General features: G+C 71.7%; 49 protein-coding genes and 4 pseudogenes (1 of these 53 only partly in view). 26 read left to right on the forward strand and 27 right to left on the reverse strand.

Going from position 1 to position 56,603, the window contains the following annotated elements:
* Nucleotides 1-1,749 carry the 5' portion of a hypothetical protein gene (locus CK485_RS12085; protein ID WP_241968303.1) on the reverse strand. The gene continues 42 nt to the left of window position 1, outside the view, so the window shows 1,749 of its 1,791 coding nt (coding positions 1-1,749); the start codon lies at nucleotides 1,747-1,749; its stop codon lies off the left edge, out of view.
* A 142-nt stretch (nucleotides 1,750-1,891) separates the two neighbouring features.
* Here CK485_RS12085 and CK485_RS12090 point away from each other — a divergent pair, with 142 nt between their 5' ends.
* A complete protein-coding gene (locus CK485_RS12090) occupies nucleotides 1,892-2,380 on the forward strand; it encodes an OsmC family protein (protein ID WP_109449827.1) in 489 nt (162 codons plus the stop codon).
* A gap of 85 nt (nucleotides 2,381-2,465) precedes the next feature.
* On the opposite strand, the gene CK485_RS12095 is transcribed toward CK485_RS12090, so the two are convergent.
* From CK485_RS12095 to CK485_RS12105, 3 genes are read right to left on the reverse strand one after another with little or no spacing between them, the layout of a single operon-like run.
* Nucleotides 2,466-3,323, reverse strand: a complete 858-nt coding sequence (locus CK485_RS12095; RefSeq protein ID WP_109449829.1) for a class I SAM-dependent methyltransferase — start codon at nucleotides 3,321-3,323, stop codon at nucleotides 2,466-2,468.
* Nucleotides 3,324-3,343: 20 nt separating this feature from the next.
* Complete coding sequence (locus CK485_RS12100; protein WP_109449831.1) at nucleotides 3,344-3,688, reverse strand: glyoxalase; 345 nt, start codon at nucleotides 3,686-3,688, stop codon at nucleotides 3,344-3,346.
* Between the two features lies 1 nt (nucleotide 3,689).
* On the reverse strand, nucleotides 3,690-3,869 hold the full coding sequence (locus tag CK485_RS12105; RefSeq protein ID WP_109449833.1) for a CopG family transcriptional regulator: 180 nt from the start codon (nucleotides 3,867-3,869) through the stop codon (nucleotides 3,690-3,692).
* 66 nt (nucleotides 3,870-3,935) lie between these two features.
* On the opposite strand from CK485_RS12105, the gene CK485_RS12110 reads away from it, so the two are divergent.
* The gene (locus CK485_RS12110) at nucleotides 3,936-4,181 is read left to right on the forward strand and encodes a winged helix-turn-helix transcriptional regulator (protein ID WP_158288207.1); all 246 of its coding nucleotides are present in this window, start codon (nucleotides 3,936-3,938) and stop codon (nucleotides 4,179-4,181) included.
* A 675-nt stretch (nucleotides 4,182-4,856) separates the two neighbouring features.
* Here CK485_RS12110 and CK485_RS12120 read toward each other — a convergent pair.
* The 4 genes and pseudogenes from CK485_RS12120 to CK485_RS12135 form a co-directional block, all read right to left on the reverse strand.
* A complete protein-coding gene (locus CK485_RS12120) occupies nucleotides 4,857-5,123 on the reverse strand; it encodes a chaplin (protein WP_109449846.1) in 267 nt (88 codons plus the stop codon).
* Nucleotides 5,124-5,394: 271 nt separating this feature from the next.
* Nucleotides 5,395-5,922: pseudogene (locus CK485_RS12125) on the reverse strand (glycosyltransferase family 2 protein); the annotation flags it as partial.
* Between the two features lie 82 nt (nucleotides 5,923-6,004).
* A pseudogene (locus tag CK485_RS12130) lies at nucleotides 6,005-6,526 on the reverse strand (glycosyltransferase family 2 protein); the annotation flags it as partial.
* A pseudogene (locus tag CK485_RS12135) lies at nucleotides 6,523-6,858 on the reverse strand (glycosyltransferase family 9 protein); the annotation flags it as partial. The pseudogenes CK485_RS12130 and CK485_RS12135, both read right to left, overlap by 4 nt.
* Nucleotides 6,859-6,979: 121 nt before the next feature.
* Here CK485_RS12135 and CK485_RS12140 point away from each other — a divergent pair.
* The 5 genes from CK485_RS12140 to CK485_RS12155 all read left to right on the forward strand — a co-directional run bounded on the left by CK485_RS12140 (nucleotide 6,980) and on the right by CK485_RS12155 (nucleotide 9,225).
* Nucleotides 6,980-7,495, forward strand: coding sequence for a DUF1360 domain-containing protein (locus CK485_RS12140; protein ID WP_109449848.1), 516 nt, complete (start codon nucleotides 6,980-6,982; stop codon nucleotides 7,493-7,495).
* 114 nt (nucleotides 7,496-7,609) lie between these two features.
* On the forward strand, nucleotides 7,610-8,194 hold the full coding sequence (locus tag CK485_RS12145; protein ID WP_109449850.1) for a hemerythrin domain-containing protein: 585 nt from the start codon (nucleotides 7,610-7,612) through the stop codon (nucleotides 8,192-8,194).
* 76 nt (nucleotides 8,195-8,270) lie between these two features.
* Complete coding sequence (locus tag CK485_RS28760) at nucleotides 8,271-8,432, forward strand: hypothetical protein (protein ID WP_158288208.1); 162 nt, start codon at nucleotides 8,271-8,273, stop codon at nucleotides 8,430-8,432.
* A gap of 50 nt (nucleotides 8,433-8,482) precedes the next feature.
* A complete protein-coding gene (locus CK485_RS12150) occupies nucleotides 8,483-8,896 on the forward strand; it encodes a DUF2795 domain-containing protein (RefSeq protein ID WP_109449852.1) in 414 nt (137 codons plus the stop codon).
* Nucleotides 8,897-8,985: 89 nt separating this feature from the next.
* On the forward strand, nucleotides 8,986-9,225 hold the full coding sequence (locus CK485_RS12155) for a DUF6480 family protein (RefSeq protein ID WP_109449854.1): 240 nt from the start codon (nucleotides 8,986-8,988) through the stop codon (nucleotides 9,223-9,225).
* Between the two features lie 181 nt (nucleotides 9,226-9,406).
* Here the strand turns inward: CK485_RS12155 and CK485_RS12160 are convergent, their stop codons facing one another.
* From CK485_RS12160 to CK485_RS28485, 3 genes are all read right to left on the reverse strand, one after another.
* Entirely contained in the window at nucleotides 9,407-11,680 is a 2,274-nt protein-coding gene (locus tag CK485_RS12160) for a catalase (RefSeq protein WP_109449856.1), read from the reverse strand.
* 176 nt (nucleotides 11,681-11,856) lie between these two features.
* Nucleotides 11,857-12,726 carry a class II glutamine amidotransferase gene (locus CK485_RS12165; RefSeq protein ID WP_109449858.1) on the reverse strand — a complete coding sequence of 290 codons (870 nt, stop codon included), beginning with the start codon at nucleotides 12,724-12,726 and terminating at the stop codon, nucleotides 11,857-11,859.
* 230 nt (nucleotides 12,727-12,956) lie between these two features.
* Nucleotides 12,957-13,352: a VOC family protein gene (locus CK485_RS28485; protein WP_146214528.1), complete on the reverse strand. Its 396-nt coding sequence runs from the start codon at nucleotides 13,350-13,352 to the stop codon at nucleotides 12,957-12,959.
* A 228-nt stretch (nucleotides 13,353-13,580) separates the two neighbouring features.
* On the opposite strand from CK485_RS28485, the gene CK485_RS12175 reads away from it, so the two are divergent.
* Entirely contained in the window at nucleotides 13,581-14,618 is a 1,038-nt protein-coding gene (locus CK485_RS12175) for a tetratricopeptide repeat protein (protein WP_109449861.1), read from the forward strand.
* A 72-nt stretch (nucleotides 14,619-14,690) separates the two neighbouring features.
* Here CK485_RS12175 and CK485_RS12180 read toward each other — a convergent pair whose 3' ends face one another.
* Nucleotides 14,691-15,137 (reverse strand): MarR family transcriptional regulator, encoded by a 447-nt coding sequence (locus CK485_RS12180; protein WP_241968304.1) that lies wholly within the window; start codon nucleotides 15,135-15,137, stop codon nucleotides 14,691-14,693.
* A gap of 104 nt (nucleotides 15,138-15,241) precedes the next feature.
* Here CK485_RS12180 and CK485_RS12185 point away from each other — a divergent pair, with 104 nt between their 5' ends.
* Nucleotides 15,242-15,610, forward strand: coding sequence for a VOC family protein (locus CK485_RS12185; RefSeq protein ID WP_109449865.1), 369 nt, complete (start codon nucleotides 15,242-15,244; stop codon nucleotides 15,608-15,610).
* A gap of 2 nt (nucleotides 15,611-15,612) precedes the next feature.
* Entirely contained in the window at nucleotides 15,613-16,560 is a 948-nt protein-coding gene (locus CK485_RS12190; RefSeq protein WP_109449867.1) for a DNA-3-methyladenine glycosylase, read from the forward strand.
* A 67-nt stretch (nucleotides 16,561-16,627) separates the two neighbouring features.
* Here the strand turns inward: CK485_RS12190 and CK485_RS12195 are convergent, their stop codons facing one another.
* Nucleotides 16,628-17,308: a Tat pathway signal sequence domain protein gene (locus CK485_RS12195; RefSeq protein WP_109449869.1), complete on the reverse strand. Its 681-nt coding sequence runs from the start codon at nucleotides 17,306-17,308 to the stop codon at nucleotides 16,628-16,630.
* Nucleotides 17,309-17,889: 581 nt separating this feature from the next.
* Here CK485_RS12195 and CK485_RS12200 point away from each other — a divergent pair.
* From CK485_RS12200 to CK485_RS12230, 7 genes are all read left to right on the forward strand, one after another.
* Nucleotides 17,890-18,681, forward strand: a complete 792-nt coding sequence (locus tag CK485_RS12200; protein ID WP_109449871.1) for a TetR/AcrR family transcriptional regulator — start codon at nucleotides 17,890-17,892, stop codon at nucleotides 18,679-18,681.
* A gap of 173 nt (nucleotides 18,682-18,854) precedes the next feature.
* Nucleotides 18,855-19,478, forward strand: a complete 624-nt coding sequence (locus CK485_RS12205; protein WP_109449873.1) for a DUF6230 family protein — start codon at nucleotides 18,855-18,857, stop codon at nucleotides 19,476-19,478.
* Between the two features lie 3 nt (nucleotides 19,479-19,481).
* Nucleotides 19,482-19,943: a DUF6114 domain-containing protein gene (locus CK485_RS12210; RefSeq protein WP_241968305.1), complete on the forward strand. Its 462-nt coding sequence runs from the start codon at nucleotides 19,482-19,484 to the stop codon at nucleotides 19,941-19,943.
* Nucleotides 19,944-20,421: 478 nt separating this feature from the next.
* Complete coding sequence (locus CK485_RS12215) at nucleotides 20,422-25,005, forward strand: HAMP domain-containing protein (RefSeq protein ID WP_109449875.1); 4,584 nt, start codon at nucleotides 20,422-20,424, stop codon at nucleotides 25,003-25,005.
* Between the two features lie 81 nt (nucleotides 25,006-25,086).
* Nucleotides 25,087-27,552: a SpoIIE family protein phosphatase gene (locus CK485_RS12220; RefSeq protein WP_109449877.1), complete on the forward strand. Its 2,466-nt coding sequence runs from the start codon at nucleotides 25,087-25,089 to the stop codon at nucleotides 27,550-27,552.
* Between the two features lie 141 nt (nucleotides 27,553-27,693).
* Nucleotides 27,694-28,356, forward strand: a complete 663-nt coding sequence (locus tag CK485_RS12225; protein WP_241968306.1) for an alpha/beta hydrolase — start codon at nucleotides 27,694-27,696, stop codon at nucleotides 28,354-28,356.
* Between the two features lie 235 nt (nucleotides 28,357-28,591).
* Entirely contained in the window at nucleotides 28,592-29,236 is a 645-nt protein-coding gene (locus tag CK485_RS12230; protein WP_109449881.1) for a dihydrofolate reductase family protein, read from the forward strand.
* Between the two features lie 108 nt (nucleotides 29,237-29,344).
* Here CK485_RS12230 and CK485_RS12235 read toward each other — a convergent pair whose 3' ends face one another.
* The 9 genes from CK485_RS12235 to CK485_RS12275 all read right to left on the reverse strand — a co-directional run bounded on the left by CK485_RS12235 (nucleotide 29,345) and on the right by CK485_RS12275 (nucleotide 39,082).
* Nucleotides 29,345-29,842 (reverse strand): GNAT family N-acetyltransferase, encoded by a 498-nt coding sequence (locus CK485_RS12235; RefSeq protein ID WP_109452877.1) that lies wholly within the window; start codon nucleotides 29,840-29,842, stop codon nucleotides 29,345-29,347.
* Between the two features lie 280 nt (nucleotides 29,843-30,122).
* Nucleotides 30,123-31,547 (reverse strand): aminobutyraldehyde dehydrogenase, encoded by a 1,425-nt coding sequence (locus CK485_RS12240; protein WP_109449883.1) that lies wholly within the window; start codon nucleotides 31,545-31,547, stop codon nucleotides 30,123-30,125.
* Nucleotides 31,540-32,853: an FAD-dependent oxidoreductase gene (locus CK485_RS12245; RefSeq protein ID WP_109449885.1), complete on the reverse strand. Its 1,314-nt coding sequence runs from the start codon at nucleotides 32,851-32,853 to the stop codon at nucleotides 31,540-31,542. The genes CK485_RS12240 and CK485_RS12245 overlap by 8 nt, the downstream gene beginning before the upstream one ends.
* 82 nt (nucleotides 32,854-32,935) lie before the next feature.
* Nucleotides 32,936-34,006, reverse strand: coding sequence for an ABC transporter ATP-binding protein (locus tag CK485_RS12250; RefSeq protein ID WP_109449887.1), 1,071 nt, complete (start codon nucleotides 34,004-34,006; stop codon nucleotides 32,936-32,938).
* 5 nt (nucleotides 34,007-34,011) lie between these two features.
* Nucleotides 34,012-34,800, reverse strand: coding sequence for an ABC transporter permease (locus tag CK485_RS12255; protein WP_241968307.1), 789 nt, complete (start codon nucleotides 34,798-34,800; stop codon nucleotides 34,012-34,014).
* 71 nt (nucleotides 34,801-34,871) lie between these two features.
* Nucleotides 34,872-35,759: an ABC transporter permease gene (locus CK485_RS12260; protein ID WP_109449890.1), complete on the reverse strand. Its 888-nt coding sequence runs from the start codon at nucleotides 35,757-35,759 to the stop codon at nucleotides 34,872-34,874.
* The gene (locus CK485_RS12265; RefSeq protein ID WP_109449892.1) at nucleotides 35,759-36,886 is read right to left on the reverse strand and encodes a spermidine/putrescine ABC transporter substrate-binding protein; all 1,128 of its coding nucleotides are present in this window, start codon (nucleotides 36,884-36,886) and stop codon (nucleotides 35,759-35,761) included. The genes CK485_RS12260 and CK485_RS12265 overlap by 1 nt, the downstream gene beginning before the upstream one ends.
* Before the next feature lie 331 nt (nucleotides 36,887-37,217).
* Nucleotides 37,218-37,874: a TetR/AcrR family transcriptional regulator gene (locus tag CK485_RS12270; RefSeq protein WP_109449894.1), complete on the reverse strand. Its 657-nt coding sequence runs from the start codon at nucleotides 37,872-37,874 to the stop codon at nucleotides 37,218-37,220.
* The gene (locus CK485_RS12275) at nucleotides 37,871-39,082 is read right to left on the reverse strand and encodes an aromatic ring-hydroxylating dioxygenase subunit alpha (RefSeq protein WP_109449896.1); all 1,212 of its coding nucleotides are present in this window, start codon (nucleotides 39,080-39,082) and stop codon (nucleotides 37,871-37,873) included. The genes CK485_RS12270 and CK485_RS12275 overlap by 4 nt, the downstream gene beginning before the upstream one ends.
* Nucleotides 39,083-39,472: 390 nt before the next feature.
* Here CK485_RS12275 and CK485_RS12280 point away from each other — a divergent pair, with 390 nt between their 5' ends.
* From CK485_RS12280 to CK485_RS12305, 6 genes are all read left to right on the forward strand, one after another.
* Nucleotides 39,473-39,883, forward strand: coding sequence for a hypothetical protein (locus CK485_RS12280; RefSeq protein WP_109449898.1), 411 nt, complete (start codon nucleotides 39,473-39,475; stop codon nucleotides 39,881-39,883).
* Complete coding sequence (locus CK485_RS12285) at nucleotides 39,880-41,130, forward strand: NADH-ubiquinone oxidoreductase-F iron-sulfur binding region domain-containing protein (RefSeq protein ID WP_109449900.1); 1,251 nt, start codon at nucleotides 39,880-39,882, stop codon at nucleotides 41,128-41,130. The genes CK485_RS12280 and CK485_RS12285 overlap by 4 nt, the downstream gene beginning before the upstream one ends.
* Nucleotides 41,131-41,243: 113 nt before the next feature.
* Complete coding sequence (locus CK485_RS12290; protein WP_109449902.1) at nucleotides 41,244-41,435, forward strand: ferredoxin; 192 nt, start codon at nucleotides 41,244-41,246, stop codon at nucleotides 41,433-41,435.
* Entirely contained in the window at nucleotides 41,432-43,531 is a 2,100-nt protein-coding gene (locus CK485_RS12295; RefSeq protein ID WP_109449904.1) for an acetate--CoA ligase, read from the forward strand. The genes CK485_RS12290 and CK485_RS12295 overlap by 4 nt, the downstream gene beginning before the upstream one ends.
* Nucleotides 43,532-43,599: 68 nt before the next feature.
* Nucleotides 43,600-44,772: an acyl-CoA dehydrogenase family protein gene (locus CK485_RS12300; RefSeq protein WP_109449906.1), complete on the forward strand. Its 1,173-nt coding sequence runs from the start codon at nucleotides 43,600-43,602 to the stop codon at nucleotides 44,770-44,772.
* Nucleotides 44,773-44,886: 114 nt separating this feature from the next.
* Nucleotides 44,887-46,062, forward strand: a complete 1,176-nt coding sequence (locus tag CK485_RS12305; protein WP_109449908.1) for an acyl-CoA dehydrogenase family protein — start codon at nucleotides 44,887-44,889, stop codon at nucleotides 46,060-46,062.
* Nucleotides 46,063-46,206: 144 nt separating this feature from the next.
* Here the strand turns inward: CK485_RS12305 and CK485_RS12310 are convergent, their stop codons facing one another.
* Complete coding sequence (locus tag CK485_RS12310) at nucleotides 46,207-47,946, reverse strand: SpoIIE family protein phosphatase (RefSeq protein WP_241968445.1); 1,740 nt, start codon at nucleotides 47,944-47,946, stop codon at nucleotides 46,207-46,209.
* 566 nt (nucleotides 47,947-48,512) lie between these two features.
* On the opposite strand from CK485_RS12310, the gene CK485_RS12315 reads away from it, so the two are divergent.
* Nucleotides 48,513-49,529: an AI-2E family transporter gene (locus tag CK485_RS12315; RefSeq protein WP_241968308.1), complete on the forward strand. Its 1,017-nt coding sequence runs from the start codon at nucleotides 48,513-48,515 to the stop codon at nucleotides 49,527-49,529.
* An 83-nt stretch (nucleotides 49,530-49,612) separates the two neighbouring features.
* Here the strand turns inward: CK485_RS12315 and CK485_RS12320 are convergent, their stop codons facing one another.
* The 3 genes and pseudogenes from CK485_RS12320 to CK485_RS12330 all read right to left on the reverse strand — a co-directional run bounded on the left by CK485_RS12320 (nucleotide 49,613) and on the right by CK485_RS12330 (nucleotide 52,229).
* Nucleotides 49,613-50,629: an NAD(P)/FAD-dependent oxidoreductase gene (locus tag CK485_RS12320; RefSeq protein WP_109449912.1), complete on the reverse strand. Its 1,017-nt coding sequence runs from the start codon at nucleotides 50,627-50,629 to the stop codon at nucleotides 49,613-49,615.
* Nucleotides 50,626-51,157 (reverse strand): annotated as a pseudogene (locus CK485_RS12325) (isoprenylcysteine carboxylmethyltransferase family protein). Before CK485_RS12325 ends, CK485_RS12320 begins: the two are co-directional and overlap by 4 nt.
* Before the next feature lie 7 nt (nucleotides 51,158-51,164).
* Nucleotides 51,165-52,229 carry a 3-oxoacyl-[acyl-carrier-protein] synthase III C-terminal domain-containing protein gene (locus tag CK485_RS12330; protein WP_109449914.1) on the reverse strand — a complete coding sequence of 355 codons (1,065 nt, stop codon included), beginning with the start codon at nucleotides 52,227-52,229 and terminating at the stop codon, nucleotides 51,165-51,167.
* Nucleotides 52,230-52,830: 601 nt separating this feature from the next.
* Between CK485_RS12330 and CK485_RS12335 the strand changes: the two genes are divergently transcribed.
* Together CK485_RS12335 and CK485_RS12340 are read left to right on the forward strand one after the other, a co-directional pair.
* On the forward strand, nucleotides 52,831-53,676 hold the full coding sequence (locus tag CK485_RS12335) for a UbiA family prenyltransferase (protein WP_241968309.1): 846 nt from the start codon (nucleotides 52,831-52,833) through the stop codon (nucleotides 53,674-53,676).
* Between the two features lie 112 nt (nucleotides 53,677-53,788).
* Nucleotides 53,789-54,160: a hypothetical protein gene (locus CK485_RS12340; RefSeq protein ID WP_109449916.1), complete on the forward strand. Its 372-nt coding sequence runs from the start codon at nucleotides 53,789-53,791 to the stop codon at nucleotides 54,158-54,160.
* Between the two features lie 295 nt (nucleotides 54,161-54,455).
* Here CK485_RS12340 and glgX read toward each other — a convergent pair whose 3' ends face one another.
* Nucleotides 54,456-56,597 (reverse strand): glycogen debranching protein GlgX, encoded by a 2,142-nt coding sequence (gene glgX / locus CK485_RS12345; RefSeq protein ID WP_109449918.1) that lies wholly within the window; start codon nucleotides 56,595-56,597, stop codon nucleotides 54,456-54,458.
* Nucleotides 56,598-56,603: the final 6 nt, after the last annotated feature.

A 56,603-nucleotide genomic window follows, 5' to 3' on the forward strand; every position in this document is an offset into this window, starting at 1 on the left:
CGTCACGACGACGAGCCCGTCCGCCGCCAGGTCCCGCACCGTACGGCCCTCGGACAGGCTGCCGTGCAGCGCGCAGACCCACGCGGCGGGATCGGCGGCGCCCGGCGCCCCGGTGAGCCAGAGTGTCGCACCGTCCCGGGTCCGCACCACGCACTCGGCGGGACCGGTCAGGTACGCCGCGACCGAGCAGTGCGGAAACCGCGTGAGCGTCCGCGCCGCCCACGCCTCCGGCCTTCCCAACCGGGGGTCGTCGCGGTCGCCGTGACGCCAGATCACGTCCGCGTGGGAAAGCACCCCGGGATCGAGTGCGTCCTCGTGGACCGCCGTGTGAACGTACCCGCCGGCGCCGTCGGGCTCGTGGCGCGGATCGGCGTACCGGGTCACCACGACCTCGTTCGTCGCCGCCACCCGCGTGACCACCCGCACCGGCGCCGTGCACACCCGCGGCTCGTACGGTGGCAACGGCAGCGGGTCCAGCACCGCCGGGCCGGCGGGTTCGTCGATGCCGATCAGCGCGTAGAAGGCGCGGCGCAGCAGCGCCGCCGACCCACCCGGCGCCGACGTGGTGAACTCGGCCGGCCAACGCGGTGGCGTGTGGGAGGCGAGCAGCGCGGACACCTGCTTCTCCAGGGGCCCGTACGGGTCGAGTCGCGGCGCCTGGCGCACGAACGCGGCCACGGGGGAGCCCTCGTCGAGCGCGTCGTGTGAGGTGGTCCCGACCAGCACGGGCGTGCCGAGTGCGGCCGCGTAGTACGAGACGCTGCCGAAGTCGCCGATCACCACGTCGGCCGCGATCAGGGCCTGCCGCCAGCCTTCGATCGGGTCCACCAGCGCCAGTCCGGCGCGCCGCGCCCGGTCCGTCCAGGCGCGGACCTGGCCCGGGCCGTGTCCCTGCCAGATGTTGGGGTGCAGGACGGCGGCCAACCGGTATTCGTCCAACGGGAGTTCGGAGACCAGGCGGGGAAGGAGTACCGGCAGCAGGTCCTCGGCGCCACCGTCGCCGAAGAGCGATTCGGGATTCCAGGTCGAGTTCAGCACCACCAGGCGCTGGCCGTCGTGGACCCCGAGTGCCCGGCGGAAGCGGTCGCGGTGGCAACGCGCGGCCAGCATGCGGTCGTAGCACGGGTCCCCGGCGAGCAGGGCCGCCGGAGCCGCCTCGGGGCAGGCCGCGCGCAGGCGGTCCAGTTGCTCCGGATGGGAGAGGACGAACGCGTCCGCCACGGGGACGCCTTCGGGGGTGAGCACCCAGTCAGGCGAAAGCCCGAAGACCGGCGTTCCGGCGTTCCGGCGTTCCGGCGTTCCGGCGTTCCGGCGTTCCGGCGTTCCGGCGTTCCGGCGTTCCGGCGTTCCGGCGTTCCGGCGTTCCGGCGGCGCCAGCCTTTTATTGTATCCGATCCCATGCGAAAGCACCGCCAACTTGCCCCGCAAAGCGTGGAGTTGACCCCCGAGGCTCGCCGAGATCGCCAGATCGACCGGTGTGTCGAGCGCCTGCTCCCACGGAAGGACCGGTACCCCCACGGCGGCCAGCAACTCGCCGACACCGCCCTGGAAGGGCGAGGACCCCGTGCACGTGGCGAGCAGCTGAATGCGGAAGTCGTCCCGGAACAACGGCAGTACGTCCAGCAGGCGCGTCGCCGACGTGACGTTGTGCACCACGAGGAGAACGCGTCGGCACAGGCCCCGCGTGGCCCACCGCGCCGCCTCGTCCCCGACCGGCACCCGGAGCCACCCGAACCCCGCTCGGGTCACGGACCCCTCCTCGTGCCGGCCGACTCATCGCGCGTTCGGCCGATCACCCTAGCGCACCACGAGGTGACGGCCGGGGCAGCGGCTACCAGGCCACCGGCAGCCCGCCGGGAGGGTGCCGCGCCCAGCCACCTAGGGTGGGGACATGGCCGACACGCACACGTACGACGTCGCGATCGAGTGGACCGGCAACCTCGGCCCGGGCACGGCCGGCTACCGCGCCTACGGTCGTGACCACGAGATCCTCGCCGCCGGGAAGTCCCCGATCGCCGCCTCCGCCGACCCTGCCTTCCGCGGCGACCCCGCGCGCTGGAACCCCGAGGAACTGCTTGTCGCCTCGGTCGCCCAGTGCCACATGCTCTGGTACCTCCACCTGTGCGCCACCGGGGGCGTGGTCGTCGTCGACTACGAGGACCACGCCCGCGGTGTGATGACGATGGACGACTCCGGGGGCGGCGGCCGCATCACGGAGGTCGTCCTGCGCCCCGAGGTCACGGTGGCGGACCCGGTCATGACGGACAAGGCGCAGGCTCTGCACGGGGAGGTGCACGCGGTGTGCTTCATCGCCCGCTCGGTCGCCTTCCCCATCCGCCACGAGCCGTCCGTCCACGCCCTGAACGCCGAGGACGCCTGAGCGACACGCCTGGGGTCCTGACGTGCGGGCAGGCCGCGCGGCGCACGGTGGCGGCGTGGTGTGCGACGTCGGGCGAGCAACTGGCTCAGGTGGTGGCGAGCAGGAAGTCCTCACCGCTGGACGGGCGGAGGCCGTCGGTCCGGTCGGCGAAGTAGCGCTCGGCGAGCGAGGCGCCCGGTACGTGCCGGGCGTCCTCGAAGCCGGCCTCACGCGCCAGGGCCAGCATCTCCCGCGGTGTGTAGAAGCTGATGAACGGTGTTCCGGACGCTCGTGCGCCTTCCTCGCTCGTCCGCAGTCCGCGTCGGTCGGCGCTGTCCACCAGCTCGGTCGGCAGAAGGAAGGTCATGGCGAGCGTCGAGCCGGGGGCCAGCCCCGCGCTCCGGCGCAGCGTGGCGGAGGTGGCCTCCTTGGTGAGGTACATGGTGACGCCGGTGGACGCGATGACCGCCGGGCGGCCGGGATCGAATCCGGCGGCGACCAGCTTCTCCAGCCAGTCCTGGCCGGCTTCGAAGTCGACCGGCACCAGACGCAGCCGGTCGGGGACGCCGTAGCCGAGCTCGACCAGGCGGCGCCGCTTCCACGCCTGGGTGCCGGGCTGGTCGACCTCGAAGACCCGTAGAAGTGAGGCGAGTTCGGGCTCGCGCTGGGCGAAGGTGTCCAGCCCCGCCCCCACGATGACGTACTGGTCCACGCCCTGCCCGGCCTGCTCGGCGACCAGGTCCTCGACGAAGCGGGCGCGCGCGACGATGGCGGCCCTGAACCCTCTGGTGGCTCCCGGGGCCATGTCCGGGCGGTCGCGCCACCCCTCGCCCGGGTCCGCCAGCCGCAGGCCGACCTCGTCCACGATCACGTACGGGGGCGGGTCGACCTGGAGGTGCATCGCCCGCCAGAGGGCGGTGCGCACCGCGGTGTTGTCCGGTGGTTCCAACTGCTCGTGTGTCATGGTGTCCCCGTTCGCCGAGGTCAGCTCTCGGCGGGAGCCTGGAGGGTCCACAGGCGCCCGTCGGGGTCGCGGACGGTCATCTCCCTGGTCCCGTAATGGGTGTCCTCGAACGGCGTGACCACCTCGACGACAGGGTCGGGACGGAACGCGTCCGTCTCCGGCGCCTTGAGCACGATCCGCGTCTGCGGCTCCTGGTCTTTCGGGACCTCGGCGATGAACACGTACGGACCGTCGCCGTTGCGCAGCTGACCGGAGTCGTGGTCCGTCGCGAACTCCAGCTCGTAGCCCAGTTCCTGGAAGAACTTCGCTGCCTTGCCCCAGTTGTGCGTGGTCAGGAAGACGGCCTCGATGCCTTCGGTGGTCATGTCAGTTCTCCTTATTGGCCGATTGCTGTCCGCCCCCGTGGGCGTCGTCGAGGTAGGCGCGCAACGCGTCAGCGACGAGCGCCGACAACGACATGCCCGACTCGATGGCGCGGAACTTGACCTGCTTGATCAACCCGACCGGCAGGTACACGTTGAACTGCTTGACTCCCTCATCGCTCACATGAGAATGCTAGCATTCTAGCAAGCTAGATGCCGTGGAGGGGTCGACGTGACCTTGGGGGGCGTCGTGCCAGAGATTTCCGAGGGCGCCGGCGCGCTCGCCCACTCGGTTCGCGCGTACGTCGCCACCAAGTGGCCGCTCCTCGTCGCCGACGCCCTGGTCGCAGCAACGCTGCGGTTCGGCCAGGTCAAATCGCGGGTGGCCGGGGGCAGTCAGAAGATGCTCGCGCAGACTCTGTGCAATCGGGAGCGGGACGGAATCGTCGACCGCACCGCGTACGCCACCGTGCCCCCGCGGGGGAATACTGCCTGACCGGGGCCGGGCGCGAGCTTCAGCGGACACCGCCTCCGGGGCAACCGCGCCCTTCTTGCGGTGTCGCGAAGAACCGACCCCAATCAGGGGAGTCCGGAACGGGCACTCTCAAGATCCACGCGCGCCTGAGGAGCGAGGGCCTGGACAAGGTGTTGCCTCCGCGGTCGCGCTGGCCGGAGCCCCGCCTGCGGCTCCCGTTCGGCGAGGTGTAACTGGCGCTATCGGCGCCTTCCTGGTGATCGCGGGCGCCCCGCAAGCCGCCGCACGGCTTCGCGAGGCGTCCGCGACCGTCGTCGTGAGCTACCTGGGAGAGTTTCAGGTGATGCTCACCTCGCACGGCGCCGAGGTCACCGTCGGGCCCGCTTGAGGGGCCGACGGGCTCCTTCCTGTACGCCCGGCACGCCGACGGTGCCCAAGTCGAATACGTTCAGTGGAGGCCCGAGTTGGTGGCCCGGATCCTAGCCTGAGGCCGACGCGTCCGTCGGCCCGGTCGCCGACGTCGCCGAATGATGGCGGCCGCCCCCGATGTCGAGGCGGCCGCCACCGCTGTTCACGCTGCGGACGGCGATCGTGGGCCGGGAGGCTCCGCCGCGATGCCGGTGCGAACCACCGGCCGGAACAATGCCCCGCCGTAGCACGGGAGTTCGCCGCCTCCCCGCGAACGGCCTTGCTACGTCAGTTGCAGACGCCGCTGTTGCCGAACGCCGGGTTGAGGATGCCGATGACGTTGACGGTGTTGCCGACCAGGTTGATCGGGACGTTGAGCGGGACCTGGATGGCGTTGCCCGAGATGACGCCCGGCGACATGGCGGCCTTGGCCGCCGCGACGCTGCTGCAGCCGTGGGCGTGGTGGTGGTCGTTCGCCGACGCCGTCGTGGCGGACGCGCCCGCGGCGACGCCGGCCGCCAGGATGACGAGGGCGGCCTTCTTGGCAGTGCGCATGGAAAGTTCTCCTCTTGTCGTTCCGCGGCCGCCGCTGCGGCCACATCGAGGCAAACGTCTCAACGGCCCCGATGACACGCGTTCCATCGCCGATACCACCGGACGGCGTAAGGCGGTGACATATGCGGGCCCGTTGAGCGTCCGTCTCGGGCGGCAGGACGGCATAACCGCAGGCCAGAGGCGGGGCTGCTGCATTGGGATCAGCCGATTGTCGGCCTGTTGGTCAAGGGTGGCGGTGGTGGGCCGCCCCCCCCCGCAGCGCATCTGCCGCTCAGCCGTCGACGTACCGCCGTGCCCGGGAAGCCCGCTGCGGTCCCTCCAGCAAACGCAGCCCTTCCTCGACGTGCCCCGGGATCCGCCGCCTCTCCCGCGGCACCCAGGGGAGCCCGCCGAGCGCCTCGCCGAAGGCCCGCGCGGAAGTGATGTCCTTCGGCACGCCCGCCATCATGGCCGCCGTACGGCGCAGGGCACCGGTGAGCGAGCGGCGCGACCAGGTGAACCACAGGGTGTTGCGGATGCCCTGCGCTCGGCGCCGCCTCGGTTCCCGCTGCCGGGACGGGCGGTGGTGCACCGTCAGCGTCTCGTCGTACACCAGCCACCACCCTCCGGCGCGCAGGTCGGTGGCCAGCAGCTCCTCCTCCCCGCCCAGCCAGAGCCGCGGGGAGAACCCGCCCGCCGCGCGGAAGGCGGCGGTGCGCATCACGGTCGCTCCCGCGAGGAAGGACCCCAGCGCCGGGCCCGGCAACCACGCGGGCCGGGGCAACGGCGACTCGCGCAGTTCGGCGACGACCGGGTCCTCGTACGGCACCGGGCCGCAGGCCGCCGGTGGTTCCGTGCCCGCCACGGACCGGGAGCCGGGGCGGCCGCGGACTCGGACGACGGAACGCGCCGCGGCGCACCACACTCGCGCACGCCAGGAACCCCAGCACCGAAGGGCCCGGCAGGTCCGGGCGGGTGCCCAGAGCCGAGCCGGCCAGCAGCAGGTTGAGCGGGTCGGGTTCGCCGTCCGGGCCGACCCGCGTCTCGGCGGCCAGCAGCCCCAGGCGCGGGTGGGCGTCGAAGGCCCGGGCCGCCGCGGTGAGCGCGCCCGGCTGCCACCACGAGTCGTCGTCACTGAACGCCACATAGGGCGTGTCCAGCGCCTCCGCCCCCGCGTTGCGGGCCACCGCGCCCTCGTTGCGCGGTAGACGCAGGACGCGGACCTCGGGGTGGGCGGTGCGCAACGCCGCGGTCGTGCCGTCGCCGGAGGCGTTGTCGCAGACCACGATCCGGGGGCGTTCCGGCAGTGCGCGCAGGCGGCCCACGGTGGCGACGACGCAATCGCGGCGGTTATGCGTGATGACGACGATGCCGACGCGGCCGCCCGCGCCGCCTTTCGACTCCGCGTGCTCTCCGGCCGTCACCTGGGCACCTCCGTTGGCTCGTCGTCGCGACGGTTCGCGTACGCGCGCGCCTCCCGAACGGCCCGCAGCACCTCCTCCACCGTGACGCGCGAGAGCCGTTCGTCCAGGCTCTCGCCGTGCGCGTCGCCGGGGCGCGCCGCGCCGTGCGGGTCGCCGTGCCACACCGCGCGGTGGCGTGGGTGGCCGGGCGGACCCCACAACAGGGGTGACACCGGGCCGAAGAGCACGACCGACGGAGCGCCGAGCGCCGTGGCGAGATGGGGCAGGCCGGTGTCCCCGGCCACCACGCACCGGGCCGATGCCACGAGTGCGGCCAGGTCGGCGAACGGCACGTCCGCGTGGCGCAGGCATGAGCCGGTCGGCGCGGGGAACCCGGAGGCGTCCGGACCTCCCGCGCGGGGACGCCCGGCAGGCGCCCGTCGGGTGCTCGACGCCGACCACGGAGGATGAGCGATGCCCACCAGCGACAGCGGCAACCCCGTCAGCGACACCCTGGACGAGTACGCGGGCGAGTCGGGGCACCCGGTGGCCCACTACGCGGCGCTCATGGCCGTGTACGCCACCGCCGTGGGTGGTGTGACCGCCGTGGTCCGTGCCAAGCGGCTGCCGGTGCCCCAGCCGGGCCCGTGGGACGTCCTGCTGTGCGCGGGCGCCACGCACCGGCTCTCCCGGCTGCTGTCCAAGGACCCGGTCACCAGCCCGCTGCGCGCGCCGTTCACCCGTTTCGAGGGCACCAGCGGCCCCTCGGAGCTCGCCGAGGACGTCCGGGGATCCGGGCTGCGCAAGGCGCTCGGCGAGCTGGTGACCTGCCCGTTCTGCGTCGGGCTGTGGGTCGCCACGGCGCTGTCCGCAGGGCTCGTCCTCGCACCCCGGGTGACCCGGCTCGCGGCGGCCACCCTCACCGCCGACGCCGCCTCCGACCTGCTGCACTTCGTCCGCGTACGGCTCCAGCACGCGGCGGGGGAGTGACCGACGCGCTGCCGATGCCATCGAACCCCCGGCCGGGGGAGTCGGCTCGCGCTTCGGGGGTACCCGCCTGGTGTCGTCGGGAGAAGCCGGTGGCACGGGAAGTGGTGACAGAGGATGACAGAGGGTCACACGGTCGGCACCATGCCGGAGAGCAACGACGTCGTCCTCCTGCTGCGAAAACAGCACGGCCAGATCCGCGACCTGCTCGACCAGGTGGCCGACGGACCGGCCGACCGCCGCCGTGAGTCCTTCGAACGGCTCACCCACCTGCTGGTCGTCCACGAGACCGCCGAGCAGGAGATCGACCACACGTACCTGCGGCGCTCCGGCGGCGACGGGGAGCGGGTGGCGGCGCGCCGGACGGCCGAGGAGGACGACGCCACACGTGCGCTCGACGCACTGGTGGCCATGGATCCGGACGACGCCGGATTCGCGGAACGGTTCCGGGCTCTGCGCCGTGACCTGCTGGACCACGCGGCGGCCGAGGAGGACGAGGAGTTCCCCCTGCTCCACGACATGGCGGGCCCGGCCGCGTTGCAAGCCATGGCCAAGGCCACCCGGGCGGCCGAGATGCTCGCCCCGACCCGGCCGCACCCGGGACTGGACTCCGTCCCGAAGAAGGCGGCTGCCGGCCCTCTGGCCGGTCTGGCCGACCGTACCCGGGACGCTGTCCGCGCGGTGAGGGAACACCTGCCGTGACGCGCCGGGCGCCGCCGAGGCGCTCCGGCCGATGTGACCGTCCCGCCGACGCGGGGCGGCGAAGGAGAGAGAGGACATGGGAGACCTGGCAGGACGTGGCAAGACCGTCGAGACCCCGCGTGAGTCCGACCCGCGGCAGACCCTCGTCGCACGTGTCGGAGCGGCCCGCGTGCCGTCGATCGACTGGTCGGCCGCCACCGAGAAGGGCGAGCCGAACATCGTCCGCGGCGAGAACTGACGGCGAGCGCACCCTGGCCGCTCACGACACCAGGAGATCGGGAGGACGCCATGACGACGCACGGCCGTGACAAGACGGGTCCGGTGCGGGACGACGAGGTCAAGAAGGAGATGGCGAACCAGCTGCGCGCGTCCAGGCAGACCCGCGTGGAGGAGCCGTACGAGCTCCAGCCCTCCGGAGAGGACCAGCCGTCCGCAGACACCTCTCCCGAAGCACAGCGCACCGGCGGGACACCGCGTGGCATCACCCCCGAAGGCGTCGAGACGCGCTCCAGTCTGGCCCGCTCCCTCGGCAGGGCCGCCTTCCCCGCGGACCGTGCCGGGATCGTGGCGAGGCTGCGCGACGGTCACGCCGACGACCGGTTGATCCGGCTGGCGGAGACCCTGCCGGGCGACAAGGAGTACGACAACGTGCAGAGCGTCTCCCGCGACCTGGGCCTGGGCGCGGAGAAGCCCGGCACCTGAGGCCGGACCGCGGCGCGTCACACGGACCGCGAGCCTGGCAGGGCCCGCGGAAGCCGCTCTGACGCGGGGCACCGGCCCGAAGGAGAGCCATGACCGAACGAGACCGCTCCCACGTGGGACCGGAAGAAGGCATCGCCGTCCCCGAGGACACCTCCATGCGCCCCGGTGCGACTCCGCCCGCCGAGTCGGGGGTCTCGGGCCTGGGCGCCCCGGAACGCGAGGCGCTCCGCAGAGGCTGGGCGGGTGTGCCGCTGACACTGATCTGGATCGTCGTGGTGTTCGTCGTCGCGGTGCTCGTGGCGATGGCGGTGGTGCTTGCCGTCACGTGAACACGTCTGCCATGGGCGGCAGTTGAACGGCCCGCCGCCCAGAACCGGCGAGCCGAGTTCGGGACGGGCTGCCGAGCCCGTCCCGCACTCAACCTCCCCGCCGCGGGCTCGTCGAGCCCGCGGCGGGGAGTCTCTTGGAACTGTCGCGACAACCGTCACGCCGCGGAGCGAGGCCGCGGCGTCACACCGTGGCGGGAAAGCGGTCCCACACGCGGTGCAGAGCCAGCAACTCCTTCACCTGGCGCAGCACGGCGTCGGCGCCCTCGGCCGTGACCACCCCCGGCGCCTCGACCGGGATGCCGGCCGCCCGCAGCGCCTCCACACCGTCGCCCCACGCGCCGAGCGCCTTGCCGTGGCGGAACGCCTCCGACAGCATCAGGCTGATCCGCGGGTCGATCCGGCCCGCCCCCAGCGCGTGCCCGGCCTTCGCGTCGCGCGCCCCGTGGGCGTCACTTCCCGGCGCGACGGAACCGCTCAGCAGCACCGTGTCGAACTCCACCGACCGTGCGGCGGCGAACGTGCGCTGCACGGTGACCGCGTCGTCGCCGTCGCCGAGTTCGCCGCCGACCGGCGCGATCACCAGCGGCACCATGTCCGCCTCCAGCACGGCGTCGCGCAGCGAACGGATCGCGGCCAGGTCGCTGTCGGGACCGGCCACGATGCCCACGATCCGCCCGTCCAGCGGCCAGCTCCGACCGATCTGGGAGAGCGCGGGGCTCGGCTCGACGGACGCGAGCGCCTCGCTCGCCTCGGGCGCCGGGAGACCCAGTCCCGCGGCGACCTCCTCGCACAGCTGGGTGTCGATGTTGGCCAGCACCCGCAGGGCGCGCTCCTTGATCGCCTGCTCGTAGCACTTGCTCAGCTCGAAGGTGTACGCGGCGATGATGTGTTCCCGCTCCGGCGGGGTCATGCTGAGCCAGAAGCGGCGCGCCTGGCTGAAGTGGTCCGCGAACGAGGCCGGCGCCTTGCGGGTCTTCGTCGCGGCGGGGATCTCCACCGGCGCCTCGACGTACGCCCCGGTGGCGGCGCCGGCCTGGAACGGGCAGCCGCCGTCGAGGGAGTTGGGCCGGTACGGTGCCACACCGCGGTGCACGGCGGTCTGGTGCATCCCGTCGCGCAGCATGTCGTTGACCGGCGCGTGCGTACGGTTGATCGGGATCTGGGCGAAGTTCGGCCCGCCCAGGCGGCTGATCTGCGTGTCGAGGTAGGAGAACAGGCGTCCGGTCAGCAGCGGGTCGTCGGTGATGTCGATGCCGGGGACGAGATGGCCGGGGTGGAAGGCGACCTGCTCCGTCTCGGCGAAGTAGTTCGACGGGTTGGCGTTCAGCGTCAGCAGGCCGATGGGCTGCACCGGCGCCAGCTCCTCGGGCACGATGTTCGTCGGGTCGAGCAGGTCGATGCCCTCGAACGTCTGGTCCGGGGTGTCGGGGAAGGTCTGGATCCCGAGCTCCCACTGCGGGTACGCGCCCGCCTCGATCGCGTCGGCCAGGTCACGGCGGTGGAAGTCGGGATCCATGCCGTTGATGATCTGCGCCTCCTCCCACACCAGGGAGTGCACGCCCAGCTTCGGCTTCCAGTGGAACTTCACCAGCGTCGTGGCGCCCTCGGCGTCGACGAGCCGGAAGGTGTGGATGCCGAAGCCCTCCATCATGCGGTACGAGCGCGGGATGCCACGGTCCGACATGTTCCACAAGGTGTGGTGGGTGGCCTCGGTGTGCAGGGTCACGAAGTCCCAGAACGTGTCGTGCGCGCTCTGCGCCTGGGGGATCTCGCGGTCCGGGTGCGGCTTGCCTGCGTGGATGATGTCGGGGAACTTGATGGCGTCCTGGATGAAGAAGACCGGGATGTTGTTGCCGACCAGGTCGAAGACGCCCTCGCTGGTGTAGAACTTCGTGGCGAACCCGCGGGTGTCCCGCACGGTGTCCGACGAACCACGGGACCCCAGCACGGTGGAGAACCGCACGAACACCGGCGTGCGCACGTCCTTGCCCAGGAACGCCGCCTTGGTGACGTTGGAGGCCGTGCCGTATCCGACGAAGACGCCGTGCGCGGCCGCACCGCGGGCGTGGACGACCCGCTCGGGGATGCGCTCGTGGTCGAAATGGGTGATCTTCTCCCGCAGATGGTGATCCTGCAACAGCACCGGACCGCGTTCACCGGCCTTGAGGGAGTGGTCGGTGTCGTACAGCCGCGCGCCCTGCGCGGTGGTGAGGTATTCGCCGCTCTGGGCCACGTCGGCCTGGTCCGCGCCGGTCTCCTGCCCGGTCGGGCTGAGCGTGTCCGGGCCGCTCTGGTCCGGCTTCGGCGGCAGGGGGCCCGTCGGCTCGGTCGGCTCCTCCACCGTCGCAGTGCCCGGCGAGGGCCTGCCCGGGACTCCCTCCGGGGGCCCGGCGTCACCGCGCAGCTTGCCGGCGACGGCTTCCGCCGCGGCCTTGACCGGGTTGGAGTCGTTCATGAGTGATCTCCTCCTGTGTAGGACAGCAACGCCAACATGGGTCTCCGCGCTCGGCGGGTCCAAACGGGAAAGGGCCAACGTCACTCAGGCGGGCCACCACCGGGCAGGTGGCTGCCCGAACCCCACCGGGTCGCCGAGTCCGCGGCACCCCTCACCGGCCGCCCGTCACGGCGCGGTTACGCGGACTTCTGCGAGGCGGCGGCATCAGGCCGCAGGTCGTCGAGGCCGAGCGGGTGTGCGGGGGGATCGGGGAGGATCACCTGGCGCTCCGTGCGCAGGTCGGCGTCCACGTGGAGGAGTTCGCCGGCCCGCATGGGGGACCAGTGGGGGTTGTCGTCCATGGGCTCGCTGGCCACGACGACGGAGGGGTGGCCGGTCAGGTGGGCCGAGTGCACGCGCAGGTGGCCGTCGCTGCCGCTGTGGTCCAGGTGGCGACCGCCGTGCGGGCCGCCGGCGCGGCGCTCCAGCACGTACAGGCCGTGAGTGTCCGGGTAGCGCAGGGCCCACAGCTGGTCGGCACTGACGAGGACCAGGTTCAGGGCGTAGACGGGCAGGTTCTCGGCGATCCAGCCGGCGGCCTGCCGGATGCCCGCGCCGACGTCGCCGCCGTTCCTGCGGATCTCCCGGGTGATCAGCGCGAAGAACCGCTCCGAGTCGGTGTCACCCCGCACCAGCGACCGGTCCTGGTCCAGGTGCCGGTCGAGTGCGTCGATCCCCTCGATGACCCCGTTGTGCGCGAAGAGCCGTCCGTCCTGCGCGAAGGGGTGGGTGTTGCGCAGGTCCAGGCTGCCGGTGGAGGCGAAGCGCACGTGGGCGATGAAGGTCGTCGACTCCTCCTGCCTGGCCTCCTCGGCGAAGGCCCGGTCCTCGTAGGCCGCGATGGGGGCCTTCTCGACGCGCGGGACGCCGTCGGCGCCGAAGTAGCCAAGGCCGGTGCCGTCCGGGTCGCGGTGGCTCTGCCGGCTGAGGCTGTCCGGCGCGTCCAGCAGCCAGAACGTGGCGCGGGCGCGCCGCGGGGCGCAGCTGAGACCGAACAGACGGCACATGGGTTTCCTCCTCGGGACGCGGGCCGCGCCGGACGGGCGGCCGTGTGCGGGGCCGCTCAGGGTGCGGATCGGGCCGTGCGGTCGCCCGGGGTCCCGAGCGGCCTCTTCTCCGTGGCGCACGGCGCCGTGCCTTCCCGTCTGCCCGTACGTTCCGCTTCGACGCCTTCGCCGATCCGGCCCTGTCGCGACGCCCGGCAGCGGCCGCGACGGCGACGCAGGCCCGCTCGCCCTCACTCGCCCGTCACGGCGCGCTCCGCCGCGCTTCGCTCCACGCAGAACTCGTTGCCTTCGGGGTCGGCCAGGACCGCCCAGCCGGTGCCGTCCGGGGCACGGTGGTCGGCGAGCAGAACGGCGCCCAGGCCGAGGAGGCGGTCGACCTCGGCCTCGCGAGGCAGGTCCGTGGGCTGGAGGTCGAGGTGGAGGCGGTTCTTCACGGTCTTGCCCTCGGCGACGGGAAGGAAGAGCAGGTTGGCCTGCGAGGGGTCGGCCGGGTCGGCCAGCAGGTATTCGGGGGACTCCGGCGTGCCGTCGTTGACGACCGCGCGGCCCGTGACGCCTGCCCAGAACGCGGCGAGGGCGGCGGGGTCGCCGCAGTCGAACGTGATGCTGCGGACGCGTGCGGTCATCGTGGTTCCTCCCCAAGGCCATCGCTTCTGACGCGACGTCAACGTTCCGGCCAGTCAAGCGCATGACCCCCCGGAACCCTGAGACGGCCCGTACGCCGGAATGACCACGCCGCTCTCCCGATGGCTACCAGAGTCTGATCCGACAACGGGCACACAGAGTGATCCCGGGGTCCCCGGCTTGCGGATACGTTCGTGACCGTTCCCCCCGACGATCACGAGGACGGACGGATGTACGGCAAGGCATCGGCTCCGGAGTACCAGGGCGCCCTGCGGGCGCGGCTGTCGGTGAACTCCTCCTACGAGGAGGTGCTCGCCCAGGCGGCCGAGGAACAGCGGCGCTCGGTCCTCGAGTACGCGCGCGCCGGCCTCGCCGTGGCCGAGGCACACCGCCGGCTCGGCCACGCGGAGGCAGCCGAACTCGCCTGGCGTGACAGTTACCGGGCCGCCGCCCGCGCCGGGGACAGCGGGGCGATGGCCTGGGCCCTGTGGAGCGGCGGCACGCTGGCCCGTCAGCGCGGCCGGCTGGCGTTGGCACGGCGCTGGCTGTCGGCCGCCGCGGCGTGCGCGGAGACCGGCGGGGACCGGGTGGCCCGCGGCTACGCGTTGGCCGGTCTCGCGGAGACGGGCCGTATCCAGGGCGACTACGCCGCCGTCGCCGAACTGCACGAGCGCCTGCTGGCCGAGGCGCGCGAACACGGTGAGCCGCGGCACGCCGTGTGGGCGCTGGAGGGCATCGCGCAGATGCGGCGCAACACCGGCGACCACGACGCCGCCCTTGCGCTGTTCGAGGAGGCCGCCGACATCGCGGAACGGGCCGACGACGCGCGCGGCCGGGCCTGGGCGTTGCGTGGCATGGCGGACGTGCTGTCGGTGCGGGGCGAGCCGGACCGGGCGCTGGAGCTGCTGAGCGAGGCCGAGGAGACCTGCCGTGCGATGCGGCTGGACAGCGCCCTCGCGTACAACCACAAGATGCGCGGCAACGTGCTGTTCCGGGCCGGACGCCACCGGGAGGCACAGGAGACCTACGAGGGCGCCCTCGCCGAGTTCCGGTCGATCGGCGAGCCGCGTGGTGAGGCTCTGGCGCGCCTCGGCCTGGTCAAGTCCCGCGCGATGCTGGGTACTTGCCCTGCGGACCGCACGGCGGCCGAACTCGACGAGCTGGACGACACGTTCCAGCGCATCGGCCTCCGGCACGCCCGCGAGATGGTGCGGCAGTTCCGTGCCGGACGCGGCCTCCCCAGCAGGGCCGACCGGTACGGCGGTTGACGCGTCGGACCGGTCTCCGCTCGGGCGAGGAGGCCGGGTGACCTCGCGCCGTCATCCGTCCGCGGTGTGCTGTCACTCCTCCAGGGCCTGCGCCATGCGGTCGAAGTCCTCGAGGAGCCCGGCCAGACGGTGAGGAGCGATGGCGCGGGTCATCCGGGCCTCGATGGCATAGACGGCCTCCTGCGCCGCTTCCAGCACCCGGCGGCCTTCCGTGGTGAGCCTCGTGGGGCGGGCACGGCCCGACTCGACGGTCTCCGGGCGGCCGATGAGTCCGGTGGTCTCCAAGCCGCGCATGACCACGTTCATGGACTGCCGTGTGACGAAGGTGGCGCGGGCCAGGTCGGCGTTGGACATGCCGGGGCGCGCGGCGAGCACTTCGAGACACGCGTACTGCGGCACGGTCAGGCCGTGCTCCCGCAGGGCCTTGTCCATGGCGCCGCGCAGCGCGGCGTGGGCGCGTTTGAGCCGGTAGCCCACGTGGGAGAGCACATCGTCGTCGGCCGGGTGCGGTGTGGCCACGGGTGGTCCGCCTTCCATGTCAGTACTTTGACATCCGAGTGGTGGTGTCCTAGTGTCGATTATGTCAAAGTCCTGACATTGAATCCAGGTGAAAGAGGTTTCCCATGTCCGTGAGCGTCGACGGTCCCGACTTCGTGGCCCTTCAGGTACGTGATGTGGAAGCCGCCGCGCGGTTCTGCGAAGAACACCTCGGCCTCGTCCGCACCCCCGCCTCGCCCCCGGGCGCGGTCGTGTTCGACACCAAGCCCTGCCCGCTCGCGGTCCGCGAGCCCCTGCCGGACACCGACCTGGACGCCGGCCGTGCGGGTCTCGGAGTCGCCCTGTGGTTCTCCACCCCTGACGCGCAGGCGCTCCACGAGCAACTCGTGGCGGGCGGCGTCGAGATCCTCACGCCCATCAGCGACAGCCCCTTCGGGCCGGTGTTCTCCTTCACCGGTCCCGAGGGCTACGTCCTGACCGCCCACGAAGGCTGACCATGCCCATCGCCTCCTTCGCCCCCGAGGGGCCCTTCTCCCTGGCGTCGTCCATCGGGTTCCTCGAGGGCTTCACCCCGGCCTCGTACGACCGCCCGGCCGACGGCGTGCTGCGGCTCGCCTTCCCCGCCGACGACGGCCGCGGTGTCATCGGGTGCGCGGTCGCTCAGGAGGAGGCGGTGGGCACCTCGCCCGGGACCGTGTCGGCGCGGTTCACCCTCCACAGGGACGGCCGTACGGTCCGGGCCGCCGAGGGCACCGCGACGCACGCCGCGGTGCGCGACCAGATCGCCCGCATCCTGTCCCTGGACGTCGACGCCACCGGCTTCCCCGCCCTGGCCGCCACCGATCCGGTGGTCGCCGGGCTCCAGGCCGACTACCCCGGGATGCGCCCCGTCTGCTTCCACTCGCCCTACGAGGCGGCGGCGTGGGCTGTCATCGGCCACCGCGTGCGCAGGAGCCAGGCCGCCGCCGTCAAAGCCCGGCTCGCCCGTGACCACGGTCAGGCCGTCGACGTCGCCGGACAGCGGCTGTACGCCTTCCCCACCCCCGAGGTCCTGCGCGGCCTCGGTCACGTCGATGGCCTGACCGGCACCAAGACCGAGCGTCTGCGCGCGATCGCGGAGGCGGCCCTCGACGGGCGACTCGACGCCGCCGCACTCCGTGCCCAGCCCGCCGAATTCGCCCTCACCGACCTCAGGGAGCTGCCCGGCATCGGCCCGTTCTCCGCCGAACTCGTCCTCATCCGGGGCGCGGGGCACCCCGACGTCTTCCCGGCCGCCGAGCCGCGGGTCCACCAGGCCGTGGCCGCCGAGTACGGCCTCGACGCGGACGCCGCAGACGATCCGGCCCGCCTCGCGCGGATCGCCGACGCGTGGCGTCCCTACCGCAGTTGGGTCGCCACGCTGCTGCGCGTCCGCGCCCAGGACCGGGCGACGGGGCGCGGGTAGCCGGGCAGCCGTGCACCGTCCCCACTTCCGCACGGGAAGCGGGGACGGGGCGCGAGGGCCGCGGGCGTCAGTTCACGTACACCGACGGGCCGCCCGACTGCGAGGTGTCGGAGACCGGGCCGTAAGTGGCCGAGAAATAGGCGCTGGAGAAGCAGAGGCTGGAACCGGACGTCTTGGTGAAGTGCTGGTTGGCGAACGAGATCGTCTGCGCCGAATTGCTGGCGGCGCCGGTGAGCGCGCCTCCGCTGTAGACGCACGTGGTGGTGCCGAGGAGGGTGTTGAGGACCACCGTGGTCTGGATGGAGCCGGAGGCCGGCGACACGGTCACGGGATCGCCGCTGGCGTCGCTGACGGAGGTGTTGAACGGCAGTCCGTTGACCGTGATGCTCTTGACTCCCGTGACACCGACGACGTTGGAGGTGCAGGAGCCGAAGGTCTGGCCGGTCAGCGACTCGGTGGCGGTCCCCGGCGCGGCCGGGTTGGTCGAGACGGTCGCGGTGAACTGCGAGGAGGAGCAGCTGACACCGCTGGTGCCGCTGGTGCTGGAGTAGAACGTGGCCTTGGTGCCCGACTCCAGCGGCGCGACCAGCGAGTCGCCGACCGCGACGGCGCTTCCGCCGGCGCTGCCGTAGGTCAGCACGCTGGACGCGGCGGCGGGCCGCGCGGTGGCCGCGAGGGAGGGAGCGGCGCCGGCCAGGGCGAGGGAGAGCGCGGCGACGGTGGCCGCGAGGCAGGTTGAGGTGCGCATGAGGGTCCTCGATTCGGGTGTCCGCGCGGGGGCGGAGTGAGGTGGTGACCGGGACCGGAACCATCACCTGGCCGACGAGAGCGCATGCATGGCGGCGCCGGCCGTCGTGTCCGGAGGGGGTGCACACGTGCAGCGAGGGAATCGTGCGGTGGGCCGGCGGTGCGGGAGTCGGCCGGTGGGAAAGGGTTCCGCCGGGCCGACGGGCGGAGTGTGAACGGAACGCCGCCCTCCGCGCGCCGGGTCAACGGGTGCGCTGTGCGGAAGGGACCGCCCGCGGCGCGACGTGGCGCACGGTGGTGCCGTCGCGAACCGCGAAGGTCCGGCCCGGGGCCGCCGAGGGCGTGGTGGGGAGCGGCTTCGGCGGTTGTGCGAGCCGACGTGCGGAGACTGACTGGTGGAGCGGTCGCCGTGCCCGAGCGCGGCGCCACGTGCCCGGGCACGGTGGCTCCAGGACCTTCGTGCCGACGGCTGCCACCATCGGATGTACACACGAACGCAACGGTCCCGAAACAATGGAAAACCTGCGAGAGTTGTAAACCTGACGGGTACTCAGCGTCAACCCCCCTTACGGAAGGGCGCAGATGAACGAACTCGTGGGGGACCCGCAGCCGGTGGTGTTGCCCGGCACCCGTACCGGCCGCGAGCCGGACCGCTCCATTCGCCGCGGCCCCAGGAGCACGACGCCGGAGGCCGTCGCGGCCAACCAGCGCGACCGGCTCTTCGACGGCCTGGTGCGCACGGTCGCCGACAAGGGCTATCCACACGCGCGGGTCAGCGACATCTGCCGGGCCGCCGGCGTGACCCGCCCTGTCTTCTACGACTTGTTCGCCGGCAAGGAGGACGCGTTCCTGGCCGCCTACCGGCACGGCACCGACCTGCTGCTCGCCACGATGGGCACCGCGTTCGCGGGGACGGCGCACTGGCCGTCCGCGGTGCGCGACACGATGGGCGCCATGCTGGCGCTGCTCGCCGACGCCCCGCGGTTCGCGGTCGCGGCCATCGTGGAGATCGACGCGCTGGGTGCGGCGGGCCGGCAGGCGCGGAAGCGGCTCGTGGCCCGCCTGCACCGTTTCTTCACACCGGCCCCCGGCCTGCCCGCCGGTGTGCCGGTCGAGCAGGTCGTGACCGGCGTGATCGGCGGCGCCTACTCGGCGCTGTACCGCGAGGTGGACGAGGGGCGCGCCCAGCAACTGCCCCAGCTGCTGCCGACCATGTGCTACCTCGTCCTCGCGCCTTTCCTCGGTCCGCAAGCCGCGGCCGACGAGGCGGAGAAAGCGCTCTCAACCCGTTGCGCGGCCCTGTCCTGCGCGAACGCCGCCCGGCGTGCCGAACCCGGCGAGCCCGTCAACATCCCTTCTTCACAAGTGGGTTGACCGCGCACTTACCTCTGGGTAACACTGCGATCGCCGCCCGCGTACGAGTGGTGCGCCTCGGTCCTCCTCTGCCAGGGACTCCAGGACCAAGTCCTCACCCGTTCGCGCACGCTGTCCGCGCCAGGGCAACGCACGGAACGGCTGTCCCACGACACGCCACACCTGGAGTTCCCATGGCCTCGAAGAGCGTCCCACCCACCACCGCCCGCGTCGGCAGAGTCCGCCTGCGGCGGGCAGCGATCATGGCGGGCCCCGCCGCCGCGGCGGCGGCCGTCCTGGTGGTGCTCACCGCCCAGGGTGCGATCGCCGCGCAGTTCTCGATCTCCGGCATACCGTTCACCGTCACCGCAAAACAGCTCCAGGGCAACGGCTTCGAGCAGTACGGCGGCCTCGACAACATGGCCGACGGCAGCCCGAACGCCGGGGACACCGGCGGCCAGGAAGTCGTCGTGGTCTCCGCGATCAAGGACGCGACACTCACCGACCTGTGCCAGAGCGTCAATCTCGGCGGCATCAACATGGTCATCCGGGCGGGCACCGGCAGCACCCCGGTGTCCGCGCACGACCTGGTCACCGACTCCTCCGTGATCAGCGGCGACGCCGGATTCAAGAACATCGAGATCGGCGGCGACGCGAGCACCTTCACCAAGGGCGACTCCAAAGGCCCCTCCGGCGACTTCGGTCAGCAGGCCGACACCGTGACCATCGACAACCTGCGGCAGACCAACTACGCCACGACGGCCGCCACCTTCAAACTGCCCGGCCTCCACCTGAGCTTCAAGAACAACGGCTGCTGACCCATGACCGACCCGGACCAGGCCCTCGTTCCCGACCCCGCCGCCCAGGCCGACGAGACCGCCGCACCCGAACAGCCCCGGGTGCGCCGGTGGCGGGCCTGGCGCGGCCGGCGGCCGTTCGCCGGCGGCGTGCTGGTCACGCTGGCGGGAGCCGAGATCCTCGCCACGGAGAAGGCGTCCTTCGGCGTGATCGTGCACATCGGCATGCAGGGCCTGAGCGGCTACCTGATCCCCGTGGTCATGGTGGTCTGCGGCTTGCTGCTCCTGTTCAACCCGGCCCAGCGGCTCTTCTACTCGATCCTGTCCGTGCTGCTGACGCTGGGCAGTTGGGTCACCTCGAACCTCGGCGGCTTCTTCGTCGGCCTGTTGCTCGGCCTGCTCGGCAGCTGTCTGTCCTTCGGCTGGCTGCCGGACCAGGCCCCGCGCCGCAGACGGTGGCGCCGCCGCGCGCCGAGTACGCCGTGAGGGCGTGGGGCGCGTCGCCGCCGAGAGCGAGGCGCCCCACGGGCCCGGCCTCCGCCATGTGACGCGCGTCGCCCCGGCCCCCGAATCCCGGCCGGCCCCGTTCGTGCGGCGCGTCACCGCCCGCGTCCTCCTCGCGGACGACGCGGTGGCCCTCTCCGCCCCGGATCCCGGGAGCGATCACGGTGGTGATCGCCGGTGCCGTATCCCGCGGCCGACAGCCCGGACCGCGGTGTCCCGGACGCCTTGCGCGCCCCGTAGACCTGCCGTCGCTCCCGTACGCGGTGCGCGGCCGCGCGCCCGCCTGCCGGCGAGCGGCGTCCGCCCCGGCGGGTGGGCCGCGCGGGGTATCCTTCGCGTGACCAGTTCTGTTGTCCTATGACAACGAAACTGGTGCGGTTGTTCCACCAACCACTGTCCGCCCGGCCGGGTCGGGCGGTCGCGACTGGGCCGGGGCCCGCGTAGCGGAAGAGACTGGGAAATGGCTGAGACGACGGTCGACGGCGCGTCGAGAGCGGAGCGGGGCAGATCCCGTTCCTCCGCGGGCAAGGTGGGCGAGCCGCAACTGCGCCAGCTGCTGGCCGGGCTGACGGCCGTGCGTGACGGCGACTTCGGCACCAGGCTCCCGGAGGGCGCGGACGGGCTGCTGGGCGAGATCGCCACCGTCTTCAACGGGATGGCCGACCAGCTGTCGCTGTTCACCTCCGAAGTCACCCGCGTCGCCCGGGAGGTGGGCAGCGAGGGACGGCTCGGCGGTCAGGCCGAGGTGCCGGGGGTCTCCGGCACGTGGAAGGACCTGACGGACTCGGTCAACGCCATGGCCGGCAACCTGACCACGCAGGTGCGCGACATCGCCCAGGTGGCGACGGCCGTGGCCAAGGGCGACCTGTCGCAGAAGATCGACGTCGACGCGCAGGGCGAGATCCTCGAACTGAAGAACACCGTCAACACGATGGTCGACCAGCTCTCGTCGTTCGCCGACGAAGTGACCCGCATGGCGCGCGAGGTCGGCAGCGAGGGCCGGCTCGGCGGCCAGGCGCAGGTCCCGGGCGTCGCCGGCGTCTGGCGCGAGCTGACCGACTCCGTCAACTTCATGGCCGGGAACCTCACCGACCAGGTGCGCAACATCGCCCAGGTGACGACCGCGGTGGCGAAGGGCGACCTGTCGCAGAAGATCACGGTGAACGCCCGTGGTGAGATCCTTGAGTTGAAGAACACCATCAACACGATGGTGGACCAGCTCTCCTCGTTCGCCGACGAGGTCACGCGCATGGCCCGCGAGGTCGGCACCGAAGGGATACTGGGCGGCCAGGCCGACGTGAAGGGGGTCTCCGGCACCTGGCGGGACCTGACGGACTCGGTCAACTTCATGGCGGGGAACCTCACCGCGCAGGTGCGGTCCATCGCCCAGGTCGCCACGGCCGTGGCGAAGGGCGACCTGTCGCAGAAGATCACGGTGAACGCCCGTGGTGAGATCCTTGAGTTGAAGAACACCATCAACACGATGGTGGACCAGCTCTCCTCGTTCGCCGACGAGGTCACGCGCGTCGCCCGCGAGGTCGGCACCGAGGGACGGCTCGGCGGCCAGGCCGACGTCAAGGGCATCTCCGGCACGTGGAAGAACCTCACCGAGTCGGTCAACGTCATGGCCGACAACCTCACCGACCAGGTGCGGTCCATCGCCGAGGTGACCACGGCGGTCGCCAAGGGCGACCTGTCGCAGAAGATCCGCGTCGACGCCCGTGGTGAGATCCTGGAGCTGAAGGAGACCATCAACACGATGGTGGACCAGCTCTCCTCGTTCGCCGACGAGGTCACGCGCGTCGCCCGCGAGGTCGGCACCGAGGGCAACCTCGGAGGCCAGGCCACCGTGCGCGGGGTCTCGGGGACCTGGAAGGACCTCACCGACAACGTCAACGTGATGGCCTCCAACCTCACCGGCCAGGTGCGGTCCATCGCCCAGGTGGCCACCGCGGTCGCCCGCGGCGACCTGTCGCAGAAGATCACGGTGGAGGCCAAGGGGGAGGTCGCGGCCCTGGCCGACGTCATCAACACCATGGTCGACACCCTGTCCGCGTTCGCCGACGAGGTGACCCGGGTGGCGCGCGAGGTCGGCACCGAGGGCATCCTGGGCGGCCAGGCCAGGGTTCCCAACGTCGCCGGTACGTGGAAGGACCTGACCGACAACGTCAACTCCATGGCCAACAACCTCACCGGCCAGGTGCGCAACATCGCCCAGGTGACCACCGCCGTGGCCAACGGCGACCTCACCCGCAAGATCGACGTCGACGCGCGCGGCGAGATCCTTGAGCTGAAGACCACCATCAACACGATGGTCGACCAGCTCTCGTCGTTCGCCGCCGAGGTGACCCGGGTGGCCCGCGAGGTGGGCAGCGAGGGACGGCTGGGCGGCCAGGCCGAGGTCGAAGGGGTCTCGGGCACCTGGAAGAGGCTCACGGAGAACGTCAACGAGCTGGCCGGCAACCTGACCCGCCAGGTGCGGGCCATCGCCGAGGTGACCAGCGCGGTCGCCGAGGGCGACCTGACCCGCTCCATCACGGTCGAGGCGTCCGGAGAGGTCGCCGACCTCAAGAACAACATCAACGCCATGGTGGGATCGCTGCGCGAGACCACCCGGGCCAACCAGGAGCAGGACTGGCTGAAGTCCAACCTCGCCCGCATCTCCGGGATGATGCAGGGCCACCGCGACCTGACGCTGGTGGCCGGCCTGATCATGCAGGAACTCACCCCGCTCGTGACGGCCCAGTACGGTGCCTTCTACCTCGCCGACGAGAGCTGCGACCAGCCGGAACTGGTGCAGATCGGCTCGTACGGGAGCCCGGAGCGCACGAGCGACGGACACGGCAAGCGGTTCGAGTTCGGGCAGTCCCTCGTCGGGCAGGCCGCGGTCAGCCATCGGACGATCATGGTCGACGACGTGCCACCGGGTTACGCGACCATCTCCTCCGGGTTCGGCGAGAGCGATCCGGTGAACCTCGTCGTGCTGCCCATAGTGGTCGAGGAACAGGTGCTCAGCGTCATCGAGCTGGCCTCCCTGCACCACTTCACCCCGGTGCAGCGCGACTTCCTCGAACAGCTGCGGGAGACCATCGGCGTCAACCTCAACACCATCGTCGCCAACGCCCGCACCGACGAGCTCCTCCAGGAGTCCCAGCGCCTCACCAGCGAACTCCAGGCCCGGTCACAGGAGTTGCAGATCCGCCAGGAGGAACTGCAGCAGTCCAACGCGGAACTGGAGGAGAAGGCCGCGCTGCTGGTCACCCAGAACCGCGACATCGAGACCAAGAACCTGGAGATCGAGCAGGCCCGCCAGGAACTGGAGACGCGGGCGCAGCAGCTGTCCCTCGCCTCCAAGTACAAGTCGGAGTTCCTGGCCAACATGAGCCACGAACTGCGCACACCGCTCAACAGCCTGCTGATCCTCGCCCAGTTGCTGGCGCAGAACCCGACCCGCAACCTCACCCAGAAGCAGGTCGAGTACGCGGGCATCATCCACTCGGCGGGCTCCGACCTGCTGCAGCTCATCAACGACATCCTCGACCTGTCCAAGGTCGAGGCCGGCAAGATGGATATCAGCCCCGAGCGCGTTCCGCTGAGGAGGCTGCTGGAGTACGTCGAGGCCACGTTCCGGCCGATGACCAGCCAGAAGGGCCTCGCCTTCCAGATCAGCACCGCCCCAGGGGTGGCCCCCACCCTCCTCACCGACGACTCGCGACTGCGCCAGGTACTGCGCAATCTGCTGTCCAACGCGGTGAAGTTCACCGAGACGGGCAGCGTGGAACTGCGCATCGAACCCGCGGAACCCCACGAACTGCCCGCCTCCGTGCACCGTTACGGCCCCGCCATCGCCCTGCGCGTCGCGGACACCGGCATCGGCATCCCCCAACAGCAACTCGAGTCGATCTTCGGGGCGTTCCAGCAGGCCGACGGGACCACGAGCCGCAAGTACGGCGGCACGGGCCTGGGGCTGTCCATCAGCCGTGAGATCGCCTACCTGCTCGGCGGCTCGATCTCCGTGGAGAGCACGCCCGGAAGCGGCAGTACCTTCAGCCTCTACCTGCCGGTCACCCGCCCGGACTTCGAGGAACTCCTCGACGGGCCGAGCGGCTCCGACGCGTGCGCCGACGACGGCTCCGCGCCACCGCAGGCCGCCCCGGCACCCGCCGAGCCCGTGCCCCCGCAGCAGCGGCGCCTGCTCGTGCTGGAGGAGCGCCCGCGCGGTCTGCTGTCGATGGTGGCCGAGAGCGCGGTCGCCGACCTCGTCGACAGCCGCGACCTCGCCGCCTCCCTCGGCGGCATCGACGTGGTGACCGCCGCCGACGCCCATGAGGCCGCGACCGCCCTGGCCGCGAAACCCTGCCACTGCGTGGTGCTGGACCTCGACCTGGCCGACGGAGGGGCGCTGCGGTTCATCGCCGCGATGGACGCCGACCCCGCCCTGCGCGACGTGCCGGTCCTCGCCCACAACAACCGGCGCCTCGGCACGGGACAGGAGGAACGGCTGCTGGCGCGTGAATCGGGACGGCCGTTCGAACTCCTCTCCAGTCTGGACGAGTTGCGCGAACGGATCGCCCTGCACCTGTCCGCGGACCGGCCCGGGGACGTGCTCCCGCTGGTCCTGCCGGACAACCGCCCGGCCGTGACCGACGGCGCCGCCATCGAGCCTCTGCTGGCCGGCCGCACCGCCCTGGTGGTGGACGACGACGCCCGCAACCTCTACGCGCTCACCGGCATACTCGAACTGCACGGCATGCGCGTGCTGCACGCCGAGAACGGTCGAGCGGGCATCGCCGCGCTGCTCGCCAACCCCGGCGTCGACGTCGTGCTCATGGACGTGATGATGCCCGAGATGGACGGCTACGCGGCGACGGCGGCGATACGTGAGATGCCCCAGTACGCCGAGCTTCCCATCATCGCGGTGACCGCCAAGGCCATGCCAGGCGACCAGGAGAAGAGCATGGCCTCGGGCGCGAGCGACCACGTCACCAAGCCCGTCGACGCCAACGATCTCGTCGCGTGTCTCAGCCGTTGGCTGAGCCGGTAGAGCCGGGACCGCAGACCGAGACGCCCGAACGGCCTGGTTCCGCCCCCTGGAGCGGAAGCCGGCCTCGGACCGAGGAGCGCAGTGAGCAGCGACCAGTGGCCCGCCGCACCCGTCGACGCGACGGACACGGCCCACACACCGGGGGCGGCCGACACGGCGGCGACTGCGGCCTCGGACGACCCGTCCGCCAGGCAACTGGGCCGCCTGGCCGCCACCGTGGCACGGCTGCGCGAGGAGGTCGAGCAGGCTCACGCCGCCGCCGACGGCCGGGCACTCGTCGAAATGGCCCGAGGAGTCCTGGTCGAGCGCCTGAGGTTCGGCCCAACCCAGGCGGCCAAGCACCTCGCCGAACTCGCCCGCGCCGCCGACGTGACGGAACTGGAACTCGCCGCCGACATCGTCAGCCACGCCGCCCAGGACCGGCTCACCGACGCGGCCCGCGACTTCCTCGACCGCGTCGCCCACGCCACCCCCGCGGACACGGCCGAACCACCACCGGTGGGCGGCGCCGACGCCACGGTGCGCCTGCGCACCGCCGAAAGCGGAGTCCTGGCGGCAGGCGACACGCAGACCGTCGCCGAATCGCTTCTCGAACACGCCCTCAAGCCCTTGGACGCCACCGCGGTCGCGGTGTGGGCAGCCGGCCCGGGCACCTCGCTGCGACTGGCAGGGCACGCGGGATTCCGGCCCGACGAGGCCGACCAGTGGCACTACGTCCCACCCGGCGTCGCCACCCCCGCCCGCCAGGCGCTCCTCACCCGCCGCTCCATGTGGTACCCCGCGTGGACCGAGAGCGAACTGCCGTCCATCGGCGGCCGGGGCGGACCCCACGGCAGCCGGATGGCCGTACCCGCCAGTACCGAGGGACGCATCCAAGGTGTACTCGAGGTGGCCTGGCCGCGGAGGCAGCCCCCGTTGTCGCCACAGATACGCCGGCAGATCGAGGCCCTGGCCGAACTCGTCGGACACACCCTGGAGTCGCTGCCGCACACCGCCGCGCAGTGGCCGCAGGCGGGTGCCGGCACGTTGAACGAGTTGATCGCACTGGCCGACGGACTACGCGATCCGGTCCTGCTGCTCCGCCCCCACTTCGGCCCCGACGGCACCCTCACCGACTTCCGCATCCACCACGTCAACCCCCGGTTCAACGACCCGGCCGGCCGTTCCGCCGCGGCGGTCACGGGTGCGCTGCTCCTGGAGGCGTATCCCATGGTGGCGGGGGAGGGCGGCCTGCTGGAGATGATCGAGCACGTGCACGCCACCGGTGAACCCTTCCGTGCCACGGCAATGGACTTCACCGCGCTCGTCGGACAGGTCCCCGTCACCGGCCCGGTCGACATCAGCATCAGCCGCCACGGCGACGCGGTGCTCTTCGTGTGGCGCGTCGAGGACGAGGCGGCCCGGCTCGCCCGCCTGCTCCAGCACGCCCAACGACTCGGCCGCATCGGCGCGTTCGAGGAGAACTTCCTGACCAACGAAGTCACCTGGAACAGCCAGCTGTTCGACCTCTTCGGGTTGCCGGACGACGCCGCACCGACCCGCCTGGAACAGGTCGCCACCCATGCCCACGGCGACGACGCGGCCCCCCTGGGCAGGTTCCTGCGCACCGTGCTGCACCACCGCAGGCCCGCCACGGCCGCGTTCCGCCTGCTGCGGCCGGACGGGGTCATCCGCCACATGCGGATCGTGGCGGAACCGGTGCTCGACGGCGCGGGCCACCTGGGCGGCGTCCGAGGCGCCTACCAGGACATCTCGGCCCAGCACTGGACCGAGGTGGCCCTCGCCGCCACCCGCGACCAACTCGCCCTGAGCGAGCAGCAGACCGCCGAGAGCAACCGCCTCGCCCGCCAGCTGCAACACGCGATCATGCCGCCCACCCACGGCCCGATCGACGCCCCCGGACTCGAGATCGCGGTGCGCTACCGCCCCGCGGAGGACGACAGCCTCGTCGGCGGTGACTGGTACGACGCCATCGTGCTGCCGTCGCAACAGGTACTGCTGTCCGTCGGCGACGTCGCCGGACACGGCATCTCGGCGGCCACCGGCATGGTCGCCCTGCGCAACGCCCTGCGCGGCCTGGCCACCACCGGCGCGGGCCCCGCACAGCTGCTGACCTGGCTCAACCTCGTCGCCCACCACCTGACCCAACGCGTCACCGCCACGGCCATCTGCGCCCTGTACGACCCCGAGACGCACATCCTGCGGTGGGCCCGCGCAGGGCACCTGCCCCCGCTGCTGATCCGGGCCGGCGAACCCACCACCGTCCCGTCCCCCGACGGCCTCCTGCTCGGCGCGGTCAGCGAAGCCGTCTACGAGGAGGGGCAGGTGCGACTGGAGCACGGGGACGTCCTGCTCATGTACACCGACGGCCTGATCGAACGGCGCGACCGTTCCCTCCAGGAGAGCCTGGACCAGCTCCTGGCCACCGTACGACGCCCGGCGCAGGCGCTGGACCAGCGCCTCGACCAGATGCTCACCCACAGCAGCGCCGACACCGACGACGACACCTGCGTCATCGGAATCCACCTGCGCACTCCGGCGGCCTGACCACGTGGACGGGGCCCGGGCACCGTCATCCCGGATCACCTTGAGACGTGTTCGCCCTGAGCCGACGCCGTCGTGTCCAGGGCGTCGGCGCGGCAGGATGCCCGTGTGAACCCGACCTTCGTTCTCGTGCACAGTCCCTCAGTGGGCCCTTCGACCTGGCGACCCGTGGCCGACCACCTGACGTCGATGGGCCATCAGGTCCGCATACCGTCGCTGCTGAGCATAGGCGACGGCAGCACGCCCCCCTTCTGGCCCCGGGTCGTGAGCGCGGTCCGCGACGACCTCGCGGAGGTCCCCGCCGACACCCCTCTCGCGCTCGTCGTGCACAGCAACGCGGGCCTGTTCCTCCCCGCGATCCGTTCCGGGATCGCGCACCCCGTGCTCGCCTCCGTCCTCGTGGACGCCGCGCTGCCGGCCCGTACCGGGGCGACCCCTGTCGCATCGGGGGAGTTGCTCGAATTCCTGCGCCCGATGGCCGTGGACGGCAGGCTGCCCCGCTGGACCGACTGGTGGGACGAGGTAGACGTCGCGCCCATGTTCGACGACCCCGTGACGCGGGAGACGGTCACGACCGAACAGCCCAGGCTCCCGCTGTCCTACTACGAGCAACTCGTCCCGGTCCCCGACGGGTGGGAGGACCACCCCTGCTCGTATCTGCTGTTCGGCCCCCCGTACGACGAGTACGCCGCCGAGGCCCGCGAACGCGGCTGGCGCGTCGCGCACCTGCCGGGCGAGCACCTGCACCAGATCGTCGACCCCGCTGGCACGGCACGGCACATCGTCGAACTCGCCACCACACCGTGAGCCACCTCGACGGACGTGGCCCTGCGTCCAGGAGCGTCCCTGCCCGGTGAGGATGAACCACCTGCGCGACATGCCCCCATGCGACCGCCCTCCACGACGGCCGAGGGGCAAAGTGGTAACCGATACGTCCGGTGACGCGGTCGGCGAGGACCCGGCAGGGGCCGTCGCATCGTGAGTTCACCGGCGCCGCAGTCGCACACACCGAACGGCACGACCGACGCACCGGGAGCAGGACATGGGCCTCATCCACATCGAACTCTTCGCCACGCTCGACCTGGTCGGGCAGGCGCCCGGCGGTCCCGACGAGGACCCGTCGGGGTTCCCGTTCGGCGGCTGGCAGGCGCCCCTGATGAACGAGGTCACCGGGGCGCAGATCGGTGCCGCGTACGAGGGCACGGACGCGCTCCTGCTCGGGCGGCGGACCTACGACATCTTCGCCGCCTACTGGCCGCACCAGGAGGGCGGCGAGGACAACCGGATGGCCACGCTCTTCAACAGCGTTCCGAAGTACGTGGCCTCCCGCGGCAGGCCCGACCTCTCGTGGGCCGGCTCCACGCAGCTCGGCCCGGACCTGGCCGCGGCGGTGCGCGAGATCCGCGACCGGCACCAGCACGTCAGGGTCGTCGGGAGCCTCGACCTCGTGCAGACCCTGCTGCGCGAGAAGCTCTTCGACCGTCTCGACCTGTGGGTGCATCCGATCGTGCTCGGGGTCGGGAAGAAGGTGTTCGACGGTGGTGAGGTACCCACCAACCTCACCCTCCTCGAACCGCCGGTGGCCAGCCCGAAGGGCACCGTGTACCTGCGCTACGCGCTCGCCGACGGCACTCCCGCGACCGGGGACATGAGCGCACCCGATCGCGGCACCGGGCGCGCCGACTGAGGCCGCGCCCCTCTCGCCGGCGTCCCGACGCGGCGGCGACGTCACCCTCGACGGCACCGTGGTGCGGGGTGACCCCTTCCGCCGCGTCCCACGTCCCGGGGCGCGAGGTCACACGGCGGTCAGGCTCTTGGCCAGGACCCGCTCCCTGCGGACACCGTCAGGCAGCAGAGCACCGGGTTCACCGGTGTCCGTGAAACCGTGGCGCGCATAGAGCGCGGCCGCCACGGTGTTGTCCGGCATCACGGACAACCGCAGCGTCCGGGCACCACGCCCCGCGCCCCACCGCTCGACCGCCCGGATCAGGGAGTCGCCCACGCCTCGGCCCCGAGCCGCGGGGCTGACCCACATCGAGATCAACTCCACGCTCTCCGCCTCTTCGCCCGGGACCCCGCTGACCATGCCCACCGGGAGCCCGTCGAGGAGCGCGACGAGATCGTGCGCTCCGGATATCGACAGACGGGCACGCCAGCGTTCCTCCCGATCACCGGAGCCTTGCCACTCGGCCAGCGTCGAAGTGAAGGCATAGGGCGCCTCGGCGAGCGCGGCCAGTCTCAACTTGCGCCAAAGGGGCCAGTCGTCGGGCCCCAGAACGCGTACTTCGAGCATGATCGCCACTCTGCTGCCGACGCTCCAGCGGCGGCAAGCTGATTACGGCGACGTGAACGGCGTCATGGGCCCGGCAACCGGCCACCGCAAGCTGATGAGGACCGCCGCGGCGGCCGACCTGTACCCGGTCGCGGTCTGCGCGGACGCCATCGTCTACCCCTCGCCCGGCCCGTCCCCGCTGGACGTCCTGTCCCACACCGACGACGGCGAGCCGGTCGACGACGGGGGAGTGAGCGGGATCGACGCAGGTTCCCGCCTCCGCACGGCGTCTCCCCGGCCCTTACAGCATGACGTGCTTGGGCTGCGTGTATTCCAGCAGCCCGGTCATCGACAGGTCGCTTCCGTAGCCCGAGTGCTTGCACCCGCCGTGCGGCATCTCGGAGACGGTCGTGCCATGGGTGTTCACCCACACGATGCCGGTGGCCAGCGCGCGGGTGGCGCGCATGGCCCTGCCGTGGTCACGGGTCCACACACTGGCCGCGAGGCCGTACCGCACCCCGCACGCCAGCGCCAGCGCCTCCGCCTCGTCGGTGAAGGGCTGCACGGTCACGACGGGGCCGAAGACCTCCTCCTGCACGATCTCGTCGCTCTGCCGCACCCCGGTCACGACGGTCGGCTCGTGGAAGAAACCCGGCCCCGGCACGGCCGATCCACCGGTCACCACGCGGGCACGCCCCGGCAGCCGCTCCAGCATCCCCGAGACGGAGGCGAGTTGGGCCGCGCTGTTGAGCGGTCCGAAGTCGTTGCCCGCCACACTGCCGGGGCCGGTGCGCAACCGTTGCGCGTAGGAGGCGAATCCGGCCACGAACTCGTCGTGGACGTCGCGCTGCACCAGCAATCGCGTCGCCGCGGTGCAGTCCTGGCCCGCGTTGTAGAAGGCGACGGACGCCAACTCGCGGGCGGTCGCGTCCAGATCGCAGTCGTCGTACACGATGACGGGCGCGTTTCCGCCGAGTTCGAGGTGGAGGCGCTTGAGGTCGGCCGCCGCGGCGACCGCGATCTCCCGCCCGGCCCGGACGCTGCCGGTCACCGCCACCATCCGCGGTACCGGATGCGCCACGAGGGCCCGGCCGGTGTGCCGGTCGCCGCAGACCACGTTGAGCACTCCCGGCGGCAGGTGATCAGCCGAGATCCTGGCGAGGAGGGCGGCGGAACCCGGAGTGCTGTCAGCGGGTTTGAGGACCACCGTGTTGCCCGCGGCCAGCGCCGGGGCGATCTTCCACACGGCCGTCATCAACGGGTAGTTCCACGGCGTGATCTGGGCGCACACCCCTACGGGGTCCCTGCGCAGCACGGAAGTGTGGCCCGGGGTGTACTCGCTCGCGGCCGGACCGGGCAGGGCACGCGCGGCGCCGGCGAAGAACCGCAGCGTGTCGGTGATGGCCGGCAGTTCGTCCGCGCGGAAGGCCCGGACGGGCTTGCCGGTCTCGCGCACCTCGGCGTCGACCAGTTCCTCCGCGTGGTCCTCCATCGCGTCGGCCATTGCGAGCAACGCCCGCTGCCGCTGCCCGGGGGAGGTGGCGGCCCATCCGCCGAACGCCTTCTGGGCCGCGGTGCAGGCGGCGTCGACGTCGTCCGCCCTGGACCGCGGCGCCCGCGCCGACCGCCGCCCGGTGGCGGGATCGACGAGGTCCAGCCAGGTGCCGGACGAGGCGGCGACATCGCGGCCCGCGATGTGGTTCAGGATGGTGAGCGGTTCAGCCACGGCGCAGCGCCTCCTTCGCGGCGGCGCGACCCGTCCGCACCGCCCCTTCCATGTATCCGGCCACCCACTGGTCGGATCCGCAGACGTAGAAGGGCGGTTCGTGGCTGCCGTGCAGCGGTCCCACCGCTGTCACGTCGCCGGGCGCCCACTGGGTGACGTAGCCCTGCGTCCAGGGATCGGTGCCCCACAGCCGCAGGTCCGTGGTGAGCGGTTCGCGTGCCTGCTCACCGTAGAGCCGTGCCACGTCCGCGAGCAGTTCCGCCCGCCGCACCGCCGGGGGCATCCCGAGCAGGACCCCGTACCGTTCCGGTGGGATCAGCGCGGACAGTACGCCCTCGGTCTGCGGCCAGGTGCTGCCGAGCACACCTTCGCACTCCGAGAGGCCGTTGAGGTCCGCCTCACGCCAGAAGGCGCGGTCGTAGGCGGCGACGAACTTGGCCGCCACCGCCTGCCGTTGGGCACGCAGCGAGGCCAGCCGCCGGTCGCTCACGCCGCTGATGGAGACCGACCGCAGAGGGCCCACGGGAAGCGCGCTGATCACGGCGGAGGCGGTGAGGGCTTCACCGCTCGCCAACTCCACCCTGCATTTGCCGGGCCGCGCGACGAGCGCCACCACGGGCGACCCGGTGCGCACCCGTGGGCCGAGTTCCCGAGCCATGCGCAACGCCACGGTGGCCGAGCCCTCCGCGACGCGCAGTCCCTCCCAGTCCTCGTAGTCGTAGTGCCCCTCGCTGGGAACGGCCGCCTGTTTGCGCAACGCCGCGAGCAGGGAGGTGCGTTCGACCGACCCCGCGGCGAGCCCCAGCGCGCCGATCTCCCACAACCGGACCACCGCGGGCGTGGCCCCGGACGAACGCAGCCACGCGCCGACGGACAGGCCGTCCAGTTCCGCGGCGCGCGGGTGGGACCAGGGGTCCTCGGGCCGCACGCTCCGGGCCGCAGTGACGAACAGTGCTGTCACGTCGTCATGGCATCGAGCGTCGTCGACGGTGAACCACTGCGGCGGATCACCCGCCCCGACGCCTTCCGGGACCGCACGGCTGATCCGGCCCGGCTCGGCGACGTAGCTGGGGACCAGGGTGAGGCCCAGTTCGGCGACGAGGCCGAGGTAGGAGGAGTGAGCGCGTCCCACGACCTCGCCCCCCAGCTGGACCAGGCGCCCGTCGGGCAGCGTCCGTTGTTCCACGCGTCCCCCCACCCGGTCGCGGGCCTCCACCACCAGCACGTCGGCTCCGCCCGCGGCAAGGTCCCGCGCGGCGCTGAGCCCGGCCAGCCCGGCACCGAGCACGATCACGTCGTGGTTCACACCGTCTTCCTTCCGGTCTGCGTCCGCATGGCATCGCGGCGCTTCGTCATGGCGCCCCCCCGCACCGGCGGGGCGTGGCCGTTCACACGAGGAGCAGGCAGTGCTCCGGCTCCCAGCCCAGTTCGACGGTCTCGCCACCCTCCCAGCGGTCCTCCATGCGGGAGCGCGCCGTGTTCTGCTCCAGCGCGGCCACCGTGACACCAGGTGCCAGCTCGATCAGGTAGGTGGTCGTCGGCCCGGAGTAGACCGTCTCGCGCACCACTCCGCGGATCACCGGCATCCCGGGCCGGAAGTCGGAGAGCCAGATCTTCTCGGGGCGGATCGACACGCTCACGGTGCTCCCGTCGGCACAACCGTCACGACGGCCCACCGGCAGGGCGGGACCACTGTCCAGCCGGACCTCACCATCCCGGTACACACCACTGACCAGGTTGGACGTGCCCATGAAGGACGCCACGAACCGGCTGGCCGGGTGCTCGTAGACGTCTTCCGGCGTGCCGCACTGCTCTAGGCGGCCGTCGTTGAGGACCGCCACCCGGTCCGACATGGTGAGCGCCTCGTCCTGGTCGTGGGTGACGAAGACGAAGGTGATGCCGACCTCCCGCTGGATCTGCTTGAGTTCGACCTGCATCTGGCGGCGCAGTTTCAGGTCGAGGGCCGCCAGCGGTTCGTCGAGCAGCAGGACCGCGGGACGGTTCACGAGCGCCCGGGCCAACGCGACCCGCTGCCGCTGCCCACCGGACAGCGTCCGCGGCCTGCGACCGGCCAGGTCGGCGAGCTGCACCATCTCCAGCATCGCGCCGACCCGCTCGCGGATCTCCGCCTTGGCCACCTTCCTGCGTTTGAGGCCGAAGGCGACGTTGTCGGCCACGGACAGGTGGTCGAAGAGCGCGTAGCTCTGGAAGACCGTGTTGACGTTGCGCTTGTCCGGCGGCAGGCCCGTGACGTCCTCGCCGCCGAGCAGCACCGTGCCGGACGTCGGGTCGGCGAAGCCGCCGATCATGCGCAGCGATGTCGTCTTGCCGCAACCGGACGGGCCGAGGAGGGAGAAGAACTCCCCGGGCGCGATGTCCAGGCACAGGTCGCGCACGGCGTGGTTGCCGGCGAACTCCTTGCTGACGTGGTCGAGCCGGACCGCGGGGGTCGCGTTCATGGCTGTCACTCCCCTGAGAGGACGTCGAGGCCGCCGCCGCGGCCGAAGAGGCGGGGGATCGCCAGCGCGAGCGCGATCAGCCCGATGGAGCCGGCCAGCATCAAGGTGCCCACCGCGTTGATGGTCGGCTGGACACCGAACCTGATGGCGGAGTAGATGCGCACGGCCAGCGGCTGCGGATCGACGCCGGTGGTGAAGTAGGCCAGCACGAAGTCGTCGAAGACGAGGGCGAAGACGAGCACGGCACTCGCCAGGATGGCCGGGAGCAACGCGGGGAAGGTCACCAGCCGCAGGGACTGCCAGCGGGTCGCGCCCAGGTCCATCGCCGCCTCCTCCACCTCCGGATTGAGCGCCGCGACGCGCGAACGCAGGATGACGGTCACGTAGGAGATGGAGAAGGTGACCTCGGAGACCATCACCGTCCCCGTGGACAGGGTGATCCCCAGGCCCTTGAAGAGCAGGAGGGACGCCACTCCCGTCACGATCTCCGGGGTGATCAGCGGCACCAGCATGATCAGCCCCGCATAGCTGCCCAGGCGGCCACGGGCGCGTACCAGGCCCATGGCGAGGGCGGCACCCAGGGCCACCGACCCCACCGTCGCCACCAGTGAGACCTTCAGACTCATTCCCAGGGAGCCGATCAGTACGTGATCGGAGAAGAAGGCCCGGTACCAGCGCAGCGAGAAGCCCTTGAAGACGGTGAGCGACTTCTGGGAGTCGAAGGAGAACAGCGCCACCATGGCGATGGGCAGGTAGAGCAGGAAGAAGAAGACCGCGGTGAGGGCGATGGCCACCCGGGGCCTGCGTTCCGCCCGGCGGCGCCCGGGCCACCCGTGACGTGCGGGCCAACGGCGACGTCCGGCGCTCACCGTGCCGCCTCCGCCTCGTCCTTGTTGGCGCGCCGCAGGTAGCCGACCATGCCCACCAGCAGCACGGCCATCAGCAGCATGGTGAGCGCGGCCCCCAGCGGCCAGTCCTGGCCCTCGAAGAACTCGTCCTGGATCAGGTTGCCGATCATCAACTGGTTGGGCCCTCCCATGAACTGGGCGCTGACGAAGTCCCCGACGGCCGGCAGGAAGACCAGCACCAGACCGGCGGTGGCGCCCTGCCGGGTCGCGGGCACGGTGACGAACAGGAAGGTCCGCAGCGGGCCGCCGTACAGGTCGCGTCCCGCCTCGATCAGGGAGACGTCCATGCGTTCCATGGCCGCGTAGAGCGGAATGATCATGAAGACGACGAAACCGTAGACCAACCCGGCGATGACGCCGGGCCCGGTGTTGAGGATCTTGGTGTGCGGTCCCGCGAGGCCGATCGCGCGCAACGCACGCAGCAACGGGCCGTCGTCGGAGAGCACCACGGACCAGCCGTACATGCGCACCAGGTAGTTGGCGAAGAACGGCACGACGATCGCCGCGATCAGGGCGTTCTTGAAGCGTCCCGCGTGCAGCGCGATGGTGTACGCCACAGGATAGGCGATCAGGAGGCACAGCGCGCAGGTCAGCAGGGCGTACACCAGGGAGCGCACCAGCACGTCGCGGTAGACCGGGTCGCCGAGCGCGGAGAGGTTGGCCAGTGTGCGGCCGAAGTGCGGATTGCCCAGCTCGTCCGTGGTGCCGAAGGAGAGCGCGGCGACGAGGAGCAGCGAGCAGATGAAGAATGCGGACATCCACACCGTGCCGGGCAGGGTGAGCCAGTTCCACAGCCGGGCCCCGGCGGCGGCGGGGCGCGGTCGTGCGGGGACGCGGTCGGCCATCACTCGGCCTCCACGTCTGTCCAGGTGGCGTCCCGGGCTTGTTGCGCCGCGGGCGAACTGTTGCGGAAGTAGCGGTCGGTCGTCAGGTCACCGGGCTCGATGACGCAGTTGGGCAGTTGTTTCACGATTGCCGCGTACGCGTCCTCGGTGCCGTGCACCGGCATGGGGTAGCCGATGTAGCGGATGTTCTTGATGACGTTGCTCGGGCGGAGCATGTAGTCGATGAAGAGCATCGCGGTGCCGGGGTGTTGTGCGTTGGCGGGGATGGCGTAGCAGTCGGAGTTGATGGGGCAGCCCTCCTTCGCCGTCTCGAATCCGTAGATCGAGGGGTCCTTGGCCTGGCCCAGCACGCTGACCATGTCGCCGCTCCAGGCCTGGGTCATGGTGGCGTTGCCGTTGAGCAGGTTGTCGTAGTCGTCGCTGGAGAAGCCGCGCAGATGCGGGCGGAGGGACTTGATCGTGGCGGCGATGCGGTCCAGGTCGTGCCGGCTGGAGGTGTTGATGTCCAGACCCAGCTTGAGAGCGGCCATGCCCAGGACCTCGTCGCGGTCGTCCAGCAGGAAGACAGTGCCGCTCGCGGCCGGATCCCACAGGTCGTCCCAGGAGCCGCTGAGGTCGCCGAGCTTGTCGCGCCGCCATCCGATGCCGGTCTTGTACATGGTGAAGGGCACCGTGTGTGCCGAACGCGGGTCGTACCAGGGGTCGCCGAAGTACGGATAGCTGCCGAAGACCAGCTCGGCGTTGCGCAGCTTCGTGTGGTCGATGCGCCGCAGCCGCCCCGCCGAGGCGAGCAACTGGGCCCACTTGGCCGAGGGGAAGATGATGTCGTACTTGTTGCCGGCGTCGAGTTTGGCGGCCATGCCTTGCATGGAGTCGAAGTTGGACTGGACGACGTTGACGCCGTACTCCTTCTGGAATCCGGCGAAGACCGAAGGGTCCACGTAGTCGGCCCAGTTGAAGTAGACGAGGTCGCCGTCGACCTTCACATCGATGGGAGCGTCGTCGTCCGCGGTCATGGCGGTGTTCTGCTGGACGAATCCGCAGCCGGCCAGGGAGAGACCGAGGCCGCCGGCGGCGCATGAGCGCAGGAGGGAGCGACGGGAGAGTGGGCGTGCCTCGTGGGACATGGGTCGTCCTCTCCGGAGGGGGACACGAAGGCAGGGGAAGGGAGGCGGGGGAGTTGGGGGATAGCGCGGGGCGTGCGAGGGCCGCGCGGTCGACCCCACGAGCGCGAAGGCAGGGGTGGTCAGGGGGAGGTGCGGCACCGGCGCCGTGGCCGCTCCACGAGCGGTTCACCCAGCGCTGCGCGAGCCGCCGAACCGGCAACCGTGGCGGCCGTGGATGACGGCGAGTCGACACGTAAGCCGGCACGAGCGGTACGCGACCGGGGGCCCGGAACCACGGCGGGGCGGCGGGGGCCGGGGGTGTCCAGCGGACGGCGACCCCGGAGGCGTGAGGTCAGGCCGGGTCTAAGGCGGAGGCGTTGGACGGTAGGGGGTCCGCCGGTGGGAACGGGACGTCGAGACCGATCTGCGGTGCGACCACCGACCAGACGCGCCGGCGGACCTCGTCGGTCTCCCGCGGGGTCGGGTCCATCAGCAGGCGTGCGCCGTAGCCGTCGGTGAGCGCGATGATCAGGTCGGCCAGCCGCTCGGCGTCGCAGGGGGCGAACTCCCCGGCTGTCACTCCGGCCCGCACCACGTCGGCGACCCAGTCGGTCACGCCGGCGTACAGCTCGCGGGCGACCCGCAGCGAGCCCTTGTCGCGTGCGGCCCGAAGGTGCAGCTCCTGCCAGAGCAGGAAGTCCCGGCGCAGTTCGGAGTCGAGCGGCAGACACGCGTCGATCACCCGGGCGAGCCGCCAGGCGTGCGGTGCGTCGGCCGGTGGCTCGGCGTCGTAACCCGCCCGGCCCGCGCTCTCGTACGAGAACTTCAGGGCTTCGAGGAAGAGCTTCTCGCGGGTGTCGAAGTGGTAGTGCAGCAGCGCGGTGGAGACTCCGGCGTGCTCCGCCACCATGCGCATCCTGACCTTCTCGAACCCCGCCTCCGCGATGGTCTCGCAAGCGGCGGCCAGGATCAGCCGACGGGTGGCCTCCGTACGGGCCTCCGCGGTCACCGGAACGTCCCCCGGGGCGCACGGCTGTCCGCCGGTCCGGAGGGCTGGAGGCAAGGGGCGTCCCGCAGGTCGGCCCGGACCCGGTCGGCGAACCAGCCGACGCCGCGCTCCCGCCGGGAGAGGGGCCCGGGCTCGAACTCCGGTGTGGCGACGCCGTGTTGGACGCGCGACACCAACTCGGCGTCCTCGTCGTTGGTGACCCACCCGATGTGGATGTTCAGCCGCCGGGCCAGCCGGGTGCGGGCGGTCGTCCCGCGCCGGGTGAAGAAGGCACCCGGGATGGCGACGCGGTCCTGCGCGGTGGGTATGGCGGTCCAGGCGAGCACGTGGTCAGGATAGAAGTCCAGCAAGGTGTTCGGGTAGATCACCGCGTAGCGCCAGGTCCTGCGGTCGGCCTCGGTGAGCCCGGGCATGGGGGCGGCGACCTTCTGGTAGAGCCGCTCGAACCAGTTGGAGGACGGTTTGTCGCGCAGCGGTGACTGGAACAGCACGTACGACTCGTCGACGACGTCGCACTCGTAGCGCTGGTAGTCCAGCAACCGCATCAGCGCCGGGTGGGCGACGGGCACGTGGTAGCCCTCCAGGTAGTTGTCCACCACCACCTTCCAGTTGGCCTGCTGGACCTCCGCGCCCGCCAGATCGTGGATGCGGCTGCGCCCGACGGGCGTCAGGTCGGGGCCGGCGTAGTGGCCGACGGCCTCGGCCAGCCCGGCGCACTGGACGGCCAGGGGCACCGCGTCCGGGTCGAGGTTGACGAAGACGAATCCCAGGAAGGACTCCACGCGCACCGCGTGGAGCCCGAGGGCGGCCTTGTCCAGGCAAGGGATCTGGCGGTTCTCGGGTGCCCCGACGAGCGTGCCGTCGAGCCGGTACGTCCAGCCGTGATACGGGCAGCGGATGGCCTTGGCGGCAGGCTCGCTGCCGGAGACCAGGCGGGTGCCGCGGTGCCGGCAGACGTTGAGGTGGGCGGCGAGCCCTCCGTCCTCGGTGCGCACGACCAGGACCTCGCGGCCGGCCGCCCAGGCCGCGAGCCGGGAGCCGGTCTCGCGCAGGTCGGACTCGTGGCACACCAACTGCCAGGACCTGGCGAAGATGCGCGGGACCTCCTCCTCGGCGATCCGGGGGTCGGTGTAGTAGCGGCCCGCCAGAGCGGGGGCGGGCGCGGCATGGTCGGCCGGGCCGGGGGAGGTGACGGTTTCGGACTGCATCGGATGGTCCTCCACGCCGTCGGGCGATGAGAGAGTGCAGCGGTCCAGGAGCGACGGACGCCGGTCGTCGAGCGGCCGGGGGAGTCGCGCTGATTGATTGGTCAGTCAGGTTGCGGCCGGATTGCCGCCATGTCAACTCTTGTGAACTGACTGATTGGTTAGTTAGCGTGTGGCCCTCGCCGACCCGGCCAACCGACCGGTCGACCCTCCTGGCGCCTGAGCGTCCCCGCACTCACACCCGCCCCTCTCCACCCCACTCACCACGGCGGCCCGCATGCCCGGCGGCGGTTCGAACTCCCCCGGCCGCTGGCCGTTCGCTGCCACTCCACCACCCGGCCCGGACCTGCGCCGTCCGAGCCGGGCAAGCCGTCGCACCAGCGGAGGCATCCCATGCGCGGAGCCCGCACCACGTCCTGGCTGGGGCTGACGCCGGAACCCGAGAGGGAACTGCCGTCAGCCGTAGCCGCACTGCGAGCCCAGGCCGCCGGCCCCCTCGGCACTTCCGAACCCGACGAGTCGGCTGAACGCCGCCGCGTGGAACAGCTCGTCCTGCACGGCACGCAACGCGGCTGGCTCCGCTACCTGGCGGAGGTCACGGCACTGGTCACCGATGTCGCGACCGGCGCCGCGCCGGGCGATCCGGACACCGCACTGCTCGTCGCCGACGTGGTCCTGGAGCACCACCGCATGCTCATCGGCCTGCCCGGTCCCGGCTACCGGCTGGCCGAGACCCAGCGGTCGGCACTGACACAGGCGGTTCGCACCCTCGGCCAACGTCCCGAAGGCAGGAAGACCCCATGACGACGATCCGCCCTCTTCTCCCCGCGCACTTCGCGACGGCACTCGGCTCCGCCCCGGGCGTCGGCGAGGACCTGGAGGCCTACCTGCGCGCGGGGGGCTACCGGCCGTGCGACCCCGCCGAGTTGCTGGAGAGAATCACCCGCAGCGGGCTGCGCGGGCGCGGCGGCGCGGGTTTCCCCGCGGCGCTGAAGCTCGCCACCGTGCGTGACGCCCGAGGCGAGGCGGTCGTGGTCGCCAACGGAGAAGAGGGCGAACCGGGCTCCGTCAAGGACCGCTGGCTGCTGCGCGCCCGGCCCCACCTGGTCCTGGACGGCCTGGCCCGTGCCGCGGCGATCACCGGGGCACGAGCCGGCTACGTCTACGTGTCGGACCCCGACGCGGCCGACCGGGTCCGCGCCGCCCTCAAGGAGCGCGGTGCGCAGTCGCAGGTGCGGGTGGTGCTCACGGAGCCCGCCTACGTGGCCGGTGAGGAGACAGCGGTGGTACGCCGTATCAACGGCGGCCCCGCCCTGCCGACGGCCAAGCCGCCGCGACCGTACGAGCGCGGGGTGGACGGGGCACCGACGCTGGTCGCCAACGTGGAGACGCTCGCGCGGATCGCATTGCTGGCCGCGAGCGCCGAGGATCCGGGGCCCCCGGGTCCGGCCGACGCCTACCTGCTCACCCTTTCCGCCGGAGACCGCCCCGCCGTCCTGACCGAGGCGGTGGCGCACACCACCCTGGACGAACTGGCCCGCCTCCTGGGCACCGAGCGCCCGCGGGCCGTGCTGACGGGCGGCCTGTCCGGCGGTCTGCTCGGGCCGGGCAGCGGACTCCCCGTGGAACGCGACGCGCTCGCGTCCGCCTCGGCGTCGCTGGGCTGCGGGGCGATCCGATTTCTCGGACCCGACGAATGCCCGGTCGCCGTCGTGGCGGACTCCCTCGCCTACCTGAGCGGGCAGAGCGCGCGGCAGTGCGGTGTGTGCGTCTCGGGTACGTCCGCGCTGCGCGACACGGTCGCGGGCCTGACGGCGGGCCGGGTGGACGACGAGCGGATCGCACGGCTGACCCGCTGGTCGTCGACCCTGCCCGGTCGCGGTGCGTGCGGCCTGCTGGACGCGGCAGCCCGCCTCGTCGCCTCCCTCCTGCGGGTCTTTCCCGCTCTCGTCGAAGCCCATCGAGGCCGCCCCTGCGCGCCGGTGAAGGTCTCAGGCCAGCACCGTCTCCGCGTCCCGGTGCCCGAGGTCTCTGTCCGCCTGCCGGCCTGACGCCCCGCCCGCACGCCCCAACACCCAAGCCCGTCCCCCGCAACACCCCAACTCCCAAGCACATCCCCGAGCTGCGAACCCCTTCCGCCCGACGCGAACAAGGAGCCGGACCGATGAAACTCCTCCTCGACTCGACACGGTGCCAGGGCTACGGCCTGTGCCAGGAAGCCGCGCCCGCCCTGATCGACCTCGACGACTGGGGATACGCGGCCGTGCCCGACACGGCCGTGCCCCCCGGTGAGCAGTCGGCCGCGCGGGCCGCCGTCGAAATCTGCCCCAACCACGCGCTGCGGACGGCGAAGTGAGCGCGGCACGCGACCTGGCCGCCCTGTTCGATCCCGCCTCGGTGGCCGTGGTCGGCGCGAGCGACGACCCCGCCAAGTACGGTCACGCGGTCGCCTCCCAGGCGCTGCGGGCGAGCCGCCGCCCTGTCCACCTGGTCAACCGGCGCGGCGGCACCGTGCTGGGGCGCACCGCGGCCACCAGCCTCACCGGCATAGGAGAGCCCGTCGACCTCGTGGTGGTCTCGGTGCCGGGGCCAGGGTTCGAAGCGGCCGTGGACGAGGCGCTGGCCTGCGGTGCCCGCGCCGTCGTGGCGATCACCGCCGGGTTCGCCGAGACCGGCGCCGACGGGCTCGGGCGGCAGCGCGCCGTCGCGGAGCGCGTCCGCCAGGCCGGCGCGGTCCTCGTCGGCCCCAACTGCCTGGGCGTCGTGGACAACACCACCGAACTCTTCCTCGCCTCCGACCACTTCGCACCCGGCGGCGTGGCCCTGCTGAGCCAGAGCGGCAACCTCGCACTCGAACTCCAACTGCGCCTGACGCCGTACGGACTGGGCTTCTCCCGATTCGTCTCGCTGGGCAACCAGGCCGACGTGGACCTGGTGGACCTGGTGACCGACTGCGCCCGGCACCCGCAGACCAGCGCGATCGCCGTCTACGCCGAGGACTTCGGTGACGGCAGGGCCTTCGCCGAAGCGGCGGCGGCCGCGGACAAGCCCGTCGTCCTGCTCACCGCGGGCGGTGGCGCCGCCGCGGCGCGCAGCGCCCGCTCCCACACCGGCGCCCTGACCACCTCGTCGGACGTGGTCTCCGCCGCCTGCCGCGACGCCGGGATCCACCAGGTGCGCACACCCCGCGAAATGGCGGCGGTGCTGGCCGGGCTGAGCGGCGGGCGCCGCAGCCCCGGCCGCCGGGTCGCGGTCTTCACCGACGGCGGCGGGCACGGAGCGATCGCCGCGGAGGCCGTGGAGTCGGCAGGGCTCGAGGTGCCCGAGACCGGTGAGGCCACCACCGAGCGGCTGCGCGGCTTCCTGTGGGAGCAGTCAGCCGTCGGCAACCCGGTGGATCTCGCCGGCATGGGGGAGCGGGACCCGATGTCCTACGCCCGGGCCGTCGACGCGCTGTTGTCCGCCAAGGAGATCGACGCCGTCCTGATGACCGGCTACTTCGGCGGCTACGCGGAGCAGGGCGGCGGGCTCGGAGGCCCGCACAACACCCTGGGCCATGCGGAACTGGCCGCCGCCGAGGCCATCGCCGCGCGGATGCACGGCGCGCCCAAGCCGCTCGTGGTGCAGTCCATGTACCCGCGGTCGGCCAGCTGCCGGGCGCTCGCGGACGCCGGGGTCCCGGTCTTCTCCGCGATCGAGGACGCCGCGGGAGCACTGGTCGCGCTGGCGCCCTCGACGGAGCCGGGACCTCCGACGGATCAGCCGGGAGCCTCGATGGATCAGCCGGGAGCGTTGCAGCCCCTGCCCGACGCGGCGCCGCCGTTGGACGACGTGGGGTACCACCCGATCCGCACCGCGCTGACCGAGGCGGGCCTCGTCTTCCCCACCGCCCGGGAGGTGAGCACCGAGGCCGAGTTGGGCGCGGCGGCGGCCGAGTTCGCCGGGCCCTACGTCCTCAAGGCGCTGCACCTTCTCCACAAGTCCGACGCCGGGGGCGTGGTGCTGGACATCGCGGACGAGGAGGGGTTGCTCGACGCCTATCGGCGGATGCACGCCCGCCTCGGCTCCCCCTCCTACTCCGTGGAAGCGATGGCGGACCCGTCCCGCGGCGTCGAGCTGATCGTCGGGGTCAACCGCGATCCGCGCTTCGGGCCCGTCGCCATGGTCGGCCTCGGAGGGACCCTCACCGAGGCGCTCGGCGACGTGGCCTTCGCCCTCGCTCCCGTCACGCCGCGGCGGGCGAGGCACCTGCTGGGCCGACTGCGCTCGGCGGCACTCCTGCGGGGAGCGCGGGGACGACCGGCCGCCGACCTCGACGCGGCCGCCGAAGCCATCGCCCGCATCACCCGGTTCGCCGCCGCCCACCCCGAGATCGCCGAACTGGAGGTCAACCCCCTGCTCGTGGGCCCCGACGGTGCCCTGGCACTCGACGCCCGAGCAGTCCTGGGCTGACGCGCCCCGCCGGCCCGGCATCGCCGCACGTGCCCGCACGCCGCACGAATGTCTACGGAGAGACACGCATGGACTTCCGCTACACCCCCGAGCAGGCCGACCTCAAGCGTCGCGCCGCCACGTACACCGCGCTGCTCATGCGGTACGAGGACCAGGCGGAGCAGGCCGGCGGCCCGCTCCCCGCCGATCTGGTCAAGGAACTCGCCCGGGCCGCGATCGATGCCGGGGTCTACGCCATCAACATGCCCGCCGAATGGGGCGGAGCCGGCCTGTCGCTGCTCGACCAGGTCATCGTGGAGGAGGAGTTCGGCAAGGCGACCAACTGCCTGTGGGACATCCCCTGGAGGCCGGCCAACGTCCTGGCCCACGGCACCGCCGCGCAGCGGGAGAAGTACCTGCTGCCGGTGATCCGCGCCGAACGGTTCGACGCGTTCGCCGTCACCGAGCCCGGCGCGGGCTCCGACCCGTCCTCCGGGAGCACCACCGCCACCCGCACCGACGGCGGATGGTTGCTGAACGGTGAGAAGTGGTTCGTCACCTGCGGCGACATCGCCGACTTCCTCCTGGTGCAGGCCGACGCCGGGCCGGATCGCGAGCCCACCCTGTTCTTCGTGGACAAGGAGGCGCCCGGCCTGCGCATGACCCGCGTCCCCGCCTTCATGCACAGCGCCGTCAACGGCCATCCCGAATTCACCCTCACGGATGTGTTCGTGGCCGACACGGACGTCCTCGGCGAGGTCGGCCAAGGATACGAACTGACCAAGGAGTGGTTCACCGACGAACGGCTGATGATCGCCGCCCGCACCGTCGGCGCCGCTGAGCGCGCGTTGCAGCTGGCGCGTGACTGGGCGGTGGGGCGTGAGCAGTTCGGGCGGCCGATCGCCGAGTTCCAGTTGGTGCAGGGGATGCTGGCGGACTGCGCGGTCGACATCGCGGTCAACCGGGCCTACACCCACCAGGTCGCCTGGGAGGCCGACCAGCCGGGCGCCGATCCCAAGACCCTGCACGCCAAGGCGTCGACCGCCAAGCTGGCGGCGAGCGAGGCGGCGGGCCGCGTGATCGACCGTTGCGTGCAGATCTTCGGCGGCCGCGGCTATGACCGCTCCTACCCGGTGGAGCGCCTGTACCGGGAGATCCGGGTGGATCGGATCTGGGAGGGCACCTCAGAGATCCAGCGCCTGATCATCGCCAACGAACTCATCAAGCGCGGCACCCGCGCCCTCGCACTGCCCACCCGCTGACCGGCGGCACGACGCCCGGTGTGCCGCTACGCCCGCCCCGCCGTCGTGCGAGCCCCCGCGTTCCCGCCCCCCGCCCCGCCCGCGCCCACGCGCACTCACCCCACGAGGACTCCCATGGACTTCAGGCTCACCCCCCGTCAGGCCGAACTCAAGGCCCAGGCCCGCCGGCTCGCGGACTTCATGGAGCGTTACGAAGCCGAATGCGAGGAGAACAACGGCCTGCCCGTCAGCGCCCACGAATCCGTGCGCGACGCGGTTCTGGACAGCGGACTGCAGGCCATCAACATGCCGGCCGAATGGGGCGGCGCGGGGCTCACCATCCTGGAGCAGGCCGTCGTCCAGGAAGAGCTGGGACGTCTGACCGGCGCCCTGTGGGACATGGTCTGGCGCCCCGCCAACGCACTGCGCTTCTGCACCCCGCAGCAACGGGAGCGGTACCTGATCCCCGTCATCAAGGGCGAGCGCCGCGACTGCTACGCGGTGACCGAGCCCGGCGCGGGCTCCGACCCGCAAAGCGTCGCCACCACCGCCACCCGGGTCGCCGACGGCTGGCGCATCGACGGCGAGAAGTGGTTCGTGACCATGGGCGACCACGCCGACTTCATCATCGTGCTGGCCGCGGCGGGGGAGGAGAAGGCGCCCACCCTCTTCCTCGTCGACAAGGAAGCCCCGGGTGTCGAGATGAAGCGGGTCCCGCGCTTCATGCACACCTTCGTCTACGAGCACCCCGAGTTCACCTTCACCGACGTCCGCGTGACGGACGACGCGATCCTGGGAGGGCTGGGCCAGGGGTACGACATCACCCGTTCCTGGTTCACCGAGGAACGGCTGATGATCGCCGCCCGCACGATCGGCGCCGCTGAGCGTGCGCTGGAGTCGGCGCGTGACTGGGCGGTGGGGCGTGAGCAGTTCGGGCGGCCGATCGCCGAGTTCCAGTTGGTGCAGGGGATGCTGGCGGACTGCGCGGTCGACATCGCGGTCAACCGGGCCTACACCCACCAGGTCGCCTGGGAGGTGACCGAGGGGACGACCGACCGCAAGACCCTGCACGCCAAGGCCGCCATGGCCAAGCTGGCGGCGAGCGAGGCCTCCGGCCGGGTCGTCGACCGTTGTGTGCAGATCTTCGGCGGTCGCGGCTACGACCGCTCCTACCCGGTGGAGCGCCTCTACCGGGAGCTGCGGGTGGACCGGATCTGGGAGGGCACCTCAGAGATCCAGCGCCTGATCATCGCCGGGGAACTGACCAAGCGGGGAACCGGCGTCCTGAACCTGCCCGGCGCGGTCGGCTGACCGGACGGCAGGGCGCAGGAGGGCGACGACGGACATCACAGTGGTCGGCGGGCCGGCGCCTTGCCGCTACGGGCGGGCGCGCGCCGGCCGCGCCCGCTCCGAAGTCCGACGGGAACGCCGCCGAAGCCCTCGCGTCCCGGCTCGTCACAAACCGGAGTACTCGGAGTCCGGCAGTTCTGGCAGCAGATCGGCGTAGAGGTCGGGCTCGGCAGGCACGCGGATGGCCAGGACGGCCACGTCGTCCTCGTTGCGGGTGGGGCGGGTCCGCTCCAGCAGCAGATCGATGAACGACTCCAGTGGGCGGTGGGCCAGGGACGCGGCGTGCCGGCGCAGGATCTCCAGGCCCTCGTCGATGGAGCGGTCGGGTGCTTCCACCAGGCCGTCGGTGTACAGCACGAGCGTGTCTCCGCGTCGCAGCGTGACGGAGGCCTCGGGGCGGGGCTGCTGGGAGCCGGTTCCCAGCAGCACGCCGTGGCCGCCGGTGAGGTAACTGGTCACGCCGTCGTAGCTGATCAACAAGGGCGGCGGGTGGCCGGCGTTGGTCCAGGTCAGTTCGTACTGTCCCTCACGGGCCGTGGCCAGCCGAGCGAAGATCAAGGTGGCCATGGACACCTGGGCGATGGGTCCGGTCGCGTGGTCGAGCCAGTCGACGACCTCGCTGGGCGTCTGTTCACGCATCCAGGCGTAGGCACGCAGCATGTTGCGCAGCTGGGCCATGCCGGCCGCCGCCTCCAGGTCGTGACCGACGACATCCCCGACGGCCAGCGCGGTGGTGCCGTCCGTGAGGGTGAAGGCGTCGTACCAGTCACCGCCGACCTGCGAGGCGTCGGGCGCGGGCAGGTAGCGGGCGGCCAGGCGCAGGCCTTTTACCCGCGGCAGGCGGGGCAGCAGATAGCGCTGCATGGTCTCGGCCACTCGGCGCTGCCGCTCGTAGAGGAGTGCGTTGTCCAGAGCGAGCCCGGCCCGGCGCGTGATGTCCTCCAACAGGGCGAGGTCACCCGGGGTGAACCGCTCCGGCTGGTCCGAGCGGCCCAGGGTCAAGGCGCCAAGCGTTCTGCGATGACTGAGGATCGGGGCGATCGCGGCCGAGTGCATACCGGTCGCCTCGAACAGACGGCGTTGCTCGACCGCGATTCCGGCGTCCGGCGGGCCGTTGTACGTCTCCGGGCCGGTCAGGCTGGCCGCCGCGCCGCGCAGAGCCCTGGACAGCGGCATCGGCGAGGCCTCCGGCACCGGCGGCATGGGCCCCTGGAGATCGTCCCTGTACACCACCTCGCCGTCCTCGCAGTGCGCCACGGCGAAACGCCGCACCTCGTCGCCTTTGGTGATCAGGTCGATCACTGCCCAGTCGGCGAGACGGGGCACCACCAGGCGCACCAGGCTGCTCAGTGCTTCTTCGACGTCGAGAGTGGTGCTCAGCAGGGTGGTCGTCTCGGCGAGCAGCGCCAGGCGCTCCAGTTCGGTGAGCGACGACATCAGCTGTCTCGGCCGCGCAGCGGGTGATTCCGGGGCGTCCTGGGCCCAGAAGATCACCAGCGAGCCCGAGGGGCGGCCTTCTGGGCCGTACGGCGTCGCCAACCATCCGACCGGCAACAGGGCGCCGTCGCCGCGCTCCAGCCATTCCTCGCGACCCTGCGCCGTGCGCCCGCCCAGCACGGCCTCCTTGAACGCACACTGCACCCCCGGAAGCGGTCCTCCGTGGCGGTTGCGGTGCAGCGCCTCATGGGCGTCCCGGCCGACGAGCTCCGAGGCGGGACGAGCGAGCAGGTCCACGGCTGACTCGTTGACGGCGAGGATGTGGCCCCGCTCGTCCGCCAGGTACGCGGCCGCACTCAGGCAACCTATCGCCTTCTCCAGAATGTCCGGCGCATGGCCGCCCACCACGTCTGGTGTCTGCTCGCCCTTCACGTGCCCGTCTCCTGCCCTTCGTCACTGCCGGGCCGTTTCGGCGGCCCACGTCGTGGAGTCCTCCGTTGCAGATGTCCCCGGCACGGCTAACTCATGCAGGAAGTGCGAGGCCACACCGGACCAGGGGGCCGGCGCACGGCTCGCGCGCCGTCGCCGCCGGTGCGGGACGGCCCGGTCAACCCGACGATAACGCGAATGGCCGGCCGGCGTCGGCCGACGAGAGGAGGACGGAGAGTGGGCGCCGGCGGTGAGGCGCCCTCGCGTCGCGCCGCGGTCCGTCGCGCCACCGGTCGGCCGGGCGCGAGCGGGGCACCGCCTGTGTCGCAGCGTCCTCGGCCGTGCCGACATGTCGCGGTGGCCTTGGGGCAGAATGCCTATCCGTAGTCCTGGGGGACCCAGGATCGGCACCAACCTGGCAGGACGGACGGATGGCCGCGACCGACACCCCTTCATCCTTCGGACCGCCGCCCCCGCCGGAGGACGGTGCGGTGACGCCACCGCATTCGCGGCCGGGCGTGGCGGCCAGGAGACCCCGCGGGACGGTGTCGTGGTTCACCGCCGGCTTCGGCGCCACGCTGGGCGGCGTGTTGGCGTACTCGCTGGCCGACGAGGTGCTGCGGATCAGCCAGCTGGTCGTCCTCCTCATGCTGGCGTTCTTCGTCGCCGTCAGCCTCGACCCGTTCGTCCGCTGGCTGGAGCGGCACCGGGTGCGCAGGGCCGTGGCGGTGGCCGTCGTGCTGCTGGCGTTCACAGCTGTCTTCGCCGGATTCCTGGCCCTCGTCATCGCGCCGGTGACGAGCGAGGTGCAGGCGTTCCTGCGGTCCTTGCCGCGGTGGCTCCAGGAACTGCGCGACCACCACTCCAGGCTGGGCAGACTGGAGGACCGCTACCACCTGATCGACAAGGCGAAGAGCGAGTTGGGTTCCTCCGGCGGCTCAGGTGTCGTCTCGGGACTGCTGGGGGCGGGCCAGGCGATCTTCAGCACGCTGAGCGACTTCGTCATCGTCATGGTCGTCACCATGTACTTCATGGCGGGACTGCCGCAGATCAAGACGTTCGCCTACCGCTTCGTCCCCGGCACCCGGCGTGCCCGCGCCGAGGCGCTGACCGAGGAGATCTTCGTCCGCACCGGCCGGTACATGCTCGGCAACCTCGCCACCTCCGCCATCGCGGGCCTGGCCACCTTCATCTGGTGCCAGGTCACCGACGTCCCGTACGCCGCCGCCCTCGGGATCCTCGTGGCCCTGCTGGACCTGGTGCCCATGGTCGGCTCCACCATCGGCGGCATCGTGGTGAGCCTGGTGGCCCTGGTGGTCTCCCTGCCCATCGCCATCGCCACCGCCGTCTTCTACATCGCCTTCCGCGTGGCGGAGGACTACCTCATCGTTCCCCGGGTGATGAAGTACGCCGTTGACGTGCACCCCATCGTCACCGTCGTGGCCGTCCTGATCGGTGGCGCCCTCCTCGGCATCATCGGTGCGCTCGTGGCGATCCCCGCGGCCATGGCCCTCGGTCTGCTCCTCGACGAGTTCGTCTTCCCCCGCATCGAAAGGCTCTGATCCCGGCGCAACCGCGACGTAGCCGTGGCCGTCGTCCGTCCGCGGGGGGTCCCCCGACGTGGCGGGCCCGGTGGGCCGCGGCATCACGCCAGCCGGTTGACGGCCGCGGCGAAGAGGGAGGGGAATCGGGCGGCGGTGGGGACGATCCGGGGGGCGAGGCGTGGGTGTCCCCGCAGCCACAGCAGGGAGGACGTGAGCAGCCGGTAGTTCCGCGACAGCCCGCGCCACGCCCGGTCGTAGTCCTGGGGCCGGCCGGTACGCACACACCGTACGAGCTGCGCCGCGGACGCCAGCGCCATCGAGATCCCCTCGCCTGTGAGGGCGTCGACGTAGCCCGCCGCGTCGCCGACCAGCAGCGTACGACCCGCCACCCGGGCGCCGGCCCGTTGCCGCAGCGGGCCAGCGCCCCGGGTGGCCGTCACCGCGCTCCCGGCGAGGCGCGCCGCCAACCGCGGGAATCGGGCCAACTGCTCGTCGAAGGGGACACGTTCACAGGTCAGGACGGCCACGCCGACCAGGCGGGGGCCCACGGGCGTGACGTATGCCTCGGCCCGGTGCGACCAGTGCACCTCCACGCAGTCCGTCCACGGCGCCACGGCGAAGTGGCGGCGCAGCCCGTACCGGGCCGGCCGCCCGTCAGGCCGCATCCCGAGGCCCAGGCCGCGGCGGATCGGCGAGTGCAGTCCGTCCGCGGCGGCGAGGTAGCGAGCCGTGATCCCGGCGGCTGTGACGCTCTCGGACGTCTGCCGGAGCGCGCCGACCCGCAACGGGCGCACCGGCACGCCGAGTTCGGCCACGCGACGGGACAGCGCGGCGTGCAGTTCCGTGCGCCGTACGCCCAGGCCGGGGTGCGTGCGGAAGTGCGCCTCCGCCTCGTGGTGGGCGTCCACGTAGCGGATGCCGCGGAAGGGATGGCCTTCGACGGCGACGCTCAGGTGGGCGAGCGCGCTCACGGCCGTCGGCATCAGCCCCTCCCCGCAGGCCTTGTCGACCGGGCCGGGGCGGGGCTCGGCGACCACCACGTCCAGGCCGGCCCGGGCGGCGTGGATCGCGGTGGCCAGGCCGGCCGGGCCGCCGCCGACGACCAGCAGGTCGATCACGGCGCCGCGACGGCACCGGCCGCCGCCGCGCTCAGGGCGCCGTTCTCGCAGCGCAGACGTACCGCGAGAAGAGGCAGGTTGAGCAGGGTGAAGGCAGCGGCGGTGATCCACGCCCCGTGCACCAACGGCAACGCGATCCCCTCCACCACGACGGCGAGGTAGTTGGGGTGGCTCATCAGCCGATAGGGCCCGCCGGTCACGAGCGGCAGGCCGGGGACGACGATGACCCTGGTGTTCCACCGCGGCCCGAGCGTGGTGATGCACCACCACCGCAGGCCCTGCGCCGCCAGCGCCAGCACGAGCATGGGCCACCCGAGAGCGGGTGAGAAACGACCGGCCCAGCCAGTGCGTCTCGGCGAGGCAGCCTGCCAGCAGGCCGGTGTGGAGCAGGACCATCACGGGGTAGTGCCCGCGTCCGTACTCTCTGGCGCCGCGACATCGGCTCCAGGCGGCGTTGCGCCGCGCGGTGACGAGTTCGGCCAGCCGCTCGGCGGCCACCAGCAGGACAAGCAGTGTGTACGCGGACATGTTCGGCCTACCAGCGCAGGAGTACGAGTTCGGAGCAGAAGCCCGGCCCCATCGCGAGCAGCAGCCCGGGCGTTCCGGCCAGCGGTCGCCGAAGGGCCAGGGTGTCGCGCAGGATGTGCAGGACGGAGGCGGAGGAGAGGTTGCCCACCTCGGCGAGCGAACGCCACGTCAGTTCCAGGGCCCGGGCGGGCAGGCCGAGCGAGTCCCGGACGGCCTCAAGCACCTTCGGTCCGCCCGGGTGGCAGACCCACGCCGTCACGTCCTGGGTCTTGAGGTCGTGGTCGGCGAGGAAGGCGCGGACCTCGTCGCCGAGGTGGCGGCGGACCAGGTCGGGCAGATCGCTCCCCAGCACGATCCGGAAGCCCCGGTCGCCGATGTCCCAGCCGAGCAGGCGTTCGGTGTCCGGATAGAGATGACTGCGGGTCGCCACGACGGCGGGGCCACCGTCCGGCGAGCCGCTCGGATGACTCCCGCCCACCGCGACGACCGCCGCCGCGCCGTCCCCGAACAGGGAACCGGCCACCATGTTCGCGGCCGAAGCATCACCACGTTGCAGGGTCAGCGAGCACAGCTCGACGGACAGCAGGACCGCGACATCGCCCGGATGACCCGCCAGGTAGTCGTGCAGCCTGGCGATTCCGGCGGCGCCGCCCACACAGCCGAGACCGAAGACGGGCACCCGTTTCACGTCCGGACGCAACCCCAGACGCCCCGCGAGTCGGGCCTCGATCGACGGGGCCGCGATACCCGTCACCGAGGTGGAGATCACCAGATCCACGTCCCGCGCGCCGAGTCCGGCCTCGGCCAGAGCCCCGTTGACCGCCTGCTCCCCGAGTTCCAACGCCACGTCGATGAAACGGTCGTTGGCGGAGCCGAAGCCGCTCAGACCCGTGTACCACTCCAGGGGCATGGCCAGCCGGCGAGTCCGGACCGCGGAAGTGGCGTGCAGCCGGTCGAGCACCCCGCGCTCGCCCCGCCGCGCCAGCCCCATGGCCGCGAGGGCCTCCGTGATCTCGTGCTGCTCGTACTGGTGCCGCGGAAGGACTCCGTGCACAGCGGCGATTCGCATCATCGGCCCAGCATAGGAACAATTACGTCCAAATATCCTTTATGGGGCGCGGTGTGGGGTGTGCTCGCTCGGAAGTTCCGCCGGACGCGTTCGGTCCGCCCTCACCGGCTTCGTGCGACTGCGGCCGCCGGCCGTTCGCGGCGGTCACACCGAAGAGGAGTCGCGCGCGGGAAGGGCGCGCAGCCAGTCGGCGGGCTGCCTGGGGCGGTACGACCATCGAGCGAGTCCGCCCGCGCCCTCAGCAGTGCGGCCGGCACCGCCGTGAGTTCGGCGCGCGTGGTCCGATGGACGGGGTGCGCGACGGCCAGGGGCTCCGCCAGCAGGTCGAGGCGCTTCCCGAATCGCCCGGCAGGGCCTGGCGGCCTCGTAGGTAAGCGTCCGGGTGCGTCCGTTGTCCGGCGGCACCAGGTGGAGCGCACCGCCGCCCCGCCCAGGACCGGCGTCCGGTTGGCAGCGAGGCTCAAATCCGCGCTCACTGCGCTTCACCCGACGACACACCGAGCCGTATCGGCCGGGCGCCGTGAGGGAGGCGACCTAACATCGTGACGTGCCGCGCAGCGCAGTTCACACCGTGGATCCCCGAAGCACCGGTGCACTCGACGAGGTGAAAGCACGTCAGTGCGGTGCAGCGTGGACGGGGCTGGTCCGCGCCTGCCACCCGGAGCCCACGGTGGCGGTCACCGTGCTGATCACCGCGCTCGCCGTGGTTTCCGGGCGCGGCGTACTCGGCTGCCTTCTGGTCGCCTCCGCCGTGCTCACCGGCCAGCTGTCGGTGGGCTGGTGCAACGACCGCGTCGATCTGGTACGCGACGCCACGGCGGGCCGGGACGACAAGCCGCTGGTGACCGGCGCTTCGGGCCCCCGGACGGTGATGATCGCGGCGGCCTGCGCGCTGGGCCTGTGCGTTCCGCTCTCGCTGGCAAGCGGTCTCACCGCGGGCGCCGCCCACTTGACCGGTGTAGCGGCTGCCTGGGGTTACAACCTCGGCCTCAAACGAACCGTGGTCTCCTGGCTGCCCTACGCCCTGGCCTTCGGCCTGCTCCCCGCCTTCGTCACCCTCGGGCTGCCCGGCCACCCGTGGCCCGCCGCCTGGGCTGTCGCCGCCGGCGCACTGCTGGGGGTGGGGGCACACTTCACCAACGTGCTCCCCGACATCGACGCAGACCTCGCGTCGGGAGTCCGCGGACTGCCGCAACGCCTCGGCCGGCGACGCTCCCGCACGCTCGCGCCGCTACCTCTCGTCGCAGCCTGCGCCGTCCTGGTGTTCGGGCCCCCGGGTACGCCGGGCCCTCTGGGATGGGCCGCCCTCGCCGTCACCGCCGCCCTGGCCGTCGCCACCGCCCTTCCCTCCGGGGCGAATCCCCGCAGCAGGCTCCCGTTCCTGGCCACTCTCGTGATGGCGTCAACGGCTGTGGCGCTGCTCCTCGTCCACGGTGCCACCCTCGCGTGACGGGCGGCGTGTGCTACGCGGAACGAGAGCGGGAACAAGTGCTGGCAGCGGCCCCATCCTCCCGCCGGTTCGGTTAGGCTCACGCCCTCTCCCACCGACTAGGAGTCCGGCGATGAATGTGGGCCTGCAGCACGACAAGCGCGGCACGAGACCGTCGCGGAGGCTGTGGCAACTGCTCGCGCTGGCAGCCGTGGCGACAACGGCCGCAACGAGCTGCGGGCCGAACACCGATGCCTACGTCGCCCTCCAGAACGCCATGAAATCCCACATAACCAACGTGGACCACCGTCCGGTCGCGTCCGTGTCCTGCACTCCGCACGTCCACGACACCATGCGCGAGGAGACCGCCCACCTGCGGTGCCTGGTCCGCTTCCGGGACGGCACGTCCTACACGGCCAGTGCTGCCATCCGTAACCAGAATTCAGGCGGTACCCACAACCGGCCCGACGCCTACACCTGGGACAGTCCGCCGCCTGCGGGATGACACGTGCCAGCGCACGCGCCGCGGCCGTCGGCTCCAACGAGCCGCACCAGACGCTCGGTCAGGACAGACCGTCGCCACATCGGCGGCGCCGGGCTCAGCCTCCGTCCCGCCCCGCTCAGCCAAGACGGGCACGGCCAACCGGCGAGGGCCGACCCGCTCCCCGTTTAGCGGGCCCGGGCACGCGAGCTGTACGGCACAGGACCCGACCGGGCAGTTGCGTTCTTATGCACGGGCACGCGACCGGCAACAGGCATCACCCACCGGACAACGCCCTTGCGCCGCTTCGAGGTCGGGGCTACTCCTCCTGGCCGGCGCGTAGGACGAGCATGGCACGGGCTTCGACCTCCACCTCGCTGCCGGCTTTGATCAGCGGGCGGTACTTGGTGTAGGGGATGGCCGTGTCGACCTCTACCGCCCACCAGGGCTCGAAGTCTTCGGGCACGGTGAAACGGAGAGCCTCGTAGTGGGCGTTGAACATCATGAGGAACGAGTCGTCCTCGACTGGCAGGCCGCGCAGGTCGGGTTCGGTGATGGCTTTGCCGTTGAGGTACACCACAAGGGATTTGGCGAACCCGGTCTGCCAGTCGCTGTCGGTCATCTCACGCCCCGCGGGGGTGAGCCAGGCGATGTCCTTCGCCTTGACACCATTGCCGCCGGGAACGCGACCGTTGAAGAACCGCCGACGGCGGAAGACCGGATGGTCTCGGCGGAGCGCGATGAGCCTGCGGGTGAAGTCCAGCAGTTCGCTGCCCTGAGAGACGCTCGACCAGTCGATCCAGGTCAGTTCGTTGTCCTGGCAGTAGGCGTTGTTGTTGCCGCGTTGCGTGCGGCCGAGTTCGTCGCCGTGCAGCAGCATCGGAACACCTTGGGACAGCAGCAAGGTGGCGATGAGGTTGCGCTGTTGCCGCGCGCGCAGCGCGAGGATGCCACGATCCCTTGTCGGGCCTTCTTCGCCGCAGTTCCAGGAGCGATTGTGGTTCTCGCCGTCCTGGTTGCCCTCGCCGTTGGCCTCGTTGTGCTTCTCGTTGTAGGAGACCAGGTCGTGCAGGGTGAAGCCGTCGTGTGCGGTGACGAAGTTGACGGAGGCGTAGGGGCGGCGCCCGTCGTTCTGGTAGAGGTCGGAAGATCCGGTCAGGCGGGATGCGAACTCGCCGAGCGTGCCCCCTTGGCCGCGCCAGAAGTCGCGTACGGTGTCGCGGTACTTGCCGTTCCACTCGGTCCACAGGGGCGGGAAGTTGCCGACCTGGTAGCCGCCGTCACCGACGTCCCACGGCTCGGCGATGAGCTTGACCTGGGAGATGACGGGGTCCTGCTGGACCAGGTCGAAGAACGACGACAGGCGGTCGACCTCGTGGAACTGGCGGGCGAGCGTCGCGGCAAGGTCGAAGCGGAACCCGTCCACGTGCATCTCGGTCACCCAGTACCGCAACGAATCCATGATCAACTGGAGGGTCTGCGGGTGGTTCATCCGCAGGCTGTTGCCCGTGCCGGTGGTGTCCCAGTAGAAACGGGGGTCCTGCTCGGACAGTCGGTAGTAGGCGGCGTCGTCCAGGCCACGGAAGGAGAGCACTGGGCCGAGATGGTTGCCTTCAGCGGTGTGGTTGTACACCACGTCCAGGATCACTTCGATCCCCGCCTCGTGCAGACCCTTGACCATGGACCGGAACTCCTGGACCTGCTCTCCCCGTTGGCCGGAGGAGCAGTACGCGTTGTGCGGCGCGAAGAAGCCGATGGTGTTGTATCCCCAGTAGTTCGACAGGCCGCGCTCGACCAGGGCGTGATCCTGGACGAACTGGTGGACCGGCATCAGTTCCACGGCCGTGACGCCCAGCCTGACGAAATAATCGATCATGGCCGGATGCGCCAGAGCGGCGTACGTCCCGCGCATCCCTTCCGGGATCGCCGGGTGCGCCTGCGTCATGCCCCTCACGTGTGCCTCGTAGATCACCGACTCGTGGTAAGGCGTCTGCGGCGGGTGGTCACTGCCCCAGTCGAAGTACGGGTTGACCACGACTGACCTGGGCACGAACGGCGCGGAATCCAGGTCGTTCCGCCGGTTCGTCCTGCCGAAGCGATAGGGGAACAACGCCTCGTTCCACTCGATTCGGCCCTCGATCGCCTTGGCGTAAGGATCGAGCAGAAGCTTGTGGGGGTTGCAGCGCTCGCCGCGCTCCGGCCGGTACGGCCCGTGCACGCGGAACCCGTACCGCCGGCCCGGCCCGACGTCCGGCAGGTAGGCGTGGTGGACGAAGCCGTCCACTTCCTTCAGCTCGACGCGCTCCTCGGCGCCCTCGTCGTCGAAGAGGCACAGCTCCACCCGGTCCGCCGCCTCGGAAAAGACCGCGAAGTTCGTTCCCGCGCCGTCGAACGTCGCCCCCAGTGGCGACATCCGGCCAGGTCGAGGCCCCACGTCCGTGCTCTGCTGCCAGACCTGCATGACAAC

It is taken from the genome of Streptomyces sp. ICBB 8177, from assembly GCF_003144095.1.
Classification (GTDB): domain Bacteria; phylum Actinomycetota; class Actinomycetes; order Streptomycetales; family Streptomycetaceae; genus Streptantibioticus_D.

What these genes read in the sequence shown, in the direction of transcription:
- CK485_RS28760 (WP_158288208.1), top strand. Translation starts at nt 8,271, where the DNA reads ATGGGAGACCTGGCAGGACGTGGCAAGACCGTCGAGACCCCGCGTGAG.
- CK485_RS12205 (WP_109449873.1), top strand. Translation starts at nt 18,855, where the DNA reads ATGGCCTCGAAGAGCGTCCCACCCACCACCGCCCGCGTCGGCAGAGTC.
- CK485_RS12300 (WP_109449906.1), top strand. Translation starts at nt 43,600, where the DNA reads ATGGACTTCCGCTACACCCCCGAGCAGGCCGACCTCAAGCGTCGCGCC.
- CK485_RS12145 (WP_109449850.1), top strand. Translation starts at nt 7,610, where the DNA reads ATGACAGAGGGTCACACGGTCGGCACCATGCCGGAGAGCAACGACGTC.
- CK485_RS12190 (WP_109449867.1), top strand. Translation starts at nt 15,613, where the DNA reads ATGCCCATCGCCTCCTTCGCCCCCGAGGGGCCCTTCTCCCTGGCGTCG.
- CK485_RS12210 (WP_241968305.1), top strand. Translation starts at nt 19,482, where the DNA reads ATGACCGACCCGGACCAGGCCCTCGTTCCCGACCCCGCCGCCCAGGCC.
- CK485_RS28485 (WP_146214528.1), bottom strand. Translation starts at nt 13,352, where the DNA reads ATGACCGCACGCGTCCGCAGCATCACGTTCGACTGCGGCGACCCCGCC.
- CK485_RS12290 (WP_109449902.1), top strand. Translation starts at nt 41,244, where the DNA reads ATGAAACTCCTCCTCGACTCGACACGGTGCCAGGGCTACGGCCTGTGC.
- CK485_RS12140 (WP_109449848.1), top strand. Translation starts at nt 6,980, where the DNA reads ATGCCCACCAGCGACAGCGGCAACCCCGTCAGCGACACCCTGGACGAG.
- CK485_RS12260 (WP_109449890.1), bottom strand. Translation starts at nt 35,759, where the DNA reads ATGGCCGACCGCGTCCCCGCACGACCGCGCCCCGCCGCCGCCGGGGCC.
- glgX (WP_109449918.1), bottom strand. Translation starts at nt 56,597, where the DNA reads ATGCAGGTCTGGCAGCAGAGCACGGACGTGGGGCCTCGACCTGGCCGG.
- CK485_RS12330 (WP_109449914.1), bottom strand. Translation starts at nt 52,229, where the DNA reads ATGATGCGAATCGCCGCTGTGCACGGAGTCCTTCCGCGGCACCAGTAC.
- CK485_RS12185 (WP_109449865.1), top strand. Translation starts at nt 15,242, where the DNA reads ATGTCCGTGAGCGTCGACGGTCCCGACTTCGTGGCCCTTCAGGTACGT.
- CK485_RS12230 (WP_109449881.1), top strand. Translation starts at nt 28,592, where the DNA reads ATGGGCCTCATCCACATCGAACTCTTCGCCACGCTCGACCTGGTCGGG.
- CK485_RS12305 (WP_109449908.1), top strand. Translation starts at nt 44,887, where the DNA reads ATGGACTTCAGGCTCACCCCCCGTCAGGCCGAACTCAAGGCCCAGGCC.
- CK485_RS12285 (WP_109449900.1), top strand. Translation starts at nt 39,880, where the DNA reads ATGACGACGATCCGCCCTCTTCTCCCCGCGCACTTCGCGACGGCACTC.
- CK485_RS12250 (WP_109449887.1), bottom strand. Translation starts at nt 34,006, where the DNA reads ATGAACGCGACCCCCGCGGTCCGGCTCGACCACGTCAGCAAGGAGTTC.
- CK485_RS12195 (WP_109449869.1), bottom strand. Translation starts at nt 17,308, where the DNA reads ATGCGCACCTCAACCTGCCTCGCGGCCACCGTCGCCGCGCTCTCCCTC.
- CK485_RS12100 (WP_109449831.1), bottom strand. Translation starts at nt 3,688, where the DNA reads ATGACCACCGAAGGCATCGAGGCCGTCTTCCTGACCACGCACAACTGG.
- CK485_RS12215 (WP_109449875.1), top strand. Translation starts at nt 20,422, where the DNA reads ATGGCTGAGACGACGGTCGACGGCGCGTCGAGAGCGGAGCGGGGCAGA.
- CK485_RS12090 (WP_109449827.1), top strand. Translation starts at nt 1,892, where the DNA reads ATGGCCGACACGCACACGTACGACGTCGCGATCGAGTGGACCGGCAAC.
- CK485_RS12155 (WP_109449854.1), top strand. Translation starts at nt 8,986, where the DNA reads ATGACCGAACGAGACCGCTCCCACGTGGGACCGGAAGAAGGCATCGCC.
- CK485_RS12160 (WP_109449856.1), bottom strand. Translation starts at nt 11,680, where the DNA reads ATGAACGACTCCAACCCGGTCAAGGCCGCGGCGGAAGCCGTCGCCGGC.
- CK485_RS12200 (WP_109449871.1), top strand. Translation starts at nt 17,890, where the DNA reads ATGAACGAACTCGTGGGGGACCCGCAGCCGGTGGTGTTGCCCGGCACC.
- CK485_RS12340 (WP_109449916.1), top strand. Translation starts at nt 53,789, where the DNA reads ATGAATGTGGGCCTGCAGCACGACAAGCGCGGCACGAGACCGTCGCGG.
- CK485_RS12095 (WP_109449829.1), bottom strand. Translation starts at nt 3,323, where the DNA reads ATGACACACGAGCAGTTGGAACCACCGGACAACACCGCGGTGCGCACC.
- CK485_RS12120 (WP_109449846.1), bottom strand. Translation starts at nt 5,123, where the DNA reads ATGCGCACTGCCAAGAAGGCCGCCCTCGTCATCCTGGCGGCCGGCGTC.
- CK485_RS12275 (WP_109449896.1), bottom strand. Translation starts at nt 39,082, where the DNA reads ATGCAGTCCGAAACCGTCACCTCCCCCGGCCCGGCCGACCATGCCGCG.
- CK485_RS12280 (WP_109449898.1), top strand. Translation starts at nt 39,473, where the DNA reads ATGCGCGGAGCCCGCACCACGTCCTGGCTGGGGCTGACGCCGGAACCC.
- CK485_RS12175 (WP_109449861.1), top strand. Translation starts at nt 13,581, where the DNA reads ATGTACGGCAAGGCATCGGCTCCGGAGTACCAGGGCGCCCTGCGGGCG.
- CK485_RS12235 (WP_109452877.1), bottom strand. Translation starts at nt 29,842, where the DNA reads ATGCTCGAAGTACGCGTTCTGGGGCCCGACGACTGGCCCCTTTGGCGC.
- CK485_RS12150 (WP_109449852.1), top strand. Translation starts at nt 8,483, where the DNA reads ATGACGACGCACGGCCGTGACAAGACGGGTCCGGTGCGGGACGACGAG.
- CK485_RS12165 (WP_109449858.1), bottom strand. Translation starts at nt 12,726, where the DNA reads ATGTGCCGTCTGTTCGGTCTCAGCTGCGCCCCGCGGCGCGCCCGCGCC.
- CK485_RS12265 (WP_109449892.1), bottom strand. Translation starts at nt 36,886, where the DNA reads ATGTCCCACGAGGCACGCCCACTCTCCCGTCGCTCCCTCCTGCGCTCA.